Source organism: Bradyrhizobium rifense (assembly GCF_008123425.1).
Taxonomy (GTDB): Bacteria; Pseudomonadota; Alphaproteobacteria; order Rhizobiales; family Xanthobacteraceae; genus Bradyrhizobium; species Bradyrhizobium rifense.
On record NZ_VSSS01000052.1, the window covers coordinates 1 to 57,671 of the forward strand.

At 61.3% G+C, this 57,671-nt stretch carries 53 protein-coding genes and 3 pseudogenes (1 of these 56 running past the window's edge); 34 read left to right on the top strand and 22 right to left on the bottom strand.

What is annotated here, in order from left to right:
- From FXB40_RS49475 to FXB40_RS32185, 3 genes and pseudogenes are all read left to right on the top strand, one after another.
- Positions 1-175: ATP-binding protein (locus FXB40_RS49475; RefSeq protein WP_246208098.1), on the top strand; the 175-nt coding region annotated here is incomplete at its 5' end.
- A 130-nt stretch (positions 176-305) separates the two neighbouring features.
- Positions 306-484 (top strand): annotated as a pseudogene (locus tag FXB40_RS49480) (tyrosine-type recombinase/integrase); the annotation flags it as partial.
- 337 nt (positions 485-821) lie between these two features.
- A pseudogene (locus FXB40_RS32185) lies at positions 822-1,139 on the top strand (IS5/IS1182 family transposase); the annotation flags it as partial.
- 195 nt (positions 1,140-1,334) lie between these two features.
- On the opposite strand, the gene FXB40_RS32190 reads toward FXB40_RS32185, so the two are convergent.
- Positions 1,335-1,547, bottom strand: coding sequence for a helix-turn-helix domain-containing protein (locus FXB40_RS32190; RefSeq protein WP_148776135.1), 213 nt, complete (start codon positions 1,545-1,547; stop codon positions 1,335-1,337).
- A 263-nt stretch (positions 1,548-1,810) separates the two neighbouring features.
- Between FXB40_RS32190 and FXB40_RS32195 the strand changes: the two are divergent.
- A pseudogene (locus FXB40_RS32195) lies at positions 1,811-2,282 on the top strand (transposase); the annotation flags it as partial.
- A gap of 163 nt (positions 2,283-2,445) precedes the next feature.
- On the opposite strand, the gene FXB40_RS32200 reads toward FXB40_RS32195, so the two are convergent.
- Positions 2,446-3,144: a hypothetical protein gene (locus FXB40_RS32200; RefSeq protein WP_148776136.1), complete on the bottom strand. Its 699-nt coding sequence runs from the start codon at positions 3,142-3,144 to the stop codon at positions 2,446-2,448.
- Between the two features lie 245 nt (positions 3,145-3,389).
- Between FXB40_RS32200 and FXB40_RS32205 the strand changes: the two genes are divergently transcribed.
- From FXB40_RS32205 to FXB40_RS32215, 3 genes are all read left to right on the top strand, one after another.
- Complete coding sequence (locus tag FXB40_RS32205; protein WP_210352198.1) at positions 3,390-6,161, top strand: SIR2 family protein; 2,772 nt, start codon at positions 3,390-3,392, stop codon at positions 6,159-6,161.
- Positions 6,151-7,653, top strand: a complete 1,503-nt coding sequence (locus tag FXB40_RS32210) for an argonaute/piwi family protein (RefSeq protein ID WP_148776137.1) — start codon at positions 6,151-6,153, stop codon at positions 7,651-7,653. The genes FXB40_RS32205 and FXB40_RS32210 overlap by 11 nt, the downstream gene beginning before the upstream one ends.
- Positions 7,654-8,019: 366 nt before the next feature.
- The gene (locus FXB40_RS32215) at positions 8,020-9,618 is read left to right on the top strand and encodes a trypsin-like peptidase domain-containing protein (RefSeq protein ID WP_148776138.1); all 1,599 of its coding nucleotides are present in this window, start codon (positions 8,020-8,022) and stop codon (positions 9,616-9,618) included.
- 1 nt (position 9,619) lies between these two features.
- On the opposite strand, the gene FXB40_RS32220 is transcribed toward FXB40_RS32215, so the two are convergent.
- Entirely contained in the window at positions 9,620-10,399 is a 780-nt protein-coding gene (locus FXB40_RS32220) for a hypothetical protein (RefSeq protein ID WP_148776140.1), read from the bottom strand.
- A gap of 250 nt (positions 10,400-10,649) precedes the next feature.
- Between FXB40_RS32220 and FXB40_RS32225 the strand changes: the two genes are divergently transcribed.
- The 3 genes from FXB40_RS32225 to FXB40_RS32235 are packed head-to-tail and all read left to right on the top strand — an operon-like array spanning position 10,650 to position 12,810.
- On the top strand, positions 10,650-11,066 hold the full coding sequence (locus FXB40_RS32225) for a DUF6088 family protein (RefSeq protein ID WP_148776141.1): 417 nt from the start codon (positions 10,650-10,652) through the stop codon (positions 11,064-11,066).
- A complete protein-coding gene (locus FXB40_RS32230; RefSeq protein ID WP_246208089.1) occupies positions 11,056-11,982 on the top strand; it encodes a nucleotidyl transferase AbiEii/AbiGii toxin family protein in 927 nt (308 codons plus the stop codon). The genes FXB40_RS32225 and FXB40_RS32230 overlap by 11 nt, the downstream gene beginning before the upstream one ends.
- Before the next feature lie 6 nt (positions 11,983-11,988).
- A complete protein-coding gene (locus FXB40_RS32235; protein WP_148776145.1) occupies positions 11,989-12,810 on the top strand; it encodes a hypothetical protein in 822 nt (273 codons plus the stop codon).
- A gap of 56 nt (positions 12,811-12,866) precedes the next feature.
- Here the strand turns inward: FXB40_RS32235 and FXB40_RS32240 are convergent, their stop codons facing one another.
- Entirely contained in the window at positions 12,867-14,060 is a 1,194-nt protein-coding gene (locus FXB40_RS32240; RefSeq protein ID WP_148776147.1) for a YaaC family protein, read from the bottom strand.
- A 193-nt stretch (positions 14,061-14,253) separates the two neighbouring features.
- Complete coding sequence (locus FXB40_RS32245) at positions 14,254-18,156, bottom strand: CHAT domain-containing protein (protein WP_148776149.1); 3,903 nt, start codon at positions 18,154-18,156, stop codon at positions 14,254-14,256.
- Positions 18,157-18,250: 94 nt separating this feature from the next.
- Between FXB40_RS32245 and FXB40_RS32250 the strand changes: the two genes are divergently transcribed.
- Positions 18,251-19,159, top strand: coding sequence for a hypothetical protein (locus tag FXB40_RS32250; RefSeq protein ID WP_148776150.1), 909 nt, complete (start codon positions 18,251-18,253; stop codon positions 19,157-19,159).
- Between the two features lie 203 nt (positions 19,160-19,362).
- Positions 19,363-20,490: a hypothetical protein gene (locus FXB40_RS32255; protein ID WP_148776152.1), complete on the top strand. Its 1,128-nt coding sequence runs from the start codon at positions 19,363-19,365 to the stop codon at positions 20,488-20,490.
- Between the two features lie 985 nt (positions 20,491-21,475).
- Here FXB40_RS32255 and FXB40_RS32260 read toward each other — a convergent pair.
- From FXB40_RS32260 to FXB40_RS32290, 7 genes are all read right to left on the bottom strand, one after another.
- Complete coding sequence (locus FXB40_RS32260; RefSeq protein ID WP_148776154.1) at positions 21,476-21,784, bottom strand: hypothetical protein; 309 nt, start codon at positions 21,782-21,784, stop codon at positions 21,476-21,478.
- A gap of 162 nt (positions 21,785-21,946) precedes the next feature.
- On the bottom strand, positions 21,947-22,273 hold the full coding sequence (locus FXB40_RS32265; RefSeq protein WP_148776156.1) for a hypothetical protein: 327 nt from the start codon (positions 22,271-22,273) through the stop codon (positions 21,947-21,949).
- 359 nt (positions 22,274-22,632) lie between these two features.
- Positions 22,633-23,280 (bottom strand): helix-turn-helix transcriptional regulator, encoded by a 648-nt coding sequence (locus tag FXB40_RS32270; protein WP_148776158.1) that lies wholly within the window; start codon positions 23,278-23,280, stop codon positions 22,633-22,635.
- A 144-nt stretch (positions 23,281-23,424) separates the two neighbouring features.
- Entirely contained in the window at positions 23,425-24,432 is a 1,008-nt protein-coding gene (locus tag FXB40_RS32275) for a GlxA family transcriptional regulator (protein WP_148776160.1), read from the bottom strand.
- Positions 24,433-24,613: 181 nt separating this feature from the next.
- Positions 24,614-24,838: a hypothetical protein gene (locus tag FXB40_RS32280; RefSeq protein ID WP_148776162.1), complete on the bottom strand. Its 225-nt coding sequence runs from the start codon at positions 24,836-24,838 to the stop codon at positions 24,614-24,616.
- Positions 24,839-25,084: 246 nt separating this feature from the next.
- Positions 25,085-26,566 carry an NCS1 family nucleobase:cation symporter-1 gene (locus FXB40_RS32285; protein ID WP_148776164.1) on the bottom strand — a complete coding sequence of 494 codons (1,482 nt, stop codon included), beginning with the start codon at positions 26,564-26,566 and terminating at the stop codon, positions 25,085-25,087.
- Between the two features lie 372 nt (positions 26,567-26,938).
- Positions 26,939-27,658 carry a TetR/AcrR family transcriptional regulator gene (locus FXB40_RS32290; protein ID WP_148776166.1) on the bottom strand — a complete coding sequence of 240 codons (720 nt, stop codon included), beginning with the start codon at positions 27,656-27,658 and terminating at the stop codon, positions 26,939-26,941.
- A 292-nt stretch (positions 27,659-27,950) separates the two neighbouring features.
- On the opposite strand from FXB40_RS32290, the gene FXB40_RS32295 reads away from it, so the two are divergent.
- The 5 genes from FXB40_RS32295 (at position 27,951) to FXB40_RS32320 (ending at position 32,061) form a co-directional block, all read left to right on the top strand.
- Positions 27,951-28,910: an N-carbamoyl-D-amino-acid hydrolase gene (locus FXB40_RS32295; RefSeq protein WP_148776168.1), complete on the top strand. Its 960-nt coding sequence runs from the start codon at positions 27,951-27,953 to the stop codon at positions 28,908-28,910.
- Positions 28,911-29,288: 378 nt separating this feature from the next.
- Positions 29,289-29,909 (top strand): TetR/AcrR family transcriptional regulator, encoded by a 621-nt coding sequence (locus FXB40_RS32305; protein ID WP_148776172.1) that lies wholly within the window; start codon positions 29,289-29,291, stop codon positions 29,907-29,909.
- Positions 29,910-29,976: 67 nt separating this feature from the next.
- Positions 29,977-31,170, top strand: coding sequence for an MFS transporter (locus tag FXB40_RS32310; RefSeq protein ID WP_148776174.1), 1,194 nt, complete (start codon positions 29,977-29,979; stop codon positions 31,168-31,170).
- Positions 31,171-31,308: 138 nt separating this feature from the next.
- A complete protein-coding gene (locus FXB40_RS32315; RefSeq protein ID WP_148776176.1) occupies positions 31,309-31,728 on the top strand; it encodes a DUF4118 domain-containing protein in 420 nt (139 codons plus the stop codon).
- 135 nt (positions 31,729-31,863) lie between these two features.
- The gene (locus tag FXB40_RS32320; RefSeq protein ID WP_148776178.1) at positions 31,864-32,061 is read left to right on the top strand and encodes a hypothetical protein; all 198 of its coding nucleotides are present in this window, start codon (positions 31,864-31,866) and stop codon (positions 32,059-32,061) included.
- A gap of 61 nt (positions 32,062-32,122) precedes the next feature.
- On the opposite strand, the gene FXB40_RS32325 is transcribed toward FXB40_RS32320, so the two are convergent.
- On the bottom strand, positions 32,123-34,507 hold the full coding sequence (locus tag FXB40_RS32325; RefSeq protein ID WP_148776179.1) for a TonB-dependent receptor: 2,385 nt from the start codon (positions 34,505-34,507) through the stop codon (positions 32,123-32,125).
- Positions 34,508-34,879: 372 nt separating this feature from the next.
- Positions 34,880-35,857 (bottom strand): LysR family transcriptional regulator, encoded by a 978-nt coding sequence (locus tag FXB40_RS32330; protein ID WP_148776181.1) that lies wholly within the window; start codon positions 35,855-35,857, stop codon positions 34,880-34,882.
- Between the two features lie 119 nt (positions 35,858-35,976).
- On the opposite strand from FXB40_RS32330, the gene FXB40_RS32335 reads away from it, so the two are divergent.
- The 11 genes from FXB40_RS32335 to FXB40_RS32385 all read left to right on the top strand — a co-directional run bounded on the left by FXB40_RS32335 (position 35,977) and on the right by FXB40_RS32385 (position 48,312).
- The gene (locus FXB40_RS32335; protein WP_148776183.1) at positions 35,977-37,014 is read left to right on the top strand and encodes a class 1 fructose-bisphosphatase; all 1,038 of its coding nucleotides are present in this window, start codon (positions 35,977-35,979) and stop codon (positions 37,012-37,014) included.
- Between the two features lie 12 nt (positions 37,015-37,026).
- The gene (locus tag FXB40_RS32340; RefSeq protein ID WP_148776185.1) at positions 37,027-37,902 is read left to right on the top strand and encodes a phosphoribulokinase; all 876 of its coding nucleotides are present in this window, start codon (positions 37,027-37,029) and stop codon (positions 37,900-37,902) included.
- Positions 37,903-37,918: 16 nt separating this feature from the next.
- A complete protein-coding gene (gene tkt / locus FXB40_RS32345; RefSeq protein ID WP_148776187.1) occupies positions 37,919-39,940 on the top strand; it encodes a transketolase in 2,022 nt (673 codons plus the stop codon).
- Positions 39,941-39,954: 14 nt separating this feature from the next.
- Positions 39,955-41,040 (top strand): class II fructose-bisphosphate aldolase, encoded by a 1,086-nt coding sequence (fba, locus tag FXB40_RS32350; RefSeq protein ID WP_148776189.1) that lies wholly within the window; start codon positions 39,955-39,957, stop codon positions 41,038-41,040.
- A 31-nt stretch (positions 41,041-41,071) separates the two neighbouring features.
- On the top strand, positions 41,072-42,532 hold the full coding sequence (locus FXB40_RS32355) for a form I ribulose bisphosphate carboxylase large subunit (RefSeq protein WP_148776191.1): 1,461 nt from the start codon (positions 41,072-41,074) through the stop codon (positions 42,530-42,532).
- 11 nt (positions 42,533-42,543) lie between these two features.
- Positions 42,544-42,951, top strand: coding sequence for a ribulose bisphosphate carboxylase small subunit (locus FXB40_RS32360; RefSeq protein ID WP_148776193.1), 408 nt, complete (start codon positions 42,544-42,546; stop codon positions 42,949-42,951).
- A 98-nt stretch (positions 42,952-43,049) separates the two neighbouring features.
- Positions 43,050-43,982 carry a CbbX protein gene (gene cbbX / locus FXB40_RS32365; protein ID WP_187437295.1) on the top strand — a complete coding sequence of 311 codons (933 nt, stop codon included), beginning with the start codon at positions 43,050-43,052 and terminating at the stop codon, positions 43,980-43,982.
- Entirely contained in the window at positions 43,979-44,716 is a 738-nt protein-coding gene (gene rpe / locus FXB40_RS32370; protein ID WP_148776196.1) for a ribulose-phosphate 3-epimerase, read from the top strand. The genes cbbX and rpe overlap by 4 nt, the downstream gene beginning before the upstream one ends.
- Positions 44,717-44,897: 181 nt before the next feature.
- Positions 44,898-46,049, top strand: a complete 1,152-nt coding sequence (locus FXB40_RS32375) for an FIST signal transduction protein (protein WP_187437296.1) — start codon at positions 44,898-44,900, stop codon at positions 46,047-46,049.
- 2 nt (positions 46,050-46,051) lie between these two features.
- Positions 46,052-47,923: a putative bifunctional diguanylate cyclase/phosphodiesterase gene (locus FXB40_RS32380; protein WP_246208101.1), complete on the top strand. Its 1,872-nt coding sequence runs from the start codon at positions 46,052-46,054 to the stop codon at positions 47,921-47,923.
- Between the two features lie 176 nt (positions 47,924-48,099).
- Complete coding sequence (locus FXB40_RS32385; RefSeq protein ID WP_148776202.1) at positions 48,100-48,312, top strand: hypothetical protein; 213 nt, start codon at positions 48,100-48,102, stop codon at positions 48,310-48,312.
- Positions 48,313-48,335: 23 nt separating this feature from the next.
- Here the strand turns inward: FXB40_RS32385 and FXB40_RS32390 are convergent, their stop codons facing one another.
- Together FXB40_RS32390 and FXB40_RS32395 are read right to left on the bottom strand one after the other, a co-directional pair.
- The gene (locus FXB40_RS32390) at positions 48,336-49,703 is read right to left on the bottom strand and encodes an NAD(P)/FAD-dependent oxidoreductase (RefSeq protein ID WP_148776204.1); all 1,368 of its coding nucleotides are present in this window, start codon (positions 49,701-49,703) and stop codon (positions 48,336-48,338) included.
- A 41-nt stretch (positions 49,704-49,744) separates the two neighbouring features.
- Entirely contained in the window at positions 49,745-50,434 is a 690-nt protein-coding gene (locus FXB40_RS32395; protein WP_148776205.1) for a GntR family transcriptional regulator, read from the bottom strand.
- A gap of 105 nt (positions 50,435-50,539) precedes the next feature.
- On the opposite strand from FXB40_RS32395, the gene FXB40_RS32400 reads away from it, so the two are divergent.
- The 3 genes from FXB40_RS32400 to FXB40_RS32410 all read left to right on the top strand — a co-directional run bounded on the left by FXB40_RS32400 (position 50,540) and on the right by FXB40_RS32410 (position 53,723).
- Complete coding sequence (locus FXB40_RS32400; RefSeq protein WP_148776207.1) at positions 50,540-51,427, top strand: transporter substrate-binding domain-containing protein; 888 nt, start codon at positions 50,540-50,542, stop codon at positions 51,425-51,427.
- A gap of 126 nt (positions 51,428-51,553) precedes the next feature.
- Complete coding sequence (locus FXB40_RS32405) at positions 51,554-53,086, top strand: Do family serine endopeptidase (RefSeq protein ID WP_187437297.1); 1,533 nt, start codon at positions 51,554-51,556, stop codon at positions 53,084-53,086.
- 274 nt (positions 53,087-53,360) lie between these two features.
- Positions 53,361-53,723 (top strand): hypothetical protein, encoded by a 363-nt coding sequence (locus tag FXB40_RS32410; RefSeq protein WP_148776211.1) that lies wholly within the window; start codon positions 53,361-53,363, stop codon positions 53,721-53,723.
- Positions 53,724-53,735: 12 nt separating this feature from the next.
- On the opposite strand, the gene FXB40_RS32415 is transcribed toward FXB40_RS32410, so the two are convergent.
- A complete protein-coding gene (locus FXB40_RS32415; RefSeq protein ID WP_148776213.1) occupies positions 53,736-54,017 on the bottom strand; it encodes a DUF6496 domain-containing protein in 282 nt (93 codons plus the stop codon).
- Between the two features lie 73 nt (positions 54,018-54,090).
- Entirely contained in the window at positions 54,091-54,285 is a 195-nt protein-coding gene (locus FXB40_RS32420) for a DUF3072 domain-containing protein (protein WP_148776215.1), read from the bottom strand.
- A gap of 115 nt (positions 54,286-54,400) precedes the next feature.
- Here FXB40_RS32420 and FXB40_RS32425 point away from each other — a divergent pair, with 115 nt between their 5' ends.
- Together FXB40_RS32425 and FXB40_RS32430 are read left to right on the top strand one after the other, a co-directional pair.
- A complete protein-coding gene (locus tag FXB40_RS32425) occupies positions 54,401-54,610 on the top strand; it encodes a hypothetical protein (RefSeq protein WP_148776254.1) in 210 nt (69 codons plus the stop codon).
- A gap of 33 nt (positions 54,611-54,643) precedes the next feature.
- Positions 54,644-54,853 carry a hypothetical protein gene (locus FXB40_RS32430; RefSeq protein ID WP_148776217.1) on the top strand — a complete coding sequence of 70 codons (210 nt, stop codon included), beginning with the start codon at positions 54,644-54,646 and terminating at the stop codon, positions 54,851-54,853.
- Between the two features lie 297 nt (positions 54,854-55,150).
- Here FXB40_RS32430 and FXB40_RS32435 read toward each other — a convergent pair whose 3' ends face one another.
- Both FXB40_RS32435 and FXB40_RS32440 read right to left on the bottom strand, forming a co-directional pair.
- Positions 55,151-55,393, bottom strand: coding sequence for a hypothetical protein (locus tag FXB40_RS32435; protein WP_148776218.1), 243 nt, complete (start codon positions 55,391-55,393; stop codon positions 55,151-55,153).
- Between the two features lie 96 nt (positions 55,394-55,489).
- Complete coding sequence (locus FXB40_RS32440; protein ID WP_246208096.1) at positions 55,490-55,693, bottom strand: hypothetical protein; 204 nt, start codon at positions 55,691-55,693, stop codon at positions 55,490-55,492.
- A gap of 208 nt (positions 55,694-55,901) precedes the next feature.
- Between FXB40_RS32440 and FXB40_RS32445 the strand changes: the two genes are divergently transcribed.
- On the top strand, positions 55,902-56,123 hold the full coding sequence (locus FXB40_RS32445; protein WP_148776222.1) for a hypothetical protein: 222 nt from the start codon (positions 55,902-55,904) through the stop codon (positions 56,121-56,123).
- Here the strand turns inward: FXB40_RS32445 and FXB40_RS32450 are convergent.
- Both FXB40_RS32450 and FXB40_RS32455 read right to left on the bottom strand, forming a co-directional pair.
- Complete coding sequence (locus FXB40_RS32450) at positions 56,120-57,613, bottom strand: sensor histidine kinase (protein ID WP_148776224.1); 1,494 nt, start codon at positions 57,611-57,613, stop codon at positions 56,120-56,122. The genes FXB40_RS32445 and FXB40_RS32450 overlap by 4 nt on opposite strands.
- A gap of 13 nt (positions 57,614-57,626) precedes the next feature.
- A protein-coding gene (locus FXB40_RS32455) for a HAMP domain-containing protein (RefSeq protein WP_148776226.1) crosses the window boundary here: on the bottom strand, positions 57,627-57,671 show its 3' portion. 6,252 nt of this gene lie beyond the right edge of the window; 45 of the gene's 6,297 nt are visible here — the last part of the coding sequence; the start codon falls outside the window, past its right edge — the gene reads right to left on this strand; it ends in the stop codon at positions 57,627-57,629.

Below are 57,671 nucleotides of genomic sequence, written 5' to 3' on the forward strand. Positions count from 1 at the left end.
CTCTGACGTGTTCGGTGACCCCGCCATGACGCTCGCCGCCATCGATCGTCTCGTTCACCACGCCACCATCGTTGAGATGAACGTCGAGAGCTATCGCAGACGCACCGCGCTCGACCGAAAACGCGGTCCGGGACGGCCGACCTCGCACGCGACACCCAAAACCGTCGCTGATTGACGCTCCGCGACAATCAGAGTTCAACAAAACTCTTGCGCGCGACAATCTGCGCGGCAATCATTACTTCGCCGCGACACTGACTCGCCATCCAGTTTGCCGCGCCTTCCCATCCAGATCGACGCGCTACAGTGGTCCCTACCAGACGTCCTTGACCGAACGTCAAGTCATCAATTGGAAGCCAGCAATGTCGGCGCTGCGGCTCGGGCTTAAGGATCAAGCCGATAGCGGCGCAGGGGACCTGACGCGACGGCAGATTATGGCTGAGGTCGACAGATCGCCAAGACCGGCAAGCGTGGGACGGCCTCAGATCGCGGCATCGTTCCATACTGCTGCGAAGAAAGAGTGCCAACCGAGTTGCCCAGGCGATCAAAAGCAGGAATCCATCAGGTGAACAAGCTGGGAGCCCGCCGTATAAAAGGCTTCCTGCGCTACACGAAACCGCCGGCGTTCAACGGCAGTGACCGGCAACGGCAAATCGTTCTCCGCGATCTGCCCCAATACGTACGAAGCCTAAACACTGCCAAACACTGTGCCTGGTGCGATTCCGCGGCCGTTATAGGCACTGAAACCGATGACGTTGCGATCCAGCTTGTGAAGCCGAGGCAAGTTGTCCGACCCAACAAGGCGGCCCTCGCCGGAGGGAGACCTTGCAACCGTCATCCCAGAGATGGAAGCGCTGATCGGCAACACTATCGAGCGCGCTCTCCTCGACAAGGGCTATTGCTGCCACAGCGCCCCGCCCGATTACAAGTTCAGGGTGTTCATCTCAGGACAGAAGCGGCGGGTGACGCCACAGACCAAGCGCGAGCTGCGACGGCGCTCCGCCATCGAGCCGGTCATCGGCCACCTCAAACCCGAGCACCGCATCGGCCGCAACTAACGCCAAGGTGACACCATCAACGCCGTTCTCGCCGCCGTCGGCGATAGCTTCCGCCGCCTAATCTGCTGGCTCAGGCTCTTGTTGTGGCAAATCATCGGCACCCTCGCGAAATCCACGGTCAATCAGCCTGCCAATCAGGATTCTTCACGGCCGACTAACTATACCGCTGGGCTCACAACGGGCCGCTACTTTCGGCAGATGCGGATTCCATCTCATGGAGTAGTCATAGCACCGGATGTTATACGTGCCGCCGGCACAAGTTGACAGCAGCAGCACTCCCTAGTCCAAAAGCTTGAGGCGGCGCGCCGTGATAGCAGCTTGGATTCGGCTGGACACTTCCAGCTTTCGCATGACGGTCTTGATGTGAAAATCGACGGTGTTCCGGCTGATTCTTAATATCATCCCTATTTCCCAAGATGATTTGCCCTCCTCTACCCACCGCAAGCACTGCTTTTGCCGTGCGGACAGCTTAACGACTTGCCCGTCGATCATGTGTTGCTCCTGGAGTGACTGGAACGCGATCAGCAAATGCCGTACCACGCGACGGAGATCGCAAACTCTCCTGCCAACACAAGTCTTGGAGCACCAATCAGCTGCCGATCCAACTGCAGAACCATCGGCTGTTGAAGCGATTGCGACATACGTCGTAAACGCGACAGCATGGTTGAGAGCCGGCTCCGCAAATTTGAACAGGTCGGTAAGTGGAGTTTCTGCCTGACAGCGGGCACGCTGGTGCCTGCGAATCAGGAGCGTCGATGAGCAGACGAGCACGCCGGAACCACACACCGGCTTTCAAGGCGAAGGTGGCGCTTGCCGGCCGTCAAGGGCGACCGGACGATAGCTCAGCTGGCCGAGCAGTTTGACGTCCATCCCAATCAGATCACGGCGTGGAAGGCTCAGCTGGAGGGCGGAGCTTCCGGAGTTTTTGGACTTGGCAGCGCTGCGCCGGCCGTGCCTGCGATCGACGTGAAGTCGCTGCACGCCAAAATCGGGGAGCTGACGCTGGAGAACGATTTTTTAGAAGGAGCGCTCACCAAGGCGGGATTGCTGAGCGCAAAGCGATGATCGACAGCGGAAGTTTTGCAGATCAGCCGCGGCAGCGTTTATTACCTGCCGCGGCCGGTGCCGGACGCCGATCTCGCGATCATGCGGCGTCTCGACCGGCTGCATCTGGAGTTTCCCTTCGCCGGTTCGCGCATGCTGAGAGGCCTCGCGGCAGTTCCAGGTCACGCTCGTTCAACGCTCCGCCCTTTTTGTCGCGAGCGCCGGCGACCATTTCCAGAAGGTCGCGATAGAGCTCCCAAAATTCTTCGTCGCTCTTGATCCGCTTTTCTCCTTCAATCAGCGAGGCCCAGCGCGCACTTTTCAATGCGGGTGGCGACCGTCGAATCTAGACCGCCGCCCGCCCGTTGCCAAAATTGCGGGCGACAAGCCGCGGATAGATTAGCTGGCCAAAAAGAATGCGAAGTGGCTCTACAAGCCATCCTTCGGCGTAAGGAGCGCTGAGGCTTGCAGAGCTTTCAGCGGTTACCAGTAGCGTGCTGTGGTCTTGCTCATACTTGAAAAGAATATCGGACCCTAGAACTCGCATTCGATATTCGCGAGCCGTGTTCGCAGCAAGCGGCAAACTGCGAACGAATCGTGCCATCGAGATGGTCATAGGATCCCCAATACGTAATGGGAATATGAGCTCCGTGCCGGCACCTTGGGATACGGTTTCCCCTTCTACGTCGGTGACGAGCGCCTCAAGGTCCCCGGCAAACCTCCAATTTCCGTCTGAGGGGTGCACACTCGGCGTCGTCCATCCGCCTGACCAATTCACGCCATCGGCGTCGGTCCCAAACAAACGAAGACGAGCGAGTGGTTCATAGGGTCTTTCGCGGTATCGGTTGCATGTAGCGAGAGCATAGCCAATGTCTTTTGGTTGGCCATCAAGGTGAAAGGCGAAGCCGTTGAGCCCCTCCATTTCGATTTCGCCCGTGCCGACGACAACGGGAGGATCGTGATCCCCACCAATCAGCTCCAGCTTCGGGAACGAGATCTTTCGTCCGCCTGTCGCAAAGGCGCGCCATCCATCAAGTGTCTGCACGACCTTCCCCTCTTGCCCTGCTCGCCTCGCCAGCCGTTGGCCGTGCGGTCGAATCGATATAATTTCGTGTAGAATCAGGTATTTAACGAAGATAATCCGGGCTATGCTCAGTTACTTCCTCTGCTGTGCATAGCGCGAACAACCCCACTAATGGTTGCGGCTCGCTGGGATGTAAGCAAGCGAATCACCTTAAATGTCGCATATCGATCCACAGGCCGCGGCATCAACGGCAGCAAGGGTAGAGTGTGCCGGACGAACCAATATTTCAGACATCAACGCCAGGTCATATCCGATCGCTGCTGCTTGACGGGTCGAGCCCCGTACTCCTGCTGGGCGCCGGGGCGTCGGTCGCGTCGGGGATTCCGGCTGCCGGGCCTACGGCCGAAAAGGCTGCGCGTTGGGCATGGTGTAGAGAGGCTGGGCGCTCGCCGGAGGATATACGGATTCAACGCTCCGACTATTGGCCTTGGCTTTGCCGCCAGTCCTGGTTTTCGGAGCACGATCCGCTCGCCGATCAATATCCCAAGATTATTGAAAAGCTCTTTGGAGTCCGCAAGCAACGACGAGACTTCTTCGAGCGCTTGATCTCACCAGGCGTGGCTCCGAAGATCGGCTATCGAGCGCTGGTACGCATTCTCAACGAGGGATGGATCAACACTATCCTGACGACCAACTTCGATCATTGCATCGAGGACGCGAAAGTCCTCGAGAATAAGCCGCACTTCCTGGTTTCGATCAAGACGCCCGATGATCTGGTCAGATTCAACGCCTCATCGCCCGATCCCCAACTCGTCTATCTGCACGGGTCTGTTGAACACTACTCGGACAAAAACCTCGACCACGAGGTGAACGAACTGGACGCGCCGATCGTCCAGAGATTGGTTCCGCTGCTTCGCGATCACCCGCTGATTGTCGTGGGATATCGGGGCAACGAGCCTTCGGTAATGAGGGGCCTTCTGCTTGAGCAGATCACTGCAACAAACACCTTTGCGCAAGGGGTGTATTGGTGTGTTCGCGAAACCGATCTGCAGCAGCCGCTTTCACCCTTGGTCAAGGAACTCGCAGCCGCAATAGGCACCAATTTTCAGATCATACCCATCGCGGGCTTCGACGAATTGCTTCAATACGACCTATGGGATCGGTTGCGCTCCGAAGGCGCGCTGCCGATACGGCGCAGCCACGCCTACCGCCAGGCCGATTTGCCCTCTGATATGCGAGCGCTCGAATGGGCGGACGCCGACGATCTCGACGACAAGATGTTGCGTGAGCGCTTGACGCAATATGCCAAACGCCTCGGCCTGACCGCCCCTGAAAATCCCGATCGCGCATGGCTCAGAGAAGAAGCCAGGGTCCGTAATCTTCTCACAACTGTCGGCAACGATCTGCGTCCGACGCTCGCGGGGTGGCTCTTATTTGCACCTTCGCCCGAACGTGGAACCCCTCACGCCACTGTGGAGTTCTCTGCCCGCGGACCCATTCATTGGATCACGCGGTGCTTCGGCGATGACGCCGCCACTGGCACGCCCGACAAAGATGGGTTCATTTCTGTTGAGCGGGATATCTCCGGAAATCTCTGGTCGCAGCTGAACTCACTCACCGACCTGCTTGCTCTCATTAACGTATCCTTTCGCCTAAAAGAGGAGATCTCCAGGACCGCCTATCCTTACGACAGTCTCGCGCTCAAGGAGGTCGTGGTGAACGCGCTTGTCCACCGCGACTACGATCGCAAGGCACCAGTCAGAATTGAGGTGACGCCGAGCGAAATACGGGTATCGAGCCCTGGCGGTATCATCGCCGAAGTCGCCGCCCAGATGGCCGGCAAGACACTTGAGGCAGTCGTCAGGAGCGGTAGTCGGGGCATCAAGGGCTACCGCAATCCAGTCATCACCGACCTGTTCTATGGCGGCGGGCAAATGGATCGTTCGGGTTCAGGCCTTGGCGACGTTTGGTCACTCACTTTGAACAACAACGGCGAAGTTCATTTCGGGCCCGACGGTGACAACGAGAATTTTGTCGTCACTATCCACGCGCGGCCGGAAGCGGTGGATGAGGTCACCAATACCGCCGTGCCCGTTGTTGCGGATACGATACGCTATACAACTAACCTTCTCCCGATCGAGGAAATGCCGGTCAAGATCTGGCACGCAGCCACCAGTGCCAGCGCTGCATGGCGGCTCAAGAAAGAGGCCGCCGGTTTGGCCGTGCCACCTGGCCATGTCCATGATGGTCGTTTCTTTACGCTCTATGATCTGGAGAAAATCACGCGCGATCTCGTGTCGCCCTTCGAGGAAGGGGAAGTCGAGGCGCTCACGCCTCGCGAGCTGCTTGATCAACCGAACGGGGAAAATATCCTACTAAAGCTCATGAACGAGGCGTTTTTCGAACATCTGCGCAAACTCGGACTCGCGATCGACTACAAACGCCGCCGAGCTTATTTTCCGAAAGAGGAGCGAGGCGAGCGCAAGATCACCTACCAGGGTCGGGTCAAGCGAGCGACACGCACCGTTGTGAAGGCTCGTGTTCGCCGTGGTACGGATGACGTTCTCTACTACGAGCACAAAGCGTTTGGCTTTACGGTCATGCCGTTTGGATCTGACTGGGCCGTCCTCCTGACTCCTGGTTATGCCTTCACCCGTGACGGGGTCGGGAAGCCAATCGGGCGTGAGAAGATCAACATATTGTCCACGCGTCGGGCTGCTCGCGATTTTAATCCGACCGTGCACCATGATGTCACGTTCTGGGCGTCCATCCTTTCCGACGATGCGGAGGGAGTCTTTGCCCTTACTTTTGAAGGTGAGAACGATCTTTCCAGCTATGCTCCGACGATATTGCTGTCCCGAAGTCAGCCGACCGTTGCATTCAGTTCGACAGCCTTCAATGAAACCGACGAACTCGAAAGCGGAATAGAAGCTGATCTCGAGAGCCTGGACGATGAGCTGAGCGCACTTGCGGAGGAAGAGGCGGAGGAGGATCGCGATCGAGAAGACGGCGAGCGAGAAGACGAAAATGACCATTAGGCTCGCTGTTCGGGAACTTAGGCCGCCGCAACTCCAGTTCGGTGGCGCGGTGACAACCTCCGATCCGAAGATCGGCCTTGATCTCGCTGGGCCGTTCGACCTGCGGTTTGGCGCGGCCCGTCAGACCCAAGTCAAGGTCGGCATCATTGGTCCGCGCCAACTCGTCGATCAAACACGCCGCTGGCTTGAGCGGTGCCGCTCGCCTGTGCCAGTGCTTGGTACACCTACGTTGTTACAGAAGCCGTTTCCAGGCTTCGCAAAGACGTTTCACATGTCGCTCGTCGATTCCGACGGATGGACGGTACATCTCGACAGCGAGCGCCGCGATCCGCTTGAGGAGGCCCTCGATGACGATGACCTCTTCAGGAGTTTTCAGAAGGTTGTCGATCTATACAGTGATGCCCATGCCCGTCTCGCAAAGCGGGACACCAACCGGCCCGATGTGGTCATTATTTGCATCCCCGAAAATGTCCTCAAAAAGGTTCGCTCGGTAGAACGCGACTTGACGCTCGAGGAGAAGAAGAAGGCAAAAGCGATCGCAAAATCGCGCGAAGTCAGACAAATGGATATGTTCGACATGTTGCAAGACGTCGAACAAACCGAAGAGGATTTCCTGAAACGCGATCTTCGGCACGCCCTGAAGGCTCGCGCGATGGCAAACAAGTTGCCGATTCAGATTGTAACTGAGCGGCTATTGGTTGACGGCCCCCACAACGAGGACCCGGCAACCCGCGCATGGAATTTCACCGTTGGACTTTACTACAAGGCAGGCAATGTGCCTTGGCGGCTGCCTACCGATGGGCCTGAGACCTGTTTCGTCGGCATCAGCTTTCATCATTTTCGAACGACGCAACGCCATGTTGTCCAGTCGACTCTCGCTCAAGCGTTTTCGAGCGAGGGGGAGGGCTTTGCCATCCGGGGGCAGGGCGTGCCAGCGGATGCCGATCAGCGACGAAATCTTCATTTGTCGGAAGATCAAGCTTTCAATCTCTGCAAGAACGTTCTTGTTGAATATGAAAAGCGAACTGGCGGTGCACCCCTGCGCATGGTCGTGCACAAAACGACCTTCTTCGACCAGGCCGAGCAGAAAGGGTTCTCGGAGGCGCTGCGGGACATTCCTATCGTTGAAATGGTGACGCTTGTGCCCAGTGCGTTTAGGCTGATCCGGTTTGGCGCTTACCCGCCGAAGGTCGGCACGCTATGTTCTGTCAACGACGCCCGAAGCTATCTTTTTACGTCGGGCTACATGCCTGAACTCGGAACATATCCTGGGCCACATGTCCCCCAACCCTTCGAGATCCGTCGTATCGGCGATGGAGATCATATTTCGGCGGCACAAGACGTTCTGAATCTAACTCGGATGAACTGGAACACGGCCGATATTCGGGGCAAGTGGCCAGTGACACTTTCCTTCGCTCGTCGCGTTGGCGGCATTCTGGATGAATACGGCGAGGAGGGCGAACCGGTCACATCGTTCCGCTATTTCGTTTGAAACGAGGTGATGATCAGGCTGCCAATTGTCAGCACGATCCAAACGCCTGTCGGGTTCTTGCAACAGGAAACCAGCATATTTCGCAAGCGTATTGGTTCGGTCGCCGTCCCGCGTTGGAGTAACGATCGACACCTCGTCGACGAAAAGAAGCCTCCCTGAGCCATCCGACAGAAACGACGCAAATATGTATGTGTATTTTCGTGATTGGCGTGTGGCGTTCCCGGAACGCACTGCTATTAATGAAATTACGAGGTCTCCCCTCGCATACGCGCTGTCGTAACTGCGGCGTAAGAGCGAAAGTCTAATCAAGGATCGTGCGCGCCACGTTGCTCGCTGAATGCCTGGCGTGATTGGAAGGGAGACCTCGTGCCTAGCCTCGCATCATTCTTCGTCACTCCGATCCGGATCACCATTCCGAAGGAGCTCACGAGCGAAGCCGAACTGCTGAAGTTCCTTTCCATATCGACAGCCGAACTCAAGAAGATCTGGTGGTTTCGCGGCCGGATGTATCAGAAATTCGAGATTTCGAAGGGCGAAGGAAAGAAGCGTGTCATAAGCGCGCCGGATCGTCGGCTGAAGATGCTGCAGACCAAGATCGCGTCCTCGCTCGCGCCGATATACAGACCAAGGAATCCCGTTCACGGCTTCGTGGACGGTCGTTCGGTCAAGACGAACGCTACGGCTCATCTCCGAAGCAAGTTCGTGATGAACTTGGATATCGAAAGCTTCTTTTCAGCCATTACGGAGGGACGTGTCGCCGGCCTGATGAGCGCGCTCGGCATCGACGGTCGAGTCGCTGAGATCCTGGCGCGGGTCTGCTGCAACGAAGGTGTTCTGCCGCAGGGCGCGCCCAGCAGCCCCATAATCTCCAACATGATCTGCTTCCGGATGGACAAGGAATTGCAGACGATCGCGAAGGAGAGCCGCTGCATCTACACCAGGTATGCCGACGATATCACGTTCTCCAGCTACCAGCCGTTGACGTTGATGTTCGAAGGACCTCCGCCGCCGGCCGGAAATTTCTCGCCCGATCTGCTCAAGGATGGGCTTCGCGGAGCATTCCGGTCCAACGGTTTCGCGATCAATCCGCAGAAGGTCCACTACGCCGACAAGTATTCGCGCCGAACGGTGACCGGCCTGAAGATCAACGAACTCGTCAACGTCGACCGAAAATTCGTGCGAAACCTTCGCGCAGCGTTATTCGTCGCCGAAAAGCAGGGCGTTGCGGTCGCTCAGAAGATTCTCAAGGACAAGTACGGTCGCGAAGCGCCCCTCGCATCGCATCTTCGCGGAAGGCTATCCTGGGTAGGACATATCAAAGGACCTTCGGATCCGATCTTTCGCGGTCTGGCCTCGCGCTACAACAAGCTCTTCCCTTCCGAGAAACTCGAAATTCAGCCTACGTTTCTCGAGATCAGGGATCGCGCCGTGTGGGTGGTAGAGCATTGGGGGGACGACAATATCGAAGATAGCGCGCAGGGCACGGCGTTCTTTCTAAGGTCTGTGGGTCTTGTTACCGCGTGGCACAACGTCGCAAAGGCGGCGGAAATCGAAGTGTATCACCCAAGCAAGCCTTCCAATAAATTCAAGGCGAGCGTCTTCAAGTATGATGCTGATCGCGATTTGGCGATCTTGTCGCACGATATCCCTTCCACCGAATATTACGAGCTTGAGATATCGAAACGAATGTTCAAGATCGGCGACGCCATGATGGCGGTCGGATTTCCAGGCTTCGGTCCAGGTGACAAGATAAACGTCCGGCCTGGATCAATAAGCTCTTTGCCCACGAAGAGCGCGGTGCCGATGATTGAGGTGACACAAAAGCTTGCGCAAGGTATGTCCGGCGGCCCGCTGCTCGATGAGGACGGCTTGGTCGCCGGTGTCAACTACAAGGGAGGGCCGAGCGAGGCTAGGGATTTTGCCGTGCACGTCAGCGCCCTGGTCGATTGGCTGAGCAAGTCGTAAGCTATGCTGCTCGCTGGCCATCTCGGACGTCTTGCAATCGATCGAACGCGTTGCGTATGGCAAGCGATAGATTGATTCTAACGAGCGCGACCGCGGCCTCCCGGCCACTCAGATATTCCAGTTCGAGTCGCCGCATCTTGTCCCTGGATTTCGGGTCCATTTCAAAATCCATCGTAGGGACCTCGGAGTATATCGGAACGACGGTTGCTGAGTTGCCACGCCCGACGATTCGGTATTCCGGAGCGGCGGGCAGACCGTCTCCCGTAGCCGACGAGTGCGTCGCGACGCCGAGAGCATGGAAGCTGGTCAGCACATAGGTACGGTCGGCGATCTCGATGATGCAATCGCCGATGATGGGCACGGCGCGTCGATAGACCCCGGACCTGTTTCTCAGGAGATGGTGGATCCAGAAGTCCCGTTCGATGGGAACATCGCGCGGTGTCTCGCCCCAAGGCGTCCCGCCGGCGGGATTCAAGGTCCTGCTGCGCACGAAGGTCATCAGGTTCGACGGAAGCCTTCCGCGGCTCGCGACATACGAATCCGTGAACGCGGCGGCCAAGCGGGCGGCCACGAGGAGTTCGAAGCCTGCCAATTGCAATGCTCCAATCAAGGCGGTCTGAGCCATCGCGTCGCCAAGATAAAGCCTGCTTCCAGATTGCCCGTCGGCACCGTTATCGAACGGTGGCGGTGCCAAGCCCTCGTCGCCGAGGAGACCGAAATTGCGCGGCGTCAGGTCGGCCGCAACAGCGATCTCCCGGGAGGTGAAGACGTCGTTAGCCAAGGTGCGAGGCCGCGCCATAGAAACATCCAGTTACTGATAGTTTTAACTTACGGTAACTGTGAATTTAGTCAAGCGGTGTCGGCTGCGCTCGATAGCATTAAGTTTTGTGGCCTGGATTCGTAAGTTGCCATCACGAGCAGAAGCATGAAAATTTAATTGTCATGTATCTTATTGAAATAGATAACTTATTACTTGATATATGTCGGGTTTCTGCTTATATGGTTATCGGGTTTTGCAAGAGGAGGCCGGCATGCCTCGCAAGCTGACCGTACGTCAGAAAATCGAACAACGGATTGCCCACAAGAAGGGCGAAGACGCTTTTCTCCCGCGCGAGTTCAAGACGCTCGGCGGCGAGGATCAGGTGCTGCGCGCCCTTCGTTCGCTGGTCGCCGATGGCCAGCTCGTGCGTCTGGGTTACGGCGTTTATGGCCGAGCGACGCGATCACGCCTGAGCGGCAAGCCGATGCTTCACAGTGCCGAAGGCTTTTCCGGTGTCGCGCGCCAAGCGCTCGACAAGCTCGGCGTCAAATGGGAGGCAACCGTAGCGGAACGCGCCTACAATGAAGGCCGTTCGACACAGGTTCCAGTCAACCCGGTTGTCCGCGTCAAGGGACGCTTCTCCCGGCATCTGCGGTACCGCGACGCGGAGCTTGTGCTTGAGCGCTAAGCCAACTCTCGAAGAGTTACTTGAAGTTCAGGAGCATTTCGGCCTACCAAGCCCGGCGCTCGTCGAGAAGGATTGGCATGTCGTTAAAGCTCTGGCAGCGGTCACGTCTGTCGATCCGGGCGAGTTTCGCCTCGTGTTCGGTGGCGGCACCGCGTTAAGCCGAGCCTATAAGCTCACCAAGCGAATGTCGGAAGACGTCGATCTCAAAATCGTTTGCAACACCAATCCGTCACGCGGTGCGCTTCGCAGGTTGCGCACAGATATTACCTATGCACTCCTTGCGGCGGGCTTTGAATTTGAGCCCGACGACGAGAGGTATCGGGTATCCATGTACAAGGGCCACTACACCAAATACATGTTGCCCTACAAGGCGCTCGCCCAAGGCAAGGGCTTGCGCCCCGACGTGCAACTCGAGACGTCCGTGTGGCCACTTCGCCGTGATGCGGTCGATAAGCCCGTGATCTCCTTCGTGGAAGAGGCCTACGGACGCGCACCAGAGGTGCAGAGCATAGCCTGCTCCTCCGTTCTTGAGACCGCGGCCGAAAAATTGGTCGCACTAACCTGGCGGGCCGGCTCGGAGCTGGCAGGTCTGCGCGAAGAGCGCGATCCGACGTTGGTGCGGCACATCTACGACCTGCATATGACGCGCGACCAATATGATGTGGCGGAAACTGCTGCCCTGGCTCATGAGGTGATGAAGGCGGATGCCGAAACCCGCGGAGCCAGATTCCCTGCGTGGAAGAACGACCCGCTCGGCGAAACGCTGCGGGCCATCGAGGGCATCCCGAAGGACAAGGTGTTTGTGGACGGCTACTCAGACTTCCAACGCGACATGGTCTATGGCGACAAACCGGATTTCACCACCGCAATGACCTCGCTGACGGCACTTGCCGATCAGCTTAAAAAGCTGAAGTGAGCTGTCGTGGGTACCGTGCCGTTTACCCGTCCTACCATCATTGCGGCCGTTAGCTTTCTAAGCGACCGTCTCGGTCAGGCCTCGTTCAATCACATGGTGCTCCGGCTCCGGCTCGGGCTCGAAAGCGATATTCCTTCGGAAACGACGATCAGTGTTGCGAAAAAGGCCGATCGATTGGGTCGCATCGCCGTGCAGCGCACGGACGAACGAGTCGAAACGCTTGAAGGTACCTTAGGCTTGGCCGAGGCGGTCATCCGAGAGGCTGTTCAGTTGATGCGCCGCGAGCCGAACGCAGAATCCGAGATCGCATTTGGCCGGGGATTGGCGCGCGACGGTTACACCGTCTCATTCGACGACGACGGTCGCCCGAATTTGCGTGCGGCATTGCCGGAAGAGCTCGGCTTGCCTGCCGTGGATGACGAAGTGCACCAGCTGCTCAAACACTTCCGCTTCACTGAAGCGCTCGGTCACTTCGACCAGGGCATCGAGGCGCACGCGCGAGGCGATTGGGCGGCGGCAAATGCCCAGTTTCGTACGTTCCTTGAGGGGCTTTTCGACGCCATCGCCAGGCATTGCGAGGGCGACGCGAAGACCGCAAGCCTGACCTCCGAGAACCGCCGCCGCGTGCTCGCTGATATTGGCTTTCTATCGGAAACGCGCAACGAATGGACGCAAGACGGCAAGAACTATATCAACGGGCTGTTCAAGATGCTCCACACGGAGGGTTCGCATCCGGGCCTGTCGGATGAGGACCACAGCACCTTTCGTCTTCACGTTGTGCTCGTAACGGCACGGACCTTTCTGCGCCGTCTGTTCTATCAGAAGTGAAGCGTACTGTGCTCGGCTACGGCCCGATCAGAAGCGCACGCTTCGCTTCTCTATCTCTAGATCGGGCCGCCCAACGAGCCCGGCGTGACCGCGATGAATCGACGGCCCGTTATTCGTTCAATCGCCAATCCAGGTACAACATGATCGAAAATGCTGACATAGTGTTCGATCAGGGCGCGGATGTGGTCGAGCTTGCCGTCCTCGATCTCATGCCACAGCAGCGGAAGGTAGCGCACGACGATGCTCAAGGCATAGAACGTCACCAGATGGATGATGATCGGATCCCGGATATCGCCCCAGAATGGAACGATCAGGCTTGTCCCGCTATAACCTGACTTGTACGTCTCAAGATGATCCCACCATATCCCCTTGTTGGGGTGAGTGAAGTCGCCAACGAAATAGGATTGCCCCGTTATTGCGTCTTCGACCGGTCGAATATTTCTGAGGGGCAGATCCAAGGCGTTCAGGGACTTAACTGTAAGCTTCTGCCCGTGCGGGAATAGACCGACGTAGGTTACGCATTCAGGGGTCGTGACGGGCACTTCAAACAGCAGTTCCCCGGTCTTCTTCAGGTGTTCTTGCCGTCGTTCGTCTTGTTCGATCATGTTTTGATCGGCGGAGCCAACATGAAACGAAAGCGGTGGCAAACCGAGCGTCTCGTCGATAAGCATTTGCAACTCCGGAACACGACGCAATAAATCGGCGAGCGAAATGAGCCGACCTTTCGCATCATCCGATAGTTTGTCCCAACTCTCGGGACGCGCCTTCGACGCAAACGGCTTAAGGTCAATGCCGCGAAATCGGCAATATTGATAGAAATGGCCGCGATCCCGACAAGCGATCATATAATTGTCCGGAAACGTTCCCGTCGGCGCCGCCATCGCCCAGAGGCCGTGTCCGCTCTCCGTATGGGCCTGGATTTCCGCCAGATCGGCGGTGGAGTGTGGGCTTGCAACCTGTTCGGCGATCGTGATCTGGAGGAGGGCGTAGTATCGCGTCAGCACCTTGGCATTGAGTGAACCCGGTTCGCTTTGCCAATAGCCAAGCGCACTGCGAATCGCAAAGGCGAGCTCCTGTCCCTTTTTTGCGATGACATCGGCGGACAAAGTGGGGGCGCGCGCCGCAATTGTCCGCTCACATAAGGTCGGGCTCGTCAGGCGGCGAAGGCGCAGCCAGACCGCCTCACTCACATTCTCGGCCACCAGCTGCTCGGGATGAAGGACGTTTCCGTTTGTTTCCTGCTCTGACATGCCGATCCGCCGCCTCGCGCCGAGCCTGCTATCGACGACTCGCCAAATTCCTTTAATCCCCGCATAGCGACGTCTTTACGCCCAGGCACCTCGAACGGGATTAAAGCATGGCCCGCGATGCGGCTCGCCACAATAGCTGCAATGCGTTCACAGCCGAATTTTTCCACCATCTCGCAATGGCCGCGCAAGGCATTCAGCTTGCGCGCCGCAGGCTCGCATTGCCGAAGATGGTCATCGCCAGCCCTCTGGCCGGATCCTGGGCAAATCTCTGATCGACGACCTTGTTTGCCGCAAAATTTGCTTCATTCAGAGGCTGGGCGGCTTGCCATTGTTCCAGAAAGGCGGGCAGCCAATGCGAGGGTACGCGTGCATCCAGTGGCCACGGAGATGCAATCACCGCCTGACAGCCGCGATCGAGGATCTGCCTGGCAAGACCGATTGTGGTGTTTGCAGCCGGATGCTTGTCACTCCGGCCGCCACTGCACACGAACAGAATAACCACATCCACGTTCCTCAGCGCGGCGGCCAAATCAGCAGCTGTGATCTTCAACATCCCTTCGTCGGACACGAGTTGGAAGTAGCGCCCCTCGGAATGAATGCTTCCGTGAGCCGCGATCACGGCCATCGTTGCTCCCTTGAACGCAGCTGGCAGCTCTGGACCGTTGTCGACAATGAAGCCGTGGTCGTTGAAGGCAGGCTCCAAACGCTGCGCAATCATGCTGAGAGTTTGACTCTCCGATTGGCTCGCAACCGTCGAGATCCAGGCGCAAAGCCGGCCATCGCCAATCGGTCCTCTTGCCCGCGCGGCGCGCAGCCAGGCAAGCGAGGGGGCGGCCGCGATCGGTCGCGTGCGTCCGGCGAATTCATTGTCGACGTAAAAGAGATTCGGTGGAAAGAGTTGTACGCTGGCGTCCGCCACGACAATGACGGGCCCATCCGGCAACCAGCTTAATCTCAAATCGGCGGTTGTCGTATAAAACAGGTTCGCCGTGTTCTCATCGATCCCATACGCGTAAGGGTATTCGGAAGACCAACGGGCAAAGCGTTCCAGATTGAACACCTCGTCTGGCTCACGCACTGGCGTTTGCAGCTGACCGTCGACAGCCGCCACCCGCACCAGATGTCCGCTCGCGTCAAAACCCACCTGGATGATACTCAAACCATCTTGCGAAATCGCACAGGCAATCCCTGCCGGCTCCTCAATCCGGTCCGGAGCTGGAGCGGGCACGGCCGCTTCGTCCCAGCCGGGCATGGCGACGCCATGATCAGCCAACAACTCCAGAGCAAATGAGGTTTCGATCGCATTCTGAGTATATTTGTCGTCGGTCAGCACCCGTCGCGAGATCGTCGCGATATTCTGCAAGTCGTAACCGATGTCCTCAGAATAGCGCGCTTTATCGCGCATCTTCAGAAGATCGAGCAGGTCCTTTGCCGACACTGCATCCGACGAAACGGTCTTGACCAGAAAGCCGGCGTTGCCATCCATTCTATGGCTTAGTTGTGCGAAGATATCGTCGGAGTCAGACGGAATGGCCATGCCGCGCGATCTGGCGGTAAGCAATAACTGTCCGAGCATGGCTGCAACCGGCTCGGGCAACTCGCGATATTTGAGAACATCCTTTCCGTTTTGCACGACATCGCCAAGGAGACGTTCAAACTCCGCAGCACTTTCCCCCTTTAATGACATTTCCCTCATACGGGTTTGAAGCTCGAGCGTATCCAGCCGATTGCGATGGCGCTCCGACAGGCCGAGTGTCTCAATGAATTCCCGCGCATTTGCGATGGCGATCCTGGCTTTGCTGAACAATCCGCAGTCCCGCAGGAGGCGTGCGAGCGCGACCATCTCCTGCCAAATCTGTTCGGTATCGCTTTTATTGTCAGCCGCGAAGGTGCAGGCGAGCGCAACCAGGGCCTCCAGAAGGTTGCTGCCGCGATGATATACTTCAGCCATAGCAAACCAGCCCAGGCGCCGGCGCAGCGGGGTGGACGTGCTGTTCAAGAGAGCCTGTTCCGCCAAATCGCGCGCCAGCTGATTGAAACCCGCACCCACCAGCCTCTCCGCGAGAAGCCGGATTAGCCGCAGGTCATAGTCTGGCGCCGAGCTATGCGGCGCGATCGAGGCCGCAAATGTAAGCCAGAACTGAAGAGAGCTCGCATCCTCGCTTGTATTGAGCGGGCCGTAAGACAGAAATTGCGTGACTGCGCACAGAACGTCGTCTGCCGGTTCAGTGACGAGCTCCTTTGGAAGCACCGTCCGTCCAATCACAAGCGGTTCTTCTTTCTTAAGCCAGTCAAAGGCCGATTTAAGAAAGTCGCGCTGCTGTTCAAGCCATTCGAGATCCGCTTTGCCGGGAACGATGGTCTCGGTAGCCTGTACCGGCTGGGAGGCAAGCTTCATCGCGACGGCTGCCATCAGCGCAAGCCCGGTGGTGCCCGAGACCGAAGGCTCCACGAGCTTAACCAGACGTACCCTGAGTCTCTGGTTAGCGGGGTCGGCCGCCAGGCTGCCAACCAGGGCAATGATGACGATCAGAACGCGATCGAATGGCAATACAAGTCTGTCGCCGCGACCGGAAAGCAGGAACACCTGTTCAAGTCCTTGCAATAGAAGGTCCTCCCACAAAGACAGCAAGGACGCCGTCTTTGGCATCGGCAGGGCAAACTCGAACGCATGAAATATCAGTTGCCGACGCAGCGCATCGCGCACGCATTCCAGCCGAAGCGCTTCGGTCAGCTCGACATCGCCTCTGCCGGTCGCGATCAGGGAGTGGTAGTCGGGAACTCCAGCAGTAGAAAGGTGCTGAGCGAGGCGCTTGTAAAAGTCCGCTCTTGCTTCAGCTCCGGACTCTTTTGCAAGCGATGCTGACACCCCGGCATAATCGCCGGCCTCGCGCAAAACCCGTCTTTTCCTTATCCGCAAACCGGGGCTATCCGCAAACAAGGCGGCCAAGCGGTCGGCGATCCGTTGCTCAAGCTCCGCGGCTCCCGCGTCATGTGCAATTCCAAGCGCGCTTTCAAATTCCTCAAGCCGGTTTAATTCGTCGATTGCTGGCGTGAGCAGCTCCGTGGCCAGCCTTGATGCATCAGCATCCTGCGCGACACGCGCGAGCTTCCCTCGTAGCGAGCCGCTGAGTTCGTGACCGGGACTCATCTCCTGGCGGATTGCTTCCAAGGCCTGCGGAAAATGCCCGGCCCTGTGCATCAGTTGAATGCGAAGATAGGCCTTCTGACTCGCGAGGCTTGCCGGGAGCTGCTCCAAATCGCGGAGTGCCCGGCCGAGCCTGCCTTCGCTGATCCAGGCGTCCCATTGCCCGACGTGTTGCTCCAGGAAGACGTCGGGATCTTCGTCGCGGCTTCCTGACAAAACCCCGCAGTTGTCGATCGACAGGAGCATATTCGAGAGATGCTCCCGGGTCGGGCTCAGTTCGTTTGCATCGAACAGAACATATAATCTGCGTTCGCGCGCGGCTCTTGTGGCCGCGACAGCGAGGGCGTGCAGCTGCGGTACCCAAAAATCCTGGTTCAAGCGTGGAGCCTCGGCGCCGGGTGGGACGTAGGGCTGAACGGCTTCGTCGCGATAGCTTGCCGCTTCAGTCACAATGACAGCAGTTCTCTCGTGCTGCTGTTCGATGAGGCCGACAACCGATGTGATCCGTCTGTCAGGAACAGCGGCGACCCGGAGCCGCTGTCGGAACCAATCCTGTTGGGCGGAAGACAACTCAGCTTCCGCCAGAACAGCGATGGCCGCGAGCATCTCGCTTCTGGCTGTCTCAACCGAGTCCATTTCATTCGTGCCAGGCGGAACGATGATAAGAAATTCCCTGACCGCTCGTTTGCTATCTTGGCCCACGAGGCCAGTGAGAGCGGCGGCCAAAATGCCCGCCCGGGTCGGCGGGTCGAATATTTCCAGCGTGAGAATATCGCTGCCGCGGAAGATATTGGGGTTTTGTTGAAGGGACGCGGCAAACCACCGAGCGAGATCTGATCGATCGTGCAAGACATCAAGGCCATTCAGGTCGGTATGCTGTTTCGGCTCGCGTTCAGCATCTTCGGAAGGAAGCGGACTGGGTACGGTTCCCTCTCGTTGATCGGACATGTATTCGAACTCCTCGTCAACCTTGAAGGCTGATGCCGACAACCGCCTTGTTTCGGATGCCGCCGAAGCCTAGAACGAATGCTCAGGCACCACCATGAAGTTTTCATTCGATCCAGATTTGATCGCCAGGGCCCGTCAGATTATTCTCCACGAGCCAAATCTCAACGTGCTCAAGCCTGAGCACGAGGGCCAATATTCGCCTCTGGTTGTGGCCATCCAAACAGAGCTGAAGAAGCGTGAAGCCGTGGGCCTGCTGCTGTTGCCGGACCTGAGTGCGCTTGCCAATACCACCGTCGGAATCTTCTCCGACTATGGTTGTGAGGACAGTGCCAGCAATTATCTGACGTATTCCTTCTTGATGTGCGCCTGGGGTTCGTTGGCCACATTTTGGAGAGAAATGAAAAAGCACCGCGAAATTAGCGGGCTTGACGTCAAAGAAATCGAATTCAAGGACTTCGGGATGGGCCTTATGCGCAAGGCCCTGCCAGGCTACCTCGACCTGCTGAATGGGTACGTGCCGGGACTACTCTTCACTGTAGTTGTGGACAAACGGATTGTCTCACTGTTTGGCCCTCAAAACCGGGCAACGGGCGAGGCCTTGACTAAGATGCTCGAGGAACACGGACTCAAGCTTAAGCCGGAGATTGCAGAAAAGGCGCTTCGCGTCGTTCATGCGGCCGCGTTTTTGATCGGGCTGCTTGGGCATGAAGGCCAGAAGATTTTCTGGATGTCCGACCATGACGCGATTTGCCCAGACTTGGGCGCGCACAACCGTTTACTCGCCTTATTCCAAAACGTCCTCGGCCTTTATACTGACCGCCAGATTTGTCTGATAGGGGGTGCGCTGCCTTTCAGCGAGCGGAGCACCGACTATCTCGACCTGCTGAGTGCGGCCGACATCGTTGCCGGCTCGGTCGGTCAATATTTTACGAGCCGCGACGATCTAGGCGAGAAAGATGCTCGCGTCAAAGAAGGGGCCGAGAAGGTTCTCGTATGGCTCTGACATGACGGGCTCGCGCTGAAGAAAATGTGCATCCAGCTCGGTTTTGGCGACGACGGTACGATCCGCTTCGGTGTTATCGAGTTCACCCCAAAGCAAACGCCGGCTAACGTCACCTTCCTGCCTATCCACCTCTGCCGTTAGTTCCGGCGCCCCCGGGGAAAACTCATTATATGTGGGAGCGTGAAAGCTCGGAGGATAGATTTGTGGATGTCGATGAGTTCAGAGAGTCTCAAATACGGATGTACGGGCTCGCCGGGGTCAACGATGGCTATACATTCTATCACGACGAGACGAATAATATTCGCAAGCTGCGTGTCGACGCTCAAGGGTTGAACATCGCAGAGCTGAAGGTCTTCGTTTTGGGTGGCGTTGTGCATGAAGGGCCGCCACGCTCCATCGACATTCAGCCTTTGCGGGCCGCAATGCGTATTCAAAAGACAGCCCCTGAAATCAAACTCGAACATGTTGCGAAAGGCGACTTTCTGAGGGTGCTCGAGTCTGCGAAGATGACGACCTTCCTTCGTTGGATCACCGACAACGGGTTCATGATTCACTATCATGAACTCGATCCAATCTACTGGTCGATCGTCGATATCATCGATTCAATTCTGTTTAAGCTAGGTGATGCCTGGCTGCTCCACTACCATGCGTTACTAAAGAGCGACCTGGTTGCCGTGCTGAGAAGAGATCTTTCAGCTACGATCGGCCTATTCTATCGCTACGGATATCCCGGCCTGGGTCCCGAAAGTCGCAAGCCGCTCCTGAACGAGCTTATCGCTATCCTGGAGCTCAATAGCGCCGTGCTGCCGGCACAAAATGCTACAATCTTGAAGCAGGTACTGAAGGCCGGCCGAGGGCTCGATAGTCTCGAATTCATTGAAGGCTATCCGTCCAACCTGCTGCTCGACAACTTTAGCGTTTTCTATCAGGGCCGCATCGCCGTATTCAAACACGCCAGCCATGTCCTCGACATGGAGCCGTCGATCCAGACGGAGTTTCTGCAGACGCCGCTTACCAGCAATGGCAGACCGGTCACGCATTATCGCTTTGCGGATTCGAAGGCCGAACCCGGCATCCTGCTCGCAGACGTCGTCGTGGGGACGCTGGGCAAAATGCACAGCTATTTCACGGAAACGCCGTCGGACGAGGTAGCGGCAGATCGAGCGAACCTGACTGGCACGGCCTTGCAGAACGCGGAGCTTCTTCGCGATCTCATTGATGCTTCACAGCAAGCCAACATTGCCTTTCTGCATCATGTTTCCAGCATGCACGATCGCGAGAAGGCGGATCTATTTCTGCGCTTCAAGGATGGTGCCTATTCCGGCCGCTAACATCCGCCGCAGTCACGTCAACCAGTTCGATTGCTCCCGGCTTCAAAGAGTTCGAAGTCGCCCCTAGCCAAAGCTCACTTCGGCGAGTCGATACGTCGCTTCAAGGTTCTCGTGGGGATCGCCTTGCCGCTCGCGCCATCGTTCTTGCGGGCCATCTACTCAATTCCCTCGTTCGGGAATCGCGAAATTCGCCGTCAACGTTTGCCCCTAGATACCAGCAAAAATACCAGCAAAACGATCGGCTGCAGCGGCGCTTCCGCGAACTTTTACTAACGTTTTCAAATGCGCCGACCAAGTTCTACTGAAAAATCAGGAATCGAACCAGAGCCACAAGATATTGTTATTACTTGTGTTTTATACTTGGGTGCCCCTTGCCGGAATCGAACCGACGACAAAAAGGTCATTCTCGCGGTCTTAAGTTGGGGCGTCGCGTACAAGTGGTCGCGGCACGAGTCTTTGCGAGTCGGCCGTCTCCAACGGCCCCGCTTGGTCGCCGGGCTTGCTCCGACTCCGGCCAAACGCATTGACCTTCCGAAGATTCCAACGCCCTAGCAAGCGCTGTTCTCGTAGAGTAACTCCGCAACGAAATCGCAACGAATTGGGTGAAACGAACGTGAACAAAACGGGATGGGAACGACTGCCACAGCACAAACATCAATAACTTAGAACATGCCCACTGCGTTCGGGACGCAGGGGTCGCAGGTTCGAATCCTGCCACTCCGACCATTATCCCAAAATTGACGTTTTCCGGAGGCTTGGCGGACCGGCCGCCAGCGCCTCGGGAGCGCCTTTTTGCAACGATTTTCGGGGCGGGTCCACGGCCGATTTGGCGGGGCAGGGCGGCCTGAGCCCGCGGCATGGCTCGCGGATTGACGCTCGCGGTCAATGACGTCTCGCGGATCGCGCCGGGCCCGGATCCCTGACTCTGATCGGTGTTCATCCAACGCAAACGGCGCGGTCGAGATCGACCGCGCCGTTGTGATCTTCAGTACTGGGCTTCAGTACTGGTAGGGTGCGTAAGCGGTGCGCCCCAGCGGGGCTCGTCATATCCGTAACCGGGCCCCCAATTGCCGTAGGTGTTGGTTTGATGCCAACCACCGATGGGACGGCATTGACCGACGCCGGCCATCAACTGGCCGCCGTTCATGGCCGGACCGGCGGCGCCGACAGCGTCTCCACCCGGTGGGGTGCACCCACCCGGACCGCGTCCCGCGGCGAGGCTGGGGGTTGCTGCCGCGAGCGGCAAAATCGCGGCCATCAGTACGGCCGCGCTCACAAGTTTCATACGTCTCATGGTTGTCTCCATGTCTGGTTTCGACAGGAGGCCCAATCCCCTGCTGCCTTAAGGCGTTCCGTGCGGGAGGATCGCGATTTCGCGAGCAACATCGGTTTCTTCAGGTTTTCGCGGCACACGGCGATCCATTTCACGCGAGTGTGTCCTCGCGAGCGCGCGCCATCATCTGCGCGTCACCAGCACGCCCAGCAAAAACGCCACCATCAGCGACGGCAGCGGGGCCTCTCGCACCATGCCGCGGACAATGTCCGGCCAGCGCGGCTCGGGGACCAGTTTCGGCGACCTGATTTGAGCTGCCGGCACGATGCCCCACTCTGACGCAAGTTCGGCGATCTCGCTTGAGGCCAGGCGCACGCCGTCGCGGACGCGGAAGATCGCGGCGTCTGCGCGTTCGCGCGGTGCAAGCGGCATCACCGTCGCGACCGCCGTGCGCAACGTCATCTCGCCAAAGCCTTGCAGCCTCACCGATTCCTCGGGGTCGGACGTCATGCGAATTTCCTCACAGCGCGAAGTGGTGCGCGATGGTGAAGGCCGCCGTCGCGCACAGGACCAGCGTGGAAACCGCGCCGGCCACACCGCGCGGGAGATGGGCTCGCGTCAGGTGCCTGGTCATGATTGTGCTCCATGCTCTCCATGGAAAATGGCGGGGCTGAGCGTTGGTTCCTTGGATCTTTGGCATATGACAGCTGGAGCCTGCCGGGAGGGCTCGGCCTGCATGGTTCGAGACGCCCGCTTTGGCGGGCTCCTCACCATGAGGGTCTGATATCTCGCCGCAAAACGTGCCCTCATCCTGAGGGCCCGCCGCAGGCGGGCGTCTCGAAGGATGGGCCGCGGGCGAACATCCTGCCTCAAGCCCCGCAATCGTCTCCGCGCACGGAGCGCAGCGCCGAGAGCAGGCCCACCAGCTCCGCCTGGCCGCGGACGCCGGTCTTGGCGAAGACGCGGCGCAAATGGGTCTTGACCGTATTCGGTGAAATCTCGAGCCGGATCCCGATGGTGGACACGGAGTGGCCGAGCGAGGCCTGCAGCGCGACCTGCGCCTCAGCCCTGGTCAGCTTGTAGGCGTCCATAATCCATTGCGGCGGCAACGTGGGTGGCCGGGCCGGATCGAGCATGAAGATGATCGCCGCGCTGTCGTGATCCCCGAGCTTCGCGAAGCCGTCGAGGGAGCGGCCCTGCGCCGGCGTCACCAGAATGGTGATGAGGCGCCCGTCGCCTGGATGGGGGATGGCCATGGTGCCGCCGGGCGCGCCTGATAGCGCCGAGCGGGTCATGCGGTCGAATTGCCGTGCGGAGGCCGGCCATGCGCTCGACAGCGTCCGGCCGCGCAAAGCCAGCGCGCCGTCATTCGTCATCGCACGGAAGGCCTTGTTGGCAAACTGGACGTGGAGCCTGCGATCGAGCAGGGCCACGCCGGCCGAGAGATGGTCCAGAACCGCCGGTACGGCGTGAAAATCGGTATCCGGAAAAAGATTTACAATTTCACTGGTGCGCATCTCGCATGCGCTCCTTTCAACGCCGCGACGAGCGGCGGGGCAATGTCGCAACTAAACAACGAAACGCTTGCACCGGCCATCGCACCGCGAGTGCAGTCCTGGCCAAAGATGGAGTAAATCCGGCCAAAGATTGCAATCGGAAGTTTAAATGACGTCGCGCGCCGCTTCGTTCTTCTGAAACTGTGCCCGATACCATTGCGGTGTCACGCCTAGCCGACGGACGAAGGCGCGCCGCAGGCTGTGCACGGAGCCGAAACCGCATCGTTTTGCGACAGTCTGGGCGGGAAGGTCGGTGTCCTCGATCTGACGCCGGGCCTCGTCGAGACGGATCCGCTCGACATATTCGCGCGGTGTCTCGTGGAGCTCGTCGACGAACAGCCGGCGAAAATTCCGCTCGCTCATCCCGACATGGGCCGCGAGCGCCTCCGCGCTGAGATCCTCGGCGAGGTGCGCGAGTGCCCATTCCTGCGCCTTGCGGAGGGCGGGAACCGCGCTGAACTGCGCCTGAAGATGTGTCGAGAACTGCGATTGTCCGCCCGGGCGCTTCAGGAACACCACCAGGCTGCGGGCGACGCGCAGCGCAAAGGTTCGCCCGTGATCTTCCTCGATCAAGGCAAGCGCGAGATCGATCCCGGCGGTGATGCCCGCGGACGTATAGGTCTGGCCATCGCGCACGAAAATGCTGTCGATATCGAGCGTCGTTGCCGGATAATTCTGCGCGAAAGACGGTGCCAGCGCCCAATGCGTGGTCGCGCGTTTGCCGTCGAGAAGGCCGGCCGCAGCGAGCGGAAAAGCGCCGGTGCAGATCGAGCCGTGCCGTCGCGCGCGCGGGGCCGCTTCGCGCAGCCAGCCTGTCAGCGCCGGGTCGCGCAGCGCGGCGACGTGGCCATATCCGCCCGCGACCAGAAGCGTGTCGATCGGGCCAGCGAGATCGGCGAGCGCGGCGTTGGGAACGATGGAAAACCCCAGCGATGTCGTGATCGGATCGGCGGTCACAGCGGCGACCGACAGACGGTACAGGCCGCGCCCGGCAAGTGCATTCGCCATGGCGAATGCTTCCAGCGGGCCGCACACGTCCATCGCCATGATATCCGGATAGACGAGAACGACGATGTGACGTTCAGGGCTGGCCGAAGCAGCGGGCGTGCTCATGGCTTGGTCAATTTCTGCGATGTGCGGTCACGATCTTGTAGTCGGTGTCCCGCCATCGCGAAGACGAGCGCGCGCTCGCTCCCGAGACGTGCAGGTACCTAATGAACGTCCAAGATGTGGCTGGATTGTGCACAAAGCCGGGCGCGCTGCGGATCACGAATCCGTTGCGGCCTGCCGCTGTCTATTTTCGCAGCAATTCTCGCAACGCCGCCGTCGCCTCGGCGCAGCGGATGTCGTCGATCTCCCGCGACAGGCTGAGCGCGCTCGATTTCAGCTCTTCGACCTTCCAGCTCTCGGGATGTTGGCTTTCAAGCTGATTCAGTCGCTTGTTCAAATCGTCCAATCTGGACTGAAGCTGCCCGATGCTGGCGGCTCCATTCACGTTCCAAACGCGCTGTGCACGCATCGTCATTCCCCTGACTTGTCTCACGGCGTTGTGAGCAGGGTTCGTGGCCGCAATGGGCGTTTCTTTTGTCCGGTCTTAGATCGTCGGGAACCGTTGCAGATTGGCAACGAAAATCCCCGTCGGCCGCTCGCAATCGATCGAGTACCGTCGCGCTCTTCGCGCTAGGGTTGATCGGTGTCGTGCGCCGGGGACCACGCTTGCCGGCCGAACCGGCTGGTGCCGGCTCGGCTGTCCGGATCCTGATGGTCATTCGCCCGCGGGGAGAGCGGCGATGACGCTGCTCTCCTGTTTCGAGAGCGCACTGTAAACAATCGCGCCGACGCTGGCGCCAATCAACCAGCCCCAGTCGCCGACGTTGAACATCAGCCCGTAGGCGCCCGCCAGCGACAGCCCGATCGACAGCGTGCCGGATACGGCGAGCGCAATCAGAGCCTTGTGGTTCCAGCCGCCATCGTAGTGGAATTCGCCGCTCGGCGACATCGTGTAGAGGTCATCCAGCACGACGATCTGCCGCTTCACGAGGTAATAGTCGGCGATCATGATGCCGAACATCGGCCCGAGCGCGGAGCCGAAGATGCTGACGAACAGCGTGATAGCCGATGGGCTTGCCACGAACAGCCACGGACACACCAGCACCGACAGGATCGAGGTGATGAGGCCGCCCAGCTTGAAATTGATGCGCTGGGGATTGAGGTTGGAGATGTCGTAAGCGGGCGAAACGAAGTTGGCGACGATGTTGATGCCCATCGTCGCGACGATGAACGTGATTGATCCGACGATGACGACGAACGGATTGCCGATCTTCTCCACGATCAGCACGGGGTCCATGATCGCCTCCCCGAACACCTTCAGCGTGCCGGCCGTCACGATGACCGTGATGATCGAGAAGACCAGGAAGTTGACGGGCAGGCCGAGGAGATTGCCCATCTTCATCGCTTGCTCGTCCTTGCCGAACCGGGCGAAGTCACCGAAATTGAGCAGGAGGGCCGAGAAGTAGGCCACGATCAGCATCGCGGCATTCGCCATCACCCCGATCGTCGCGGCGTTGGAGGCGGCCGGTGGGCTGAGCTGGAGCGACAGGCTCGAGAAACCGGCTTGCCACAGCATCCAGATCGCCAGCGCGAACATGACGACGTACACCACCGGCCCGCAGAAATCGATGAAGCGGCGGATGCGCTCCATGCCGCTCAGGAAGATGAGAAGCTGGAACAGCCACATGAACAGGAAGCTGAACCACGCAAGCGTGGACAGGCCGACAATGCTGTTGTGGGTGAGATCGGCGGCCGACGGCACCAGGGTGACGATCAGGACCTGCACGGCCTTCGAGGCAAAGTAGGTTTGCACGCCGTACCAGACGATGCCGACGACGCCCCGCACCATGGCGGCAAGATTGGCGCCCATCACCCCGAACGAGATGCGGGCAACGACCGGGAAAGGAATGCCGTAGCGCAGCGACGGGCGCCCGATCAGGTTCATCAGAAAGTAGACCGCCGTGATGCCGACCAACATGGAGATCAGCACCTGCCAGCCCGTCAGGCCGAGGAAGAACAGGCTTGCAGCGAACGTGTAACCACCGACGGAGTGGACGTCCGACATCCACATCGCAAACAGGCTGAACACTCCCCAGGTGCGTCCTTCGGGGGCGGTTGGCGCGAGGTCGTGGTTATAGAGTTTGGGGTGAGCACCGGTAATGACCAGGGTTGGAACTTCGCCGCTGTTGGATGACATGGCCTGTACCTCAACTGCTGGCCGCCGGGTGCGATTGCTCGGCGGCATTGTTGCACTGTCGAGGAGCCCACTGATTCCATCGCGGTCCTCGTGTTGATGCCTGCACTGCAAGGCAACGAGGTCACAGCAAACATCGTACCAATTTCTAACGATCGGTAAAATTATTTTACAAAAGTGGTTTTGGGGGTGGGCAGTTGCCGCCGTTCGGCAGCGCATATCGGCGCGGCGCGCCGCGTCGGAACGTCGTCGCTCTGGGGATTGGGACAGAGGCCGGCCGTCGCGTTCAGCCGACCTTGGCTCGGCTAAAGAAAACACGACAAAACAAAAAGGTAGCCGTTCTTAAGCGCCTGACCTGAGGATGCCTTCGGACCGTCACCTGGCCTTGCGAGGGCGGCTCGATTTGGCAGGCGGCCGTTCGTCGTCTTCGAGGCCGAGACCTCCGAGGACGAGTTGGACGATCGTGGCTTTTGCAGCGTCGTAGTCGATCTGTTCGAGCTGGCGCTTCTGCTTCATGATGGTCATCTGGCTCGAAAAATCGGCATAAGCCTGGGTCATTGCCCAAATGCAGAAGAAGAGATCGGCCGCGCTGATCGGCCGGACCGCTCCGCCCGCAACCCATTGGTCGACGGTTTTCACCTTCTCGAGCAGCAACGGGGTTGAAACTTTTTCGATGAAGCTGCCGACATATTGAGCGCCACTGATGATTTCGTTGGCGTAGATGCGCGACAAATGCGGGTGATCTCGCGAGAAATCGACCTTCTTGTGGATGTATTGAATGAGGATCGTCTTGATGTCGGTCGCGGTATCGAGGCTGTCGATATCTCGGGCCCACATGTTCATCGCCCGCTCCAGGATCGCGCGATAGAGGTCCTCCTTGTCCTCGAAGTAGTAATAAATGTGCGGTTTCGCGATTGAAGCCTTCTTGGCGATCAGTGCAGTCGTTGCGCCGCGAAAACCGAAGTGCCCGAAAACGAACTCGGCTGCGTCGAGGATTTTTCCTTCGATATCCGGCCCGGGGGGCGGTTTGCGCCGGCCCTTCGGAGCGAGGCGGATACGAAAGAGCTTGAGTTTGTTGGCGGAGGTAGCGGGCATGACGCCTTCCTGGAAAGCATTGTCTGTCCGCTCGGAATTGCTGAACGGGGTCACAGGCTCGGTTGCGTGGTCGGTTCCGAGTCGCAAATTGCCCCGCCCGTCCCGGCTTATCAAGTGGAGAGGGGCTGGCGACTGCCTGACGGGGAGAGCACGATGTCGTACGTCGCGAGAATGCGAGGTCTTATCTTAGGTATGGACATCCGGTTCAGCAGCTGGGCGGCCTGTGCACGAGGCGTGGCGCACGTTAAGCTTGGGCTCAATACAATCCACGAACCAAATGAAGGGCAGACGCGTGGCGAGAATTGTGACTGTCGCGGCTGGCCAACTCGGCCCGATTGCAAGGACCGAGACGAGGCGTGAGGTGGTGGCGCGGCTGATGGCGTTGATGCGTCAGGCCAAGGCCAATGACTGCGATCTGATCGTCTATCCCGAGCTCGCGCTGACCACGTTCTTTCCGCGCTGGTACTTCGAGGACCAGGCCGAGATCGACAGCTTTTTCGAGCGCGAGATGCCGGGGGCGGAGACGCAGGCCCTGTTCGATCTCGCGCGCGAGAGCGGCATTGGATTCTGTCTCGGCTATGCCGAGCTCGTGGTCGAGGCTGGAATTGTTCACCACTACAACACGTCAATCCTGGTCGACAAAAGCGGCGCCATCGTTGCGAAATACCGCAAGGTTCATTTGCCTGGCCACGCCGAGCAGGAGCCTTGGCGCAAGTTTCAGCATCTGGAGAAGCGCTATTTCGAGCCGGGAAGCGGCTTCGGCGTGGTCGACGCATTCGGCGGCGTGATGGGAATGGCGATCTGCAATGACCGCCGCTGGAGCGAGACCTATCGGGTCATGGGCCTGCAGGGCGTCGAGATGGTGTTGATCGGCTACAACACGCCGGTGCACAATCCGCCTGCACCGGAGCACGATGACCTCTCGCTGTTCCACAACCATCTGGTGATGCAGTCGGGCGCCTACCAGAACGGCACCTTCGTGATCGGCGTCGCCAAGGCCGGCGTTGAAGAGGGCGTCGACCATATCGGCGGCAGCATCATCATCGCGCCCTCCGGCGAGATCATCGCGCGATGCACGACCAAGGGCGACGAGCTCGCACTCGCCCGCTGCGATCTCGATCTCTGCAATTCCTACAAGCGCACGATTTTCAATTTCGACGTTCACCGTCAGCCGCAGGCCTATGGGATGATCGTCGAGCGGAAGGGCGTGGCGACCATGGCGGACGGCACGCCGGTGCGGCCGAAGGGGTGATGCGCTTGTAGCCCGGATGGAGCGAAGCCGTCACCTCATACTCCGTCATTGCGAGCGCAGCGAAGCAATCCAGAGTCTTTCCGCGGAGGGATTCTGGATTGCTTCGCTGCGCTCGCAATGACAATGAGGAGACAGCGCGCGCAACTCTATCCCCGTCACCCTGAGGTGCTCGCCTCTTCGGCGAGCCTCGAAGGGCGACGGCCCGGCTCTATCGGGGCCGTGCATCCTTCGAGGCTCCTCATGGGACGCGTTGCGTCCCATGACTCGCACCTCAGGATGACGGGGCAACCAATGCCCTCATTGCACCGCCGCCATACCGTCCAAGCAATCACAACCAGGTGTCTTGATTCGGAAACGATCATTCCCTATTATCCCGCGATGCAAAAGACCGCCCGCCAATCCCAGCCTGCCGCTCAGCCACCCGGCCGTCCCCGGGAGTTCGACATGGACACGGCCCTGGACGGCGCGATCCGGGTGTTTTGCGAGCGGGGTTATCATGCCACCTCGATCGGAGACCTCACTGCTGCCATGCGGCTTGCCACCGGTAGCGTCTACAAGGCGTTTCGCGACAAGCATGCCGTCTTCCTCGCCGCCTTCGAGCGCTATGCCTCTGTGCGAGGCGAGCAGACCCGGGCCGCGGCAGCGCGGGGTGCGAACGGCCGCGAAAAATTGCGCAACGTGCTGCTGTCGTATGTCGAGCACTCCAAGGGCAGCGAGGGGCGCCGCGGCTGCATCGTGGTCGGCAGCGCGGTCGAGCTGTCGGCGGTCGATCCGGTGATGCGGGCGCGTGTCACGGCGCAGCTCAAGACCAACGAAACCTTCATCGCCGGCCTCATTCGCGAGGGACAGGCCGACGGTTCGGTTCCGGACCATGTCGAGGCCGACGACACCGCGAGGCTGATGATCTGCATGACGCAGGGCCTGCGCGTTGTCGGCAAGGCGCGCCTGCCGCTCGATGGCGAGCGCCTGGTCGGCGTCGCGATGAAACTGCTTGCCTGAACATTTATCGAATTAGGGAATGGTTGCTTCCTATGTCTGGAGACTTTGACGTGTTGGAGAGTTTGGAATGACGATGAATGCCACGATCGACGCCGCACCCGAGCCGGATGCGGTGTCGCAGCGACTGACCTTCGTGCTTGCCGCGGCCTGTGGCATGGTCGCCGCCAACATCTATTATGCCCAGCCGCTGATCGCGCCGATCAGCGCCGCGCTCGGCCTGTCGCACGCGGCCGCCGGACTGATCGTGACCATGACGCAGATCGGCTACGGCACCGGGCTGCTCTTCATCGTGCCGCTCGGCGATCTCGTCGAGAACCGCACGCTGATCTGCACCGTCATCACGCTCGGCGCGGCGGCGCTGCTCGCGGCCGCGTTCGCGACCCATGCGCTGCCGTTCCTGATCGCCGCGTTGTTCATCGGGCTCGGTTCGGTCGCGGTGCAGATCATCATTCCCTATGCCGCGCACCTCGCGCCGGAGGCCATTCGCGGTCGTGTCGTCGGCAACGTCTCGACCGGGTTGATGCTCGGAATCATGCTGGCGCGGCCGGTGTCGAGCTTCATCACGGCGGCGCTGTCGTGGCATGCGGTGTTCTTTTGCTCGGCGGCGTTGATGATCGTCCTCGCGGTCGTGCTGCGTCTCACGCTGCCGAAACGTAAGCCGGTGGCACGGATGCATTACGGTGCGTTGCTATTGTCGATGCCGCATCTGGTGCGCACCATGCCGCTCCTGCGGCGCCGCGCGCTCTACCAGGCCGGCCTGTTCGGCGCCTTCACCCTGTTCTGGACGGTGGTGCCGCTCCAGCTTGCGAGCCAGTTCGGCTTCACCCAGAGCGGCATCGCGCTGTTCGCGCTTGCCGGCGTGTCCGGCGTGTTCGCGGCGCCGATCGCAGGACGGCTCGCCGATCGCGGCCATAGCCGCATCGCGACGATCGCCTCGATGCTGTTCGTCGCCCTCGGCTTCCTGGCGACGCATATCGGCGCGGCCGGATCGATGCTCAACCTCACCGGCCTCGTCGCGGCGGCGATCGCGATCGATTTCGGCGTGCAGGGCAATGTCATCGTGGGCTTCCGGGCCATCTTCGTGCTCGGGCACGAGAACCGCAGCCGTCTCAACGGGCTCTATATGGCGACGTTCTTCGCGGCCGGTGCGGCCGGATCCGCGCTCGGCACCTTGGCGTTCGCGCAAGGGGGCTGGACGCTGGCCTCGGCCATTGGCCTTGCGCTGCCACTCGCCAGCCTGCTCTACGCAGTAACCGAATAGCGGTACGATTGTGTGCTGCGCCCGTTTACCAAGCCAGGGTGAGGGCGGCCTGGAGGGTGCAATTTCCGCCTCGCGAATTCCCTGCAGTTGTAGTACTTTGGTCGCAAGCGGCCTGGTTAGCGGCGGGAGGGAGGCTCTATGAGGCGTGCGGGACTGTATGGCGTACCGCGAGTACGGCCATGGTCGTGGCAGGCGTTTCTGCTCGGATTTGTTGTCGTCGCAGCGTCGGCTGCGCTTCAAGGCGTCTGTGTCGCGCTCGGCGCGCAGCTCTATTTCGCGGCATTCCTGCCCAGTCTGTTCGTGCTCGGCCTTGTCGCAGGTGCACCGGCGGCGGTGTTCGCGGCGGTGCTCACTGTACCGCTGGTGTGGTGGGCATTCATCCCGCCCTTCTTCGAGTTCATGCCGCTGTCCAGCGCGAACGCCGATTCCATCAATCTGTTCTGCCTGCTCGCCGTGCTCCTGATCGGCCTGGCCGATCTCTGCCGCGCGAGCATGACGATCAACGGCCGGGGCGGGCTGAAGTCGTCGGGCGATAGTCCAGCCACGAATTCGCAATAATCAGGTGCCGCACGGAGCGCGCGCGTTGCACGCGCGCAACAGTCCGGCAACCATCTGAGCGCTTCGATCGCGCCGCTAACTTTTCGAAAAAGATTTGGCCGCAATTTCTCCCGCGGGAATAAGGGAGTTTTCGACATGAACGGACACGCCATTTTCGAGAACGTGCGCCGCTACCGCGGCATCGCATCGCTCTATCGTCAGACCGCGGCGTTTCGGCCGGGCCAGCGCTGGTCGCTGCTGGAGCAGGCCAGCGAATGGGAAGCCCGCGCGCTGTCGGAGCTGGAAGCCTATTTCGCGGCTCGCGCCGATTATGCCACGCGGCTCGCGGCTTAAGCGTTAACCATCCGACACGAACGTCAGCGAAGAGATCGCTGACGTTGTCTGCGACAGAGGATCAGAACCGGTAGCTCGCCTGAACCCTCACCGTGCGGCCCTGGCCGGGTGAGATGTTGTTGTTGCCGTCGGCCGAAGCCCAATATCCCTTGTTGAAGATGTTCTCGACCGTCAGTTGCGCGCGCCAGTTCGCATCGATCGTGGCGTAGACGCCGGCATCGAAACGCACGAAGCTCGGCAGCCTCACGGTGTCGTCTGACGACGCAAACGAATCGCCGAAATAGATGATGCCGAGTGCCGCCGCCCACATCGGCGTGAACTGGTACTTGTTCCACCAGGCGAACTGATTATACGGCACGAGCTGCACGCGATTGCCGGCCACGATGGTCGCCGATGTCGCGCTGGTGATCTTCGCGTCCGTATAGGCATAGCCCAGCGAGGACTGCCATTGGTCGGTGACGTAGCCGACCAGGCTCGCCTCGAAGCCGCGCGTCAGCGTGGCTCCGGACGGGAAGAAGAAGCCGGGATTGTTGCCGTCGGCGATCGGCTGGTTGGTGCGATTCAGATTGTAGATCGCGGTCGAGAACAACAGTTTCGGATTGATGTTCCACTTCATCCCGACCTCGGTGTTCTCGAACTTCTGCGGCTGCAGGATCAGCGTGCCGTCGGTGAGCGCCGAGAACTGATCGCCGGAGGCCGGCAGATAGGAGATGCTGTAGGCGGTGTAGATCGACATGGTCTCCATCGGCTTGACGATCAGGGCCGCCTGCGGCGACACCAGATTGTCGGTGCGGGCGCGGTTGATGTTGGTGTTCATGTCCAGTGCCGACATTTCGAACCGGTCGAACCGCGTGCCTACGATGAGCTGGAGCGCGCGCGAAAATTCGATGGTGTCGCGCAAGTACCCGGACTCGATGTTCAAGCCGTATTTGCTGTTGGAGTCCGGTGTGGTGACGCCGTCGGCATTCGTGCCCGTGAAGTGGTGGACGAAGTTGACCGGCCCGAAATAGGTCGGCGCGAACGGGTTCTGGACGATGGTGTTGGTGCCGTTCGGGAAGACGCCGGTATTGCGGATGTCGACGCCGGTCTGACGGCCGAACTCGGTGCCGAAGCCCACGGTGTGCGCGATCGGCCCGGTCCAGCCCTTGTAGATGAAATCGGTCTGGTTGAAGACGTTGTCGCGGTTGGTGGTGTGCTGATAGGCGCCGAGATTGACCGCGGTGTCGGCGGGATTGACCGCGCCGGCGAGCGCCCCGCCGGTGGGATAGACGTTCTGGTAGAACTTCTGGTAGTCGGCCGCGATGGTGCCGTTCCGGACGGTCAATCCGTTCTGGAAATCGTGCTCGACGATCGCCATGCCGGTCTGCACCGTCGCCTGCGCGATGTTGAGGCTCGGGCTGCCGAAGAAGGTCTGGAAATTGCCGTTCGGCGCAAACGGCGCCGTCGGATTGAACCGCGTGACGCCGCCGGGGAGGCTCTGCGAGGGATTGCCGCGATCGGCGGTGCGGCCGTCGTGGTAATATTCGTAGGAGAGCTTGACCTTGGTGAAATCGTCGGGCTTGAGCGTGACAGACGGATTGATGCCGTAGCGTTCGAGGTGGTTGAAGTCGCGGAACGCATCGCTGCCCTCGTAGAACACGTTCAACCGCGCCGCGACGTTCTCGTTGATGGTCTGGCCTGCATCGAGCGTGACGCGGCGGTCGCCCCATGCCCCCGTCTGCGCGGTCGCCTCGTAGATGCGGTTGCCGTCGGCCTCCTTGAGCGTGCGGTTGAGCAGTCCGCCGCCGGCGCCGCGGCCGAAGATGATCGCGCTCGGCCCCTTCAGCACTTCGATGCTCTCTGTGTTGTACATGTCGCGGAAATACTGGACGTCGTCGCGAAAGCCATTGACGAAGAAATTCGCGCTGGAGTCGACGCCGCGGATGACGAGCTCGTCGCGATTGCCCTCGCCCTGATGGACGGCGACGCTCGGCACGTAGCGCGTCACGTCGGTCAGGCCCTGGTAATTCTGGTCGCGGATCTGCTCGTGGGTGATGACGGACAGCGATTGCGGGATGTTGACGATCGGCGTGTTGGACTTCGTGGCAACGGAGGTGCTGTTGGCGAAATAGCCGGCGGTGCCGGTGCGGGCGTCCTGCGACTCGGCGAACGGTTTTGGTGCGGGCGTCGTCTCCGGCCGCCGCGCCGTCTGCGTGCGGCGCGAGCGCGTGCCGCCCGACCGGCGCGAGGCCGTGGACGAATTGGAGCGGCGCTGCGCCTCGGGCGCCGTGACATTGACGGGAGGAAGCATTGCGCCCGGCGCCGGCGCGGATTGCGCGAAGGCCTGTGGACTGGCGAAGAATGCGCCTGAAGTCATCAATGCGGCCAGCACGCTGCCAGCGATCCCGCGGCCGGCAACATGGCTGGCAAAGGACAATAGATTTCCGTTGGCGGCGATGCGGTTCATCGCGCCCTCCCTTGCACTTCAAAGCTCACCCGAATTCCCCAAGGATGCGGCAGGATGCGGGGCAAGACGCATCCGTGCACGCGAAGTCACTGCGTGCATGAACACGTTGGGCGTTCAGCAATTCCGGGACATCAGATTTGAATCGTTCGAAACATTTCGAGTTCCGACGATCCGCTGCGCGAGCAGAACCCGTGACGACTACGGAGTTACGCCGCTGCTCGTGTGTGCTAGCAACTGGTCCGGATCTCTATGACGGCCGGGGCGAGCGATGACCACCTTCAACCGCATCTTCACGACAGAGCGCCTGCTCCAGATCATCGTCATTCTGGCGGCGACGGTCGCGATGAAGCTGATGGGCTGAGCGCCGACACGCTATCGCTCGCCGAACTCGGGCAATTCGGGCAGATAGTTCGAGCCTTCCGAGCCCAAAAAATCGAACATCGCCTGCGCCGGCGGCAGCAGCACCTTGTCGCTGCGGCGGATCACGTACCATTGCCGGACGATCGGCAGGCCTGCGACGTCGAGCACGATGAGGCGGCCTTCGGCAAGCTCATGCGCCACCGTATGCGCCGAGATGAAGGCGATGCCGAGCCCTGCGATCACCGCCTGCTTGATGGTCTCGTTGCTGCTCATCTCCATGCCGATGATCGGCTCGAGATCGGACTTCTGGAACATCCCCTCCATCAGCGTGCGCGTGCCTGATCCCGGCTCGCGGGTGAGGAAGGTCTCGTGCACGAGATCGGTCAGGCTCAGGCCTGAATCCTTCTCCAGCCAATGCCCCTTGCGCGCGACGATGATGTGCGGATTGCGTCCGAGCTGACGGACGTCGACGCTGACGTCGGCCGGTGGCCGACCCATCACCGCGAAATCGAGATCGTAGCCATGCATGGCCTCGCGGATCTCCTCGCGGTTGCCGACGGTCAGCTTGATCTCGATCTTCGGTGAGCGCTTGGAGAACGCCGCGATCGCGTGCGGCACGAAATATTTCGCGGTCGAGACTGCGCCGAGATGCACCGTGCCGCCGGTCTTCCCTGCGAGCAGATCAAGCGCGCCCTGGCAGTCGGCGATCGCGGCTTCGACGCGTTCGGCGAGCGCCAGCACCTCCTTGCCGGCCTCCGTCAGCAGCATGCCGTCGCCGGTCCGCTGCACCAGCGGCAGGCCGGCGAGGTCCTGAAGCTGCCGCAGCTGCTGGGTTACGGCCGGCTGGGTCAGCCCGAGCTGGGTCGAGGCCGCGGTGACGCTGCCCTTGGCCGAAAGCGCCGCAAGCGAGCGCAACTGCCGGATCGTCAGATGCCGGAGCTGGGTCGCCGCATGGCCAGGGCCATTATAAGAAAATTCTTTGGCGCTCATTATGAATAGAAATTTTCCTTATTAAGCCGCCCCTGTCAATCTCCTCATGCCGGGACCGACCGCACCGACCTCCAAAACGGAGGGAACTGGATGCGGCGCCAGCAAGGGGATGGACGCAGATGACCGGGCAACTCAGGCTGGACGACCACCTTCAACGCTATTCCGAGACGGCGCCGCATGCGCTCGCGGTGGCGGCGGCAGTTGATGCCATTGCAGCCGCCGCAATCGAGATCTCCGACCTTATCGGCACGGGGGGGCTCGCAGACGCCTCGGGCCTCACAACCGGCCGCAACAGCGACGGTGATCTCCAGCGTGACCTCGATGTGCAGGCGGATGCGATTCTGCGCCGCTGCCTCGGCAGGCTGCCGATCGCAGCACTTGCATCGGAGGAAATGCGCGAGCCTCAGATCGGCGACCGCGCGGCAAAGATCTGCGTCGCGATCGATCCGCTCGACGGTTCCTCCAACATCGATCTCAACATGACTGTCGGCACGATCTTCTCGATCCTGCCCGCGCCGGACGATCTCGGTCTCGCCTTCCATCAGCGCGGTTCGGCGCAACTGGCGGCGGGCTTCGTCACCTACGCTCCGCAGACCTCGCTGGTGCTGACGCTCGGCGACGGCGTCGACATCTTCACCCTCGACCGCAAGGCCGGCTGCTTCCGTCTTGCGCGCAGCGCTGTGCAGATATCTGAGGCGTGCGACGAGTTCGCGATCAATGCGTCGAACCGCCGGCATTGGGACGCGCCGGTGCGCGCCTTCGTCGACGAGTGTCTCGCCGGCGTCGATGGGCCCGCCAATCACAATTTCAATATGCGCTGGATCGGCTCGCTGGTCGCGGAGGCCTATCGCATTCTGACTCGCGGTGGCGTGTTCCTCTATCCCTGCGACGCGCGGCCCGGCTATGGCGACGGCCGCCTGCGCCTCGTCTACGAGGCACACCCGATGGCGATGATCATCGAGCAGGCCGGCGGCTCGGCCTCGACCGGACGCGAGCGCATCCTCGATCTCTCGGCGCAAAACCTGCATCAGCGCGTGCCGCTGGTCATGGGCTCCAGCAACGAGGTTAGGCGTGTCGCCGAACTGCACTGCGATCCGCTGTTGGTCGCCAGCGTCTCTGCGCCGCTGTTCGCGCGGCGCGGTTTCTTCCGGTTGTGAGCGAGGTGACCCATGTCCAGGAAGCATCCGATCATCTCCATCACCGGTTCCTCCGGCGCCGGCACCACTTCAGTCAAGAAGACGTTTGAACAGATCTTCTTCCGCGAGAAGGTCAACGCCGTCTACATCGAAGGCGACGCGTTCCATCGTTACGACCGCGCCGAGATGCGCGTGCGCATGGCGCAGGAGGCCGAACGCGGCAACAAGCACTTCAGTCATTTCAGTCCGGACACCAATCTGTTCGAGGAGCTCGAGCGTGCATTCCGCGACTACGGCGAGACCGGCACTGCGACGACGCGGCACTACGTCCACGACGCCGAGGAGTCAGCGCTGCATGGTGCGGCGCCCGGCACCTTCACCGAGTGGAAGCAGCTCCCGGAGAATTCCGATCTGCTGTTCTACGAGGGGCTGCATGGCGCCGTCGTCACCGACCGGGTCAATGTCGCCCGCTATGCGGACCTGAAGATCGGCGTCGTTCCTGTCATCAATCTCGAATGGATCCAGAAGCTGCACCGTGACCGCAGCGCCCGCGGCTATTCGACCGAAGCAGTCACCGACACCATTTTGCGGCGGATGCCCGATTACATCCATTACATCTGCCCGCAGTTCACCGATACCGACATCAACTTCCAGCGCGTGCCGACGGTCGACACGTCCAATCCGTTCATCGCGCGCTGGATCCCGACGCCTGACGAATCGATGGTCGTGATCCGCTTCAAGAATCCGCGCGGCATCGACTTCCCCTATCTGCTCTCGATGCTGCCGCACAGCTGGATGTCCCGCGCGAACTCGATCGTGTGTCCGGGCGCGAAGCTGGACCTCGCGATGCAACTGATCCTGACACCGCTGATCATGCAGCTCATCGAGCGCAAGCGAAACCTGAAGTGAACAAGGGGAGGACCTGATGAACATCTCCGTCCACGCCGATGCCGACCTCACGGCGGTCGCGCACAACGATCTCGCCAACGCCGTCCGTTTCCTCGCGGTCGACGCCATCGAGACCTCGCAGTCCGGTCATCCCGGCCTGCCCATGGGCATGGCCGACGTCGCGACCGTGCTGTTCTCGCGCTTCCTCAAATTCGACTCGGCGCATCCGAACTGGCCGGACCGCGACCGCTTCGTGCTCTCGGCGGGCCACGGCTCGATGCTGCTCTATGCGTTGCTGTATCTGTCCGGTGGCGATGTCAGCCTCGACGACATCAAGGCGTTCCGGCAATGGGGCTCGAAGACGCCGGGCCATCCCGAATATGGCCACACGCCGGGCGTCGAGACCACGACCGGACCGCTAGGGCAGGGCATCGCCACGGCCGTCGGCATGGCGCTCGCCGAGCGGATGGCCAATGCGCGACATGGCGACGGCCTAGTCGATCACTTCACCTATGTGATCGCCGGTGACGGCTGCCTGATGGAAGGCATCAGCCAGGAGGCGATCTCGCTCGCAGGTCACCTCCAGCTTGGCCGCCTGATCGTGCTGTTCGACGACAACGGCATCTCGATCGACGGACCGACGTCGCTCGCGACCTCGGATGACCAACTGGCGCGCTTCGCTGCATCCGGCTGGTCGGTGCGCAGCGTCGACGGACACGATCCCGAGGCCGTTGCGCAGGCTATCGCGGAGGAACGTGAGAGCGCAAAACCATCGCTGATCGCCTGCCGCACCATCATCGGTTATGGCGCGCCGGACCGGCAGGGTACCGAGAAGGCGCATGGCGCGCCGCTCGGCACCGAGCAGACCGCGGCGGCGCGGCGGACGCTTGGCTGGGATTATCAGCCGTTCGTGGTGCCTGTCACGATCCTGAAGGCGTGGCGGATGATTGGGCAGCGCGGGCAGGTGGATCGCCTCGCCTGGCTCGATCGTTACGAATGCGCGACGCCAGAGCAGCGTGACCTCTTCATCGAGGGCAAGTCGGTTGCCCTGCCGAACGCCTATGCCCAGGCCTCGGCGAAATTGCGCGAACGCTTTGCCAGCGAGCGCCCGAAGCTCGCGACGCGGCAGGCTTCGCAACAGGTGCTCGACGGCATCGCGGGAACGATCCCCGGATTTGTCGGAGGCTCTGCGGACCTGACGCATTCGAACCTGACGCACGCCAAGGCGCAGGCGCCTGTCCGACGTGATGCGTTCGCCGGTAATTACATCCACTACGGCATCCGCGAGCACGGCATGGCGGCCGCGATGAACGGCCTCGCGCTGCATGGCGGGTTCATTCCCTATGGCGGCACGTTCCTCGCCTTCTCCGACTACAGCCGGCCGGCGATCCGCCTTGCGGCTCTGATGCGGCTGCGCGTCATCCACGTGATGACCCATGACTCCATCGGCCTCGGCGAGGATGGTCCGACGCATCAACCGGTCGAGCATCTCGCCGCGCTTCGCGTCATTCCGAACCTTCTGGTGTTCCGCCCGGCCGACGCGGTCGAGACCCTGGAAGCCTGGGATTGCGCGCTCGAAGCGGAGGATCGTCCTTCCGTGTTGTGCCTGTCGCGCCAGGCGTTGCCGACCTTCCGCAGCGACGTCCGCGGCAGGAACCGGGTCGCGCGGGGAGCCTATGTGATTGTCTCGCCCGATGGCGGACGCGACGTGACGCTGATGGCGACCGGCTCGGAAGTCTCGATCGCGCTGGAAGCGGCGCGCCTGCTTGCAACAGAGCATGTCCGCGCCGCCGTCGTGTCGGCGCCGTGCTTCGCCCTGTTCGAAGAGCAGCCGGACGATTATCGCGCCGCGGTTCTTGGCACGGCGCCGCGCGTCGGTATCGAGGCGGCCGTCGCCGGCGATTGGCATCGCTGGATCGGCGCTGAGGGCGAGTTCGTCGGCATGCGCGGCTTCGGTGCCTCGGCACCGGCTCCGGTGCTCTACCGCGAATTCGGCATCACGCCGCAAGGCGTCGCCGAGGCTGCCCGGCGGGCGATCGCCCGCGCCCGCAAGCAATAACAGGAGGACTCTTCGTGGCCCGTATCACTCTTCGCCAATTGCTCGATCATGCCGCCAGCCACGGCTACGCGGTGCCGGCATTCAACATCAACAATATGGAGCAGGGCATCGCGATCATGCAGGCGGCGGCCGAGGTCGATGCGCCCGTCATCATCCAGGCTTCGCGCGGTGCCCGTAGCTATGCCGGCGATCTCATGCTTTCGCACATGATCGACGCGCTGGAGCGAACCTATCCGGACATTCCGCTCTGCATGCACCAGGACCACGGCAACGACGAGGCGACCTGTGCGTCGGCCATTGCCCACGGCTTTACCTCCGTGATGATGGACGGCTCGCTCAATGCCGACGCCAAGACGGCGGCCGACTACGACTACAACGTCGCGATCACCCGCCGCGTCGTCGATCTCGCGCATTGGGTCGGCGCCTCCGTCGAAGGAGAGCTCGGTGTGCTCGGCTCGCTCGAGCATGGTGGTGGTGAGCAGGAGGATGGACACGGCGTCGAGGGCAAGGTCAGCCACGACCAGTTGCTGACCGATCCCGACCAGGCCGTCGACTTCGTTCGCGCTACCAAGGTCGATGCGCTCGCCATTGCAATGGGCACCTCGCACGGCGCCTACAAATTCAGCCGCAAGCCGGATGGTGACATTTTGGCGATGCGGGTGGTCGAGGAGATCCACCGCCGGCTGCCGAATACGCACCTCGTGATGCACGGTTCCTCGTCGGTGCCGCAGCCACTGCAAGACATGTTCAACCAGTTCGGCGGCGAGATGCCACAAACCTGGGGCGTGCCGGTAGAAGAAATCGTGCGCGGCATCAAGAGCGGCGTGCGCAAGGTCAATATCGACACGGATTGCCGGCTCGCCATGACCGCCGTGTTCCGCAAGGTCGCCGCACAGAGCCGCAACGAGTTCGATCCCCGCAAATTCCTGAAACCCGCGATGGATGCGATGCGCGAGCTCTGCCGCGATCGTTTCGAGCAGTTCGGCACGGCGGGCCACGCCAGCAGGATCAAGGTCGTTCCCTTGAGCGAGATGGCGCGTCGCTATCGTACTGGCGAACTCGACCCGCGCACAGGCTCCCGCGAGCCGGTCGCAGCCTAGTCATTCAGAGAGAGAAGAGCAGGAGAGAGCCATGAATGCACATGCAGGAACTGTCCGCGGCAAGGAGCGCTATCGATCGGGCACGATGGAATACGCGCGCATGGGCTATTGGGAGCCCGACTATGTGCCAAAGGACACCGACGTCATCGCGCTGTTCCGCGTGACGCCGCAAGAGGGCGTCGACCCGATCGAGGCGTCGGCCGCCGTTGCCGGCGAATCCTCCACCGCGACCTGGACGGTGGTGTGGACCGACCGCCTGACCGCTGCCGAGAAATATCGTGCAAAGTGCTATCGCGTCGATCCGGTGCCTGGCACGCCTGGCTCGTATTTCGCCTACATTGCCTATGACCTCGACCTGTTCGAACCGGGTTCGATCGCCAACCTGTCGGCCTCGATCATCGGCAACGTCTTTGGCTTCAAGCCGCTGAAGGCGCTCCGGCTTGAGGACATGCGCTTCCCGGTCGCTTATGTGAAGACATTCCAGGGCCCGGCGACCGGCATCGTGGTCGAGCGCGAGCGGCTCGACAAGTTCGGCCGGCCGCTACTGGGCGCAACGGTCAAACCGAAGCTCGGACTTTCGGGCCGCAACTACGGCCGCGTCGTCTACGAGGCGCTGAAGGGCGGGCTCGACTTCACCAAGGACGACGAGAACATCAACTCGCAGCCCTTCATGCATTGGCGCGACCGCTTCCTCTATTGCATGGAGGCGGTGAACCGCGCGCAGGCGGCCTCCGGCGAGGTGAAGGGCACCTATCTGAACATCACCGCCGGGACGATGGAGGACATGTACGAGCGCGCGGAGCTCGCCAAGGAGCTCGGGTCGTGCATCGTGATGATCGATCTCGTGATCGGCTACACCGCGATTCAGTCCATGGCGAAATGGGCGCGCCGCAACGACATGATCCTGCATCTGCATCGCGCCGGCCACTCGACCTATACGCGGCAGAAGAGCCACGGCGTGTCATTCCGTGTCATCGCCAAATGGATGCGGCTGGCTGGCGTCGACCACATCCATGCCGGCACCGTGGTCGGCAAGCTCGAAGGCGATCCCAACACCACGCGCGGCTATTACGACGTCTGCCGCGAGGATTTCAATCCGACCAGGCTCGAGCATGGCCTGTTCTTCGACCAGTCCTGGGCGAGCCTGAACAAGATGATGCCGGTTGCCTCCGGCGGCATCCATGCCGGCCAGATGCACCAACTGCTCGATCTGCTCGGCGAGGACGTCGTGCTGCAATTCGGCGGCGGCACCATCGGCCATCCCATGGGCATTGCGGCGGGTGCGATCGCGAACCGTGTCGCGCTGGAGGCGATGATCCTCGCCCGCAACGAGGGGCGCGACTACGTCCACGAAGGGCCGGAAATCCTGGCCAGAGCGGCCGAGACCTGCACGCCGCTGAAGGCCGCGCTCGAGGTCTGGAAGGACGTGAGCTTCAACTATGAATCCACCGATACGCCGGACTTTGTGCCGACCGCGCTCGAAACCGTTTGAGGAGACATGAGATGAAGCTGACGCAAGGGTGTTTTTCCTTCCTGCCCGACCTCACCGACGACCAGATCACCAAACAGGTGCAGTATTGCCTCGCCAATGGCTGGGCGGTGAACATCGAGTTCACTGACGATCCGCATCCTCGCAACACCTATTGGGAGATGTGGGGCCTGCCGATGTTCGATCTCCAGGACGCTGCCGGCGTGATGATGGAGCTCGCCGAATGCCGCCGAGTGTACGGCGACCGTTACGTCCGTATCAGCGGCTTCGACTCCAGCCACGGCTGGGAGTCGGTTCGGATATCCTTCCTTGTCAACCGTCCGCCGCAAGAGGCCGAGTTCGAGCTGGTGCGGCAGGAGGTTGGCGGGCGCGCAATCCGGTACAGCACCGTACGCAAGCCGGCTGCCCACGCTTCGCAATAACCATTCCTCTCCGCGCGGAGCGCTCCCTGCTCCGTATCCTTGGCGGACCACTGCTTCGCCGCTCCCCCCGCGGCGAAGCTCTTTTCTTCGAGGTGCCGATGCTCGACGTTCCCCATGCGACGACCACTGATGGCGGCGCGACCAATTTCGATCTCCGCAAGGAAGCCGAAGCGGCAGGGATCACCGACACGCTGCAGCAGCTCGAGCAGGAGTTAATCGGCCTGAAGCCGGTCAAGAACCGCGTGCGCCAGATCGCGTCGCTGCTGCTGATCGAACGCATCCGGCAGCGCGCCGGCCTCGCCTCCGCGCCGCCCACGCTGCATATGTCGTTCACAGGCAATCCCGGCACCGGCAAGACCACCGTGGCGCTGCGCATGGCAAAGATCCTGCACGGCCTCGGTTTCGTGCGGCGCGGACAGGTGATCTCGGTGACGCGCGATGATCTCGTCGGGCAATATATCGGCCACACCGCGCCGAAGACCAAAGAGATCCTGAAGAAGGCGATGGGCGGCGTGCTCTTCATCGACGAGGCCTATTATTTGCACCGGCCCGACAACGAACGCGACTACGGCCAGGAGGCGATCGAGATCCTGCTCCAGGTGATGGAAAACCAGCGCGACGACCTCGTGGTGATCCTGGCCGGCTACGGCGAGCGCATGACGAGCTTCTTCGCCTCCAATCCCGGCTTCCGCTCGCGCATCGCCCATCACATCGACTTCCCGGATTATGCGGAAGCCGAGTTGCTGGTCATCGCCGAGCTGATGTTGAAGGAGCGTGGCTATCGCCTCTCGGTGGCTGCGCGCGAGGCGTTCGAGAGGTATATCGCGCTGCGCCGGACCCAACCGTTCTTCTCTAATGCGCGCTCGATCCGCAACGCGGTCGATCGCATCCGGCTGCGGCAGGCCGATCGCCTGGTGTCGGATCTCGATCGCATGCTCGATGTCGTCGACCTCGAAACCATCGATCCGGCGGATATCCTGGCGAGCCGCGTCTTCAGCGGCGGAGCCGATGCGCGGAGTGCAAAGCCATGACCAGAGAAATCCTCATCGCCCCCTCGATCCTGGCGGCGGATTTCGCGCGCCTCGGCGAGGAGATCACGGCAATCGATGCGACCGGCGCCGACTGGATCCATTGCGACGTCATGGACGGCCACTTCGTGCCGAACATCAGTTTTGGCGCCGATGTCATCAAGGCGATCCGGCCGGTGACGAAGAAGGTCTTTGACGTGCATCTGATGATCGCGCCTGTCGATCCCTATCTGGATGCGTTCGCGAAAGCGGGGGCGGATGTCATCACCGTGCATGCCGAGGCGGGCCCGCATCTCGACCGTTCGCTCCAGGCGATTCGCGCACTCGGCAAGAAGGCCGGCGTCAGCCTGTGTCCGGCAACGCCCGAGAGCGCGATCGAATATGTGCTCGATCGTCTGGATCTCGTGCTGGTGATGACGGTCAACCCGGGCTTCGGCGGCCAGTCCTTCCTTGAATCCCAGCTCGAGAAGATCGCGCGCATTCGAAGCATGATCGGCGAGCGGCCGATCCGGCTCGAGGTCGATGGCGGCGTCACGCGTGACAATGCCGCTGCGGTAGCAGCCGCTGGCGCTGACACACTCGTTGCCGGTTCCGCCGTGTTCCGCGGCAGGAACAGTGCCGATTATGCCGCCAACATCGCGGCCATCCGCGTTGCCGCGGAGGCCGGCCGGGTTCCGAAACCGCAGGATAGTTCCGTGCGCCCCATGCGTGCAGGAGAAGGCGTGCGCATCCGGTAGAACTACGGAGGCATTGCGCACGCACGCGATAGTTCTCCGGGGTCTTACGGAGAATCGATCGCGAATTCGCGACGCCCTTCATGCCGGGGTAACCAACGGTATTGAAGTAGCCTCCCGATTAACGACGACGCAATGCGCCGCACCACAATCTGTGGTTCAAGGACCGCGGAGAGCGCGTGGGATGCAAATTCAATATCGCCACTGGAATGCTGCCCATGGCTGGCGCGGAGCGAATGCCCTGCGCGAGCCCGCGCAGCTCGTGCTTTATTTCGGTGGCCGCGAGGGACTGGCGGGCGGAGAGCGCTATCGCGAGCTGCGCGGCTTCTATCCCGACAGCCACATCGTCGGTTGCAGCACCGGTGGTCAGATCCATGGCGACGACATTGCCGACGACGTGATCGTTGCCGTCGCCCTGCATTTCGCACGGACGCAAGTGCGGGTCGTGAACGAGACGATCGAGTCCCGCGACGCGTCGCGCGTTTGCGGCATGCGTTTCGCCCGTCAATTGGCAGCGCCGGATCTCGCAGGTGTTTTCGTCCTCTCCGATGGATTGAACGTGAACGGCAACGAATTGATTGCTGGGATTACCGAGGTGCTGGGGCCCGACTTGCTGGTGACCGGCGGACTGGCCGGCGACGGCAACAGGCTCAAGCAGACGTTGGTCGGCGCCGACGGCGAGCCGCAGCCGAACCGCATTGCCGCGATCGGCTTCTATGGCGCGTCCTTCCGCTTCGCGCATGGTTGCGCCGGCGGGTGGGACGTGTTTGGCCCGCGGCGCAAGGTGACGAAATCGGAAGGTTCGGTCGTGGCGGAGCTCGATGGCGAGCCGCCGCTCGACCTCTACACCCGATATCTCGGCGAGGAGGAAGTGGCTGCGATGCCGGGCTCGGGCCTCGCGTTTCCCTTGCGCATTCACGACGAGGCCGCGCCGGACCGGCAGATTGTGCGCTCGGTCTTCGCGGTGGATCGCGATGCCCGCACGCTGACATTTGCCGCGGACATTCCGGAAGGATGCACCGCGCAGCTGATGCGCGCCAATTTCGACAGTCTCGCAGCAGGTGCTGGCGAGGCGGGCCGGCAGGCGCGCAGTGCATTGGCGGATGGGATTGCGGGTGACAAGCTCGCGATTCTGGTGAGCTGCACCGGCCGCCGCAAGGTGATGGGCCAGCGCACGCAGGATGAGCTCGACGCGGTTGCCGCCGAGCTTGGCGATGACGTCGTCCGTATCGGCTTCTATTCCTATGGCGAGATCGCCCCGCCTGCGGCGACCGGCCGCTGCGAGCTGCACAACCAGACCATGACCGTCACGATGATCGCGGAGGCGGCTGCGTGACCATGCATCGCCTGTGGGCACGACAGATCAGGCAGGCGACCGACGAATCCGGGCAGGTCGATATGACCAGGCTCGGCGAGCTCGTCAGCGCGGCGTATGAGGAGAGCGATCGCGATCGCCGCCGCACCGATCGCGCAATCAAGCTGATGATCGAGGAGCTCGAACAGACGCACAAGCGCGCCGAGCAGGATCTGTTGCGCGCGCGCGAGTTCCTCGACAGCATCATCGAGAATATTCCGATCGCGGTATTCGCCAAGGACGCCAGGGATTCCCGCTACGTCCTGCTCAATCGCGCCGGCGAAGACTATTACGGGATGCCCCGCGAGGAGATGCTGGGCAAGACGCCGGATCAGATCTTCCCGCGCGATATCGCCCGCGTCGTCAACGAGCAGGACCGCCGCGTCGTCGACACCGGCACGCCGATGTTCCTGGAGGAGCATCTGCTCGATGCCGGCGTCAACGGCCATGATCGTCTGGTCAACTCGCGCAAGCTGCTGGTTCGTGACGGCAACGGAGCGCCGCAATATCTCGTCGGCGTCATCGAGGACGTGACCGAGCGGATCACGAACGAGGCGCGGATCAGCCACCTTGCGCATCATGACGCACTGACCGACCTGCCGAACCGCAGCGCATTCAATGCGACGCTGGGCGAGCGGCTGGAGCGGGCGCAGGAAGCGTCGGCCAGTTTTGCGGTGCTCAGCCTCGATCTCGACCGCTTCAAGGACGTCAACGACGTGTTCGGCCATCCTGTCGGCGACATGATGATGCGCGCGGCGGCCGAACGGCTCGCTGCGGAAGCCGATGGTGCCTTCGTCGCCCGTATCGGTGGCGACGAGTTCATGATCCTGATGCCGGACGATGTCTGCCGCGAAGAGGTGCTTGCGATCGGCGAACGGCTGGTCGAGGCGATCGGCAACGAGCTCGAGGTTGACGACTATCTCTCCCATGTCGGCCTCAGCGTCGGCATCGCGCTCTATCCCAATGACGGCGTGGATGCGGCAACGCTGCTCGCCAATGCCGACTCCGCACTGTATCGCGCCAAGCGCGAGGGCCGGGGCAGGGTGCGCTTCTTCGAATCCGAGATGGATAGGGAGCTGCGCGATCGCAGGCTGCTGCTGCACGATCTGCGGCAGGCCGTCGAGCAGAACGAGCTTCTGGTCTACTTCCAGCCACAGGCGCGGATGAACGGCGAGATCATCGGCTTCGAGGCGTTGGTGCGCTGGAACCATCCGACCCGCGGCATCGTGCCGCCCGACCAGTTCATCCCGCTCGCCGAAGAGAACGGGCTGATCATCCAGATCGGCGAATGGGTCTTGCGCGAGGCGTGCCGCGAGGCGGCCTCCTGGCCGCGGCCGTTGCAGGTTGCGGTCAATTTGTCGCCGGTCCAGTTCCAGGCCGGCGACCTCGAACGGTCCATCCACCAGATCCTGCTGGAGACGGGGCTCGCGCCGACGCGGCTTGAGGTCGAGATCACCGAAGGCGTCTTGATCGGCGATTTTGCCCGCGCGCTCAATCTGCTGCGGCGGCTGAAGGCGCTCGGCATCCGCATCGCGATGGACGATTTCGGCACAGGGTACTCATCGCTGTCCTATCTCCAGTCGTTCCCGTTCGACAAGATCAAGATCGACCGCAGCTTCATCTCCAACCTCGAGGCGACGCCGGAATCGGCCGAGATCGTCCGCGCGGTCCTGAGCCTGGCGCATGCCCTGCACATGCCGGTCGTCGCGGAAGGGGTGGAGACGGAGGCGCAGCGCGCCTTCCTGGAACGCGAGGCCTGCGAGGAGATGCAGGGCTATCTGATCGGGCGGCCCGAACCGATCGAACATTATTTCGATTTGATCGGCATCAACGTCGAACGCCGCCGCTACGCCTAAGCCCATTGCGAGTTCCAGGCTCGGATCCGCCCGATAGGAACCAATGCGCGTCTGCAAGTTTCCTGAAAGTTAACCCACGTTAAGCCGGCTGTGGGCGCAGAAAATGTTTTGCATAACCGCCATCGGCGTGACGCAAATCAGGGTAATAAGCCCGTGTGAATGCGAGGGAGGGTCTCATGGAGAACGTACGTCGCTACCGCGCGCTGGCGTCCCTCTGTCGCCAGCAGGCGGCCTATCGGCCGCTCCAGAACTGGCAGCTGCTCGGCCAGGCCGAACATTTCGAATATCTCGCCGAGATCGCGTTGAAGGCGCATTTCGACGCGTGCAATGCGCAACGCGAAGAGGACGCCATCGCAGCCGCGGCATGGGAGCGACCCGCGGCGGCGTGAGGGGTATTGGGGCTCGCGAGCGATCAGAGCAGCCCGCGGCTTTCGGCGCTGTCGAGTTCGTCCATGAGCACCTTGTTCCCGTAGCGCGCCAGCGAGAGCGTGCCGGCAAAGGAGGGAACTGGGGCGCCGACTACAGCACGGGCGCAAAGGTCACCCGCCGCGCAGGCCGACATCGTACCGTAGCCTGACAGCGCTGCGGTCAGGAACACGCCCGGCGTGTTCGCAGCTCCGATCAGCGGCCAGTTCTCCTTCGTCATCGGATAGAAGCCGCCATAATGCACGCGGTCGCGGGGCAGGGCGCCGAGGTATTGCTTGAGCGCCGGCTGGAGCCGGCTCGCTGCCCGAAGCACGATCTCCGGGAAGTAGGGATTGAGCTCGGGTTCGCGGACTGGATCGGACGGCGTCGCGTTGAAAGCCCAGCCGAGCTTGATCCACTGCCCCTGATCGCCGCCATCGGGGCGGCAATGAATGCTGCCCGGCATCGGTTCCAGCAGGCGCGCCAGCTCAGGCGCCGCGGCCAGGGCCTCGCGCTCTTCGTCTGACCAGGCGAGCGTCTGGCCGTCCAGATCGATCGCAAACGGCATCTTGCGGTCCACGGCGCGATTGCGGTCGACGAAGGCGATCTTCTGCTGAAGCACGTTCAGAATCGGAAGCTTCTCACCATGCATTGCTGCGATGTGCGCCGCAAAGGGACCAGCCGCATTGACGATGATGTCGGCCTTGATGGTCTGGCGCTCGCCATCGGCGATGACGTCGACCAAGAGCCGGTCGGCTTTCGCGATGCCGACCACACGCGCCTGCTGAAATTGAGCGCCGAGCGGCCGCATCGCCTCAAGCATGTACTGGCCGAGCTGCTGGCCGCTGATGTCGCCTGCGCGGCGAATATGCAGCGCGGTGGCGATCTCCTTGTCGAAGGCCGGATGGTGTTGCTGGATCAGATCGCGGCCCAGCAGCACGTCGACACCGTCGGGCGCAGCCTGCCAGTCCGCGGACAGCGGCGGCGAATAGTTCCGGCTCGCGCCCTCATGCAGACGGATCAGCTTCGCGGCCGACGCGCCGTAGCCTGCATATAATTGCCGCAGCAGCTCGTCCGGCTTCTCCTCGCGCGTCACCAGAAGATAGCCGCGCCGCGTCATGTGGAAGCGGTTGCCGGTGCGGCGCGCGATGTCCTCCATCAGGTCGGTGCTATGGTCGGTAAACGCCGCCATGGTCGGATGCGGCCACCAGTTGCGATAATTCTCGCCGGATTGTGCCGATGTCAGCGCCATCGGCTGCCCTTCGTCCACGATCAGAAGGCGCGAGCGCTTGTGCTCGACGGCGAGATAATAGGCGGTGGCAAGGCCGGCGATGCCGGCGCCAATGACCAGGATTTCGACGTCGTTCGCTTTCAAGCGTACTCTCCTTCAACGCGATCCGATGATTGATCGTCGGGTCAATCAGCTTCGTTCCGCGACGCATGACGTTGCGCCGACCGAAGCGTCTTCTGCGTCTGCACGATGTGCTCGCGCAGCAGGCGCACTGCTTTTTCGATCTCGCCGTCGCGGCAGAATTCCAGCAATTGATAATGCTCTCGCTGCGGTCTGTCCTTGCCGGTGGCGCGCGACACCAGCGCGCGCGTGAAGCGGCCGACATGACCGTAATTCGCTTCGATCATCGCAAGCAGGCGCGGCCGATTGCAGGGAGCGTAGAGCGATTTGTGGAAGCGCCAGTTGAACGCGCCCCATTTTTCCGGATCGGGCTCTTCGTCATAGGAGCGGAGGATCGCCCTCGCGTCGTCGAGATCGATGTCGCCCATCGCCGGAATGGCAAGACGCAGCGCGTGACATTCGAGCGCGATGCGAATCTCGAGCAGTTCCACGACTTCGTCGATGGAGAGATCGGAGACGACCGCTCCGCGATTGGGCAGGAAGGTCACGAAACCTTCTGCCTCGAGCTGCCGCAGCGCTTCGCGCACAGGGATGCGGCTGGTTCCGAATTTCTCGGCCAGTTCATCCTGCCGGAGCTGAATGCCGGGCGCCAGCTCACCAGCGCTGATCGCGCGGCGTAACGCCTCGCGCACGGCGTCCGGTGTCGAGCCATGAACGCCGCCACTCCGTTGCTTTGCCACGTCACTCGATTTCATGCGGCATCTCGCCGTTGTTGCAAGGATTGTATAAAATCAGTTTGTAGATTATGCAATACTGTGTATAAAATATTGAGTAATTGTATCCATTAGAGGAGTAGGACCGTGAAGGGGCTGTTGTATTCGCTCGTGTTTCTGACCGCGGTTGCTGCCCCGGCTCAGGCCCAGTCGCCCACGGGGACACTGGCGAAGATCAAGGTGGCTGGCGAAATCCGGCTCGGACATCGCGATGTCTCGGTCCCGTTCTCCTATCTCGACGGCAACCAGAAGCCGGTCGGCTTCGCGATGGATCTCTGTGCGCGGATCGTCGATGCGGTGAAGGACGAACTGAAGCTGCCCGCGCTTCAAACGAAGCTCCAGCCGATTCAGCTCAGCACCCAGATTCCGCTGATCGAGAACGGCACCATCGACATCGTCTGCGGTCCTGCCACCAACACGCTGGAGCGCCAGAAGGTGGTGGCCTTCAGCAACACCATCTTCGTGTCGAGCATTCGCGCGGTGGTTCGCAAGGATGGTCCGATCAAGACGTTCGAGGATTTGAAGGACAAGCCTGTCGCGCTGACCACCGGATCGACGTCGATTGCCTTGCTGCTGGCGCGCGCTCAGGAGAAGAAGTTTGAGGTCAAGCAGGTGCTGTCGCCCGACCACGCCGCATCCTTCCTCGCGCTGACGACCGGACGCAGCGAGGCCTTTGTCATGGACGATATTCTGCTCGCCGGTCTCATCGCCAGCAGCCAGGTACCAGGCGATTGGCGGATCATCGATGATGCCTTGCGCACCGAGCCCTATGGCTTGATCATTCGCAGGGACGATCCGGAGTTCAAGGCGCTGGTCGACAAGACGTTGGTCGCGATGATGAATAGCGGCCAGTTCGCGGAGCTCTACGCCAAATGGTTCACGAAACCGATTCCGCCCAAGAATGTGAACCTGAACTTCCCGATGCCGGCGCCGCTAACGGACGCGGTCGCCAAGCCAAACGACAAGGGCGTGTGATCGCACAAGGACTGCGGCCGCCGGGCGCAGCTACTTTGCCAAGATTTAATCGCGTGGACGGGACGCCGTAAGGTGACGATGTCCATGTTGGGTGCAAGGCGACTTACCCAACATGGACATTTCGACATGATCGACCGCGTCAATTCCGACACCACCAAGACCCGTACAATTCTGAGGCCGCGCCGGCTTGCGCTGCTAGGTACCGTGGCCGCGCTTGGCGTGGCCGTGCTGGCTGCGTCTCCCGCTTCGACGCCGTTCGGCGTGAACTCCCTGATTTCGCCTGCGCAGGCCGCTGAAAGCGCCGCGACGCCGCCGGGCTTCGGCGACCTCGTCAGCAAGGTCAAGCCCGCCGTCATCTCGGTGCGGGTGAAGATCGACCAGGACAACGACAAGAGCGCGATGCTGCAACAGAACCGGATGGATCAGGACGAGACTTCCCCGTTCGACCAGTTCTCGCGGCAGTTCGGCTTCCCAGGCGGCGGCATGAACGGCATGCCGCGCCAGCGCCACCAGGTGATCACAGGCGAGGGCTCCGGCTTCTTCATTTCGGCCGACGGCTATGCCGTGACCAACAACCACGTCGTCGACCACGCCGAGTCCGTGCAGGTGACGATGGATGATGGCGCGATCTACACCGCGAAGGTGGTCGGCACCGATCCGAAGACCGACCTCGCACTGATCAAGGTCGACGGCAAGAAGGACTTCCCGTTCGTGAAATTCTCCGACCAGAAGCCGCGGATCGGCGACTGGGTGGTCGCGGTCGGCAATCCCTTCGGCCTCGGTGGCACAGTGACTGCCGGTATCGTCTCGGCCAGCGGCCGTGACATCGGCAACGGTCCCTATGACGACTACATCCAGATCGATGCGCCGATCAACAAGGGCAATTCCGGCGGTCCGGCCTTCGACATGAACGGCAACGTGATCGGCGTGAATACGGCGATCTTCTCGCCCTCGGGCGGCTCGGTCGGCATCGGCTTCGATATTCCATCCTCGACCGCCAAGCTCGTGGTTGCGCAGCTGAAGGACAAGGGCGCCGTCACCCGCGGCTGGCTCGGCGTGCAGGTGCAGCCGGTGACCGCGGAGATCGCCGACAGCCTCGGCCTGAAGGAGGCGCGCGGCGCAATCGTCGACAACCCGCAGGATGGCAGCCCGGCGGCGAAGGCCGGCATCGAGGCGGGCGACGTCATCACCGCCGTCAACGGCACCGCGATCAAGGATTCCCGCGATCTCGCCCGCACCATCGCCACGCTGGCGCCGGGCACGTCCGTGAAGCTCGATGTCGTCCACAAGGGCGATACCAAGACGGTGTCGCTGGCGCTCGGCGAACTGCCGAACGAACGGCAGGCCAAAGCTGACGATGGCAAGACGCAGCAGGCCCCCGGCACGCCGCGCCTCGGCCTCAGCCTGGCGCCGGCCAGCGACGTCCAGGGCGCAGGTCAGAAGGGCGTTGTGGTCACCGAGGTCGACCCGCAGGGACCGGCGGCGCAGCGCGGCATCCAGACCGGCGATGTCATCCTCAACGTGGGCGGCAAGGCGGTCGCCAATGTCGGCGACGTCCGCTCCGAGCTGGCGCAGGCCAAATCGTCCGGCAAGAACAGCGTGCTGCTGCAGGTGAAGAGCGCGGAGGCGACCCGTTTCGTCGCGGTGCCGCTCGCCTGATTTCCTAGTCTCGACGGCAAATTCAAAAGGCGGCCTGCGGGCCGCCTTTTTCATGCGTGCCTCTCGAGATACCCACAGGCTGCCGATAACATTCTCGTTAACGGCAGCAATGATGACGGGTTCGTCCGAAAAAGCCGCGTTCGCTCGTCAGACTTTGGAATCGCGTGTTGTGCTTTGGCGGCAATAACGGCGCCGAGGCAAATTGCAGGAGTGGAACTTCGAACGTCCGGCTGCTTGTGGAACCGGCCGGTGGTTCGCATTGATCGGTGCCGACATGGATCGATTGAAGCTCTCGCTGAAGCTTGCGCTGCTCGCGGCGCCTCTCGTGCTGTCGAGTGGAAGTGCCATGGGGCGCGATGACGGCCGCTTCGCCGACTCGCCGCTAAAACCCTGGTTCGACAGCCTGCGCAGCCATCTCGGTCCATGCTGTTCGGACGCCGACGGTGTTGCCGTGGCCGATCCTGACTGGGACTCGCACAATGGGCACTACCGGGTCCGTCTTGATGGGGAGTGGGTCGAGGTCCCCGACGAAGCCGTGATCACCGAGCCGAACCGCGCCGGCCGCACGATGGTCTGGCCGGTCAAGACGGCGTTCGGCGTTTCGATCCGCTGCTTCATGCCTGGCAGCATGATCTGACGCCGGTCGGCGTCACCGCTTGGCGGATTTGCGCTTTGAGCTCTTTTTGGTCGTCTTCTTCTTGGACGTCTTTTTCTTGGACGTCTTTTGCTTCGATGCCTTCTTCGGAACCTTCTTGCCCTTCGCGCGCGCTTCCGACAGACCGATCGCGATCGCCTGCTTGCGGCTCTTCACGCGTCCGCCGCGACCACCGGGTCCGCTCTTCGCAGTCCCCTTCTTGTAACGCCGCATCTCGCGCTCGACATCATTGCCGGCGCTGCGTGAGTAGCGGCGCTTCTTTGCCTTGCGTGCCATCAACTCTCTCCCTTCGCCTCGGAAGAGAACAGGAGTGCTGACGTAACGTTCCAAAGGGCTCCGGCCGCGCGCCTCAGAAGGAGTTCGCGAGTTCGATCTCCGCTTCGAGCACCTGGATGCGGCGCGCGGCTTCGGCAGAGGACAGCTCTCGATCGTATTGCGCAGGCTGGTAGGCCTCTTCGCTTAGCCGCTTCAGCCTCAAACCCTGCGATCGGGTCATCTGCTCCATGAGAAAAGCCTTGGCGTCGTATTTACCCTGAACCTGCATGTCCGCTCTCCATTCTGAATTCGTCGCTTGACTATATGTTCTTATTTTGTTCTAACAAGCCATGGACAACAGAATTAATGAAATTCGACGTAAAATCAGCGCCTTGAGGCTGGAGATGGCCGATGTCGAGGCGTCCGTCCGCGATCTCGTCAATCGCGATCGTGATTGCACTGAACGGGCCCAGGCGCAGATGGATCTGCGCCGGAAAATCAATCTGCTGATCGGTGAATGGAAGGCGGCTGGTGGTGGCGGGGTGTTGCCCGACATCCGCGACCGGGTGCGCCTTCGTCCGCTGAAGGGCGAGAGCAAGCCCGCGCGCCGTTGAGACAGCCATGTAGGTGGCGGATGGAGGCAGGCGGTGGAGGAAGACCCGGACGCCTACCGGATTCTGAAACTGCGCGCCGAGATCCTCGAATTGGGCTCCGCGATCCGGCAGTTGCAGCGTGAGGGCCTCGACGATGCCGCAGCCCAGCTCCTGATTACACGCAAGCGGGCGCGGCTCGACCACCTCGTGAAGACAGACTCCGCAAATCGCCGCCTTAACATCACTGACATCCGACGCAGCTAAAGCGGTCGCGCAACGCGACATGCCGGAGCTCGTCCATGCCGGATGCCGAAACGGCCGCCCTGCTGCGGGCGGTGCTCGATGAAGTCTGTGCCGACCTTGCGCCGTCCGAAATGGCGACGCGCGAACGAATTGCCGCACGACTGAGTGATCTTGTTCGATCGGGGCAATGTTCAGTTGACGATCTGAGGCGGGCCGGCCGGGATACTCTAACCCGCGGACCGACCATGTGGCCCTGAGAGGATGTTCGAGCATCCAAGCAAAAGGCCCCGCTCTCGCGGGGCCTGAGCTCTGTCGAGCTTACTTGGTGTTGCTCGGGGCGCTCTTGTTGTTCGTCATGGCGCCGCCCTGATCGGAACCGGTGCCAGAGCTGCCCTGACCAGAGGCGTCGCTGCCCTTGGACTTCGTGTTGGCGCCTGTTGTCTGCGAGGACGAAGTCGATGAATCATGCTTGGCTTTGTGCGACTTGGCCTGCGCGGCGAAGGGCGCGGCGGCGAGGCCGGTTGCCAACATCACGGCGAGAGTGAGCTTGGTCGTGTTCATGCGCGGGAACTCCCTGAGTTGAATTGACGCAGGCAGCCAACCGCTATTCGCCGCGGGAGTTCCGAACAATACACCGCATTGCGCTTCACTCGCGCTTCAAGATTCCTTGTCCTCGTTGAGGATGAACACGACCCCCGTGAGGGCGGCGCCGATGGCAAACGTCGTCACCATCGTGCCGACAAAGACGAAGGCTGCCGCACGGCCGCCATGATTCAGCAATTCTGCGACCGCGGGATTGGCCAGAATGAGCGCGAGCGTGAAGGTCAGACCGAGTGCAGCGCCCATCATCGCATGCGTCATCAGTTTGATGATTCCGGCGGGAGAGATCAGACTTGGCGACCCGTTTGGCGACTTTTTTGCGCGCATGGAACTGCCGATCGATCTGGCATTCAAACGCCCGCCTTAGCCGCGGGTTCCATCGCGCATGAAGGAATTGTCATGACCCGCTTCATCCGACGTTCATGCCGACCTTGCGAGGATGAACGCCATCAACACGGGAACATTTGATATGGGCAAGGTGGTCTTTCTCTATCGCTCGCTGGCCTACCGTAACGCGGCGGCCGACATGTTGCGCAAGGCACGCAAGCTGCCGCGCGGTGCGGAGCGCAGCGCGGCTCGCCGCTACGCGACGGCATTGCGCGATCTCGCGCAGACGGAAGCCTGGCTCGAAGGGCGCGTCTCCGATGAACCGCGGCCGATGTTACGGCTGAAGGTCGCTGCGTCGCGCTAACCCGACGCGCGCTGAAGTTCGGGAGAGGTGCTGGCCTCGAACTTGTCCTGCGGCGCCGATGTTGCCGAGCTCTTGCGAGTCAACGGCACATCGAGACGGCACAACAGGCCCTCTGAACGCCAATCGAACTGCGCCTGTCCGCCGAGCTGGGATTCGACACTGGCCAGCAGGCTTCTTGTGCCGAAGCCACGTGATTTCGGCGTCCTGACCAGCGGCCCTCCGGTCTCCTCCCAGGTCAAGATGAGGAGATCGTTCTCGGCCTGCCAGCTGATCGCGAGCCGCCCCGACCGGGTCGAAAGCGCGCCGTACTTGGCAGAATTGGTGAAGAGCTCGTGCAGCGCCAGCGCCAGTGTCTGGGCTGTCGCCGGCAGCAACTGCACTTCGGGACCCGCAAGCTTGATCTGCCCGCCGAGCGAATAGGGCGCAAGCTCTTCCTCGATCAGCTTGGAGAGCTCGGCGCCTTGCCAGCTCGATAGCGACAGGATGGTGTGCACGCGCGCGAGCGCATTGATGCGCCCCTCGACGGCACTGACGTAAGCCTTGACCTCGTCGGCGCGGGTGAGACGCACGATCGACTGCGCCAGCGCCAGCGCATTCTTGGCGCGGTGATCGACTTCGCGCGCCAGCAGGTTCTGCCGTTCCTCGGCGCGCTTGCGTTCGGTGATATCGACCGTGACGCCGCTCACCCGCACCACGCGACCGCCCGGATCCACCGTTGCGGCCGCCGTGCCGACGCACCAGCGCACCTCGCCATTGGGCCGGCAGACGCGAAATTCTCCTTCATAGGCGTGGGCGCCGGTATTGAACGCGGCAATCGCCTGGCCGAACTGGTCGACGTCATCCGGGTGCAGCAGCGCCTGGATATTGGCCGAGGTGACGTTGAACGTCTCCGGCGTCACGCCAAAGATGCGGTACTGGCCATCGTCCCACATCCAGTCGCCGTTGACCCAGTCCCAGTCCCAGGATCCCATCTTGCCAGCGGCGATCGCCATGCTGCGCCGCTCTTCGCTCTCGCGCAGCTTTGCGGTGGAGTTTTCCAGCTCGGCCGTGCGGGCGCGGACGCGATCCTCGAGATCCTGGTTCAGCCGCTCGAGCTCGCGCGTCTTGCGGTACAGCTCGGCAAACACCTTGACCTTGGCGCGTAGCACTTCCGGCACGACGGGAACCGGAACGTAATCGACCGCGCCCATCTCGTAGCCGCGCAGCCGGTCGATGTCGCTGACCTGGATCGCCGAGATGAAGATCATCGCGGTCTTCTGGAAGCGCGGATGCTCGCGGATCATCGCCGCGAGCTCGAAGCCGTCGAGCTCGGGCATGCAGACGTCGACCAGGATCACCGCGATCTCGGTCTTGAGCAGCACCTCCAGCGCGTCGCGTCCGGACGAGGCGATCACGAGGTTCTCGCCGAGTTCCTTCAAGATCACCTCATAGGCGAGCAGCTTGGCCGGCTGGTCGTCGACGAGGAGGATATTGACCTTTTCGTGGTCCATTCTCGGATCCAACTCAGCGGTGCAGCCACATGCGGATCGCAAGCAGCAATTGATCGGT

Coding starts and splice junctions, on each gene's coding strand:
- FXB40_RS32395 (WP_148776205.1), bottom strand. CDS start 50,434: ATGAAATCGAGTGACGTGGCAAAGCAACGGAGTGGCGGCGTTCATGGC.
- FXB40_RS32435 (WP_148776218.1), bottom strand. CDS start 55,393: ATGAACACGACCAAGCTCACTCTCGCCGTGATGTTGGCAACCGGCCTC.
- FXB40_RS32450 (WP_148776224.1), bottom strand. CDS start 57,613: ATGGACCACGAAAAGGTCAATATCCTCCTCGTCGACGACCAGCCGGCC.
- FXB40_RS32270 (WP_148776158.1), bottom strand. CDS start 23,280: ATGCGCACCAGTGAAATTGTAAATCTTTTTCCGGATACCGATTTTCAC.
- FXB40_RS32360 (WP_148776193.1), top strand. CDS start 42,544: ATGAAGCTGACGCAAGGGTGTTTTTCCTTCCTGCCCGACCTCACCGAC.
- FXB40_RS32325 (WP_148776179.1), bottom strand. CDS start 34,507: ATGAACCGCATCGCCGCCAACGGAAATCTATTGTCCTTTGCCAGCCAT.
- FXB40_RS32355 (WP_148776191.1), top strand. CDS start 41,072: ATGAATGCACATGCAGGAACTGTCCGCGGCAAGGAGCGCTATCGATCG.
- FXB40_RS32225 (WP_148776141.1), top strand. CDS start 10,650: ATGCCTCGCAAGCTGACCGTACGTCAGAAAATCGAACAACGGATTGCC.
- cbbX (WP_187437295.1), top strand. CDS start 43,050: ATGCTCGACGTTCCCCATGCGACGACCACTGATGGCGGCGCGACCAAT.
- FXB40_RS32320 (WP_148776178.1), top strand. CDS start 31,864: ATGAACGGACACGCCATTTTCGAGAACGTGCGCCGCTACCGCGGCATC.
- FXB40_RS32335 (WP_148776183.1), top strand. CDS start 35,977: ATGACCGGGCAACTCAGGCTGGACGACCACCTTCAACGCTATTCCGAG.
- FXB40_RS32445 (WP_148776222.1), top strand. CDS start 55,902: ATGGGCAAGGTGGTCTTTCTCTATCGCTCGCTGGCCTACCGTAACGCG.
- FXB40_RS32280 (WP_148776162.1), bottom strand. CDS start 24,838: ATGCGTGCACAGCGCGTTTGGAACGTGAATGGAGCCGCCAGCATCGGG.
- tkt (WP_148776187.1), top strand. CDS start 37,919: ATGAACATCTCCGTCCACGCCGATGCCGACCTCACGGCGGTCGCGCAC.
- FXB40_RS32425 (WP_148776254.1), top strand. CDS start 54,401: ATGGCCGATGTCGAGGCGTCCGTCCGCGATCTCGTCAATCGCGATCGT.
- FXB40_RS32245 (WP_148776149.1), bottom strand. CDS start 18,156: ATGTCCGATCAACGAGAGGGAACCGTACCCAGTCCGCTTCCTTCCGAA.
- FXB40_RS32290 (WP_148776166.1), bottom strand. CDS start 27,658: ATGCCCGCTACCTCCGCCAACAAACTCAAGCTCTTTCGTATCCGCCTC.
- FXB40_RS32340 (WP_148776185.1), top strand. CDS start 37,027: ATGTCCAGGAAGCATCCGATCATCTCCATCACCGGTTCCTCCGGCGCC.
- FXB40_RS32375 (WP_187437296.1), top strand. CDS start 44,898: ATGCAAATTCAATATCGCCACTGGAATGCTGCCCATGGCTGGCGCGGA.
- FXB40_RS32265 (WP_148776156.1), bottom strand. CDS start 22,273: ATGACGTCCGACCCCGAGGAATCGGTGAGGCTGCAAGGCTTTGGCGAG.
- FXB40_RS32330 (WP_148776181.1), bottom strand. CDS start 35,857: ATGAGCGCCAAAGAATTTTCTTATAATGGCCCTGGCCATGCGGCGACC.
- FXB40_RS32260 (WP_148776154.1), bottom strand. CDS start 21,784: ATGAGACGTATGAAACTTGTGAGCGCGGCCGTACTGATGGCCGCGATT.
- FXB40_RS32250 (WP_148776150.1), top strand. CDS start 18,251: ATGAAGTTTTCATTCGATCCAGATTTGATCGCCAGGGCCCGTCAGATT.
- FXB40_RS32410 (WP_148776211.1), top strand. CDS start 53,361: ATGGATCGATTGAAGCTCTCGCTGAAGCTTGCGCTGCTCGCGGCGCCT.
- FXB40_RS32310 (WP_148776174.1), top strand. CDS start 29,977: ATGACGATGAATGCCACGATCGACGCCGCACCCGAGCCGGATGCGGTG.
- FXB40_RS32415 (WP_148776213.1), bottom strand. CDS start 54,017: ATGGCACGCAAGGCAAAGAAGCGCCGCTACTCACGCAGCGCCGGCAAT.
- FXB40_RS32190 (WP_148776135.1), bottom strand. CDS start 1,547: ATGATCGACGGGCAAGTCGTTAAGCTGTCCGCACGGCAAAAGCAGTGC.
- rpe (WP_148776196.1), top strand. CDS start 43,979: ATGACCAGAGAAATCCTCATCGCCCCCTCGATCCTGGCGGCGGATTTC.
- FXB40_RS32240 (WP_148776147.1), bottom strand. CDS start 14,060: ATGTCAGAGCAGGAAACAAACGGAAACGTCCTTCATCCCGAGCAGCTG.
- FXB40_RS32275 (WP_148776160.1), bottom strand. CDS start 24,432: ATGAGCACGCCCGCTGCTTCGGCCAGCCCTGAACGTCACATCGTCGTT.
- FXB40_RS32405 (WP_187437297.1), top strand. CDS start 51,554: ATGATCGACCGCGTCAATTCCGACACCACCAAGACCCGTACAATTCTG.
- FXB40_RS32440 (WP_246208096.1), bottom strand. CDS start 55,693: ATGACGCATGCGATGATGGGCGCTGCACTCGGTCTGACCTTCACGCTC.
- FXB40_RS32285 (WP_148776164.1), bottom strand. CDS start 26,566: ATGTCATCCAACAGCGGCGAAGTTCCAACCCTGGTCATTACCGGTGCT.
- FXB40_RS32385 (WP_148776202.1), top strand. CDS start 48,100: ATGGAGAACGTACGTCGCTACCGCGCGCTGGCGTCCCTCTGTCGCCAG.
- FXB40_RS32420 (WP_148776215.1), bottom strand. CDS start 54,285: ATGCAGGTTCAGGGTAAATACGACGCCAAGGCTTTTCTCATGGAGCAG.
- FXB40_RS32210 (WP_148776137.1), top strand. CDS start 6,151: ATGACCATTAGGCTCGCTGTTCGGGAACTTAGGCCGCCGCAACTCCAG.
- FXB40_RS32305 (WP_148776172.1), top strand. CDS start 29,289: ATGCAAAAGACCGCCCGCCAATCCCAGCCTGCCGCTCAGCCACCCGGC.
- FXB40_RS32315 (WP_148776176.1), top strand. CDS start 31,309: ATGAGGCGTGCGGGACTGTATGGCGTACCGCGAGTACGGCCATGGTCG.
- FXB40_RS32380 (WP_246208101.1), top strand. CDS start 46,052: ATGCATCGCCTGTGGGCACGACAGATCAGGCAGGCGACCGACGAATCC.